Source organism: Microbacterium sp. NPDC055599 (assembly GCF_053618975.1).
In genome coordinates this window covers 1-54,195 of record NZ_JBSHIM010000020.1, presented here as the reverse complement: position 1 = coordinate 54,195, position 54,195 = coordinate 1, and the positions used below count along the sequence as shown (strand labels likewise).

Below are 54,195 nucleotides of genomic sequence, written 5' to 3'. Positions count from 1 at the left end.
CTGACGCACGCCCTCACCACACCGTCAGCCGCAGCCCCTCCGCGGTGAACTCGACGTCGCCCCGCAGACTCCAGTCGTCGGTGCGGTAGGTGGTGGCGCGGGGCGCTCCGTCCTGTCCCGTCCCGGTCACGGTGGCGACGAGCACGCCGCCCGCCGCGGTGAAGCCGTGAGTCGTGAGCGTGACGGTGGGCCGCTGCTCGATCCGATACCGGACCTCGCTCACGTCGTGGAACTCGAGCCCCCACGGGAGCCGGATGCCGCAGCCCGGGGGCGGAGAGGGCGCCGGAGTCGTGCACGCCGTCAGGTGGTCGTCGAGGTGCTGTTGCGCGGCCTCCGTGGCCCCGGGCCGAAGGGAGGCGTCCACCTCGACCGCGGTCGTCTCGCCGGGAAGCACCGTGACCTCGCTGGTCCCGTCGAGCAGAGCGGCCGGGGCCGCCGCGACCGCGTAGGTGCCCGGCAGCAGGACGGTGTCGTCGCCGGCGGGGAGCGTCGCTGCGCCGATCGCGACCGCGGTGCCGGCCGTCGTGCTCGGCGTGACCGCACCGAGCCACGAGCCGTCCACGACCCAGCGACCGTTCACCGCGCTCATCGACAGGGTCGCGTCGTGCTCCTCACCGCCGAGTCGGAAAGACACCTCGACGCGCCGGTTCTCGCCGGTCCCGTGGGTCCCGGTCACGGCGGGCCGGGCGATGCGTTCGGTCGCCCCATCGAGCGCCGCGAGCGCCGTCGCGCTGACCTCCGCGCCCGTCGCCTCGACCGCCTTCGGGTCGCCCGACTCCACCGCGTGCAGGTAGGCGAGGGCCGCCTCATCCGGTGACGGCGACCGCAGCGACGCGAACACGATCCAGCCTCCGACGGCGGCCACCACGACCGCCGCGGCGATCGCCGCCGCCCACCGGAGGCGCCTTCTCACGCCGCGCCCTCCCGCTCGTGCACGTGCCGCCGCACCGGTGCTCCGTCGCTCGTCGCCAGGGCGTCGTGCAGCGCGGAGGTGGCATCTCCCCAGCCCGACACCGACACGTGCTCGAGCCCCTGCCACGCGGCGGCGAGCCGCAGTTCCCGCGCGATCGCCTCCGCGTCGTCGGGCCGTGCCTGCGGCTCCCACCACGCCGACTGCACCTGCAGCGTGGAGCCGGCGCGCTCGGCCTTGAGGTCGACCCGCGCCACGATGCGGTCGCCCACCAGGACCGGGAGGGAGTAGTAGCCGTAACGGCGCTTGGCCGCCGGCACGTAGATCTCGATGCGGTAGTCGAGCTCGAAGGCGCGGAGCGCGCGCTCGCGGAACCACACCACGGGGTCGAACGGCGTGAGGATCGCGGCCGCCTCGACGCGGCGGGGGAGAACGGCGTCGCGGTGGCGCCACGCGGGGAGCGGGCGACCGGCGCGTTCCCATCCCCGCACGCGCACCGGCAGCAGCTCGCCCGTGTCCTCCAGCTCGGCGATCGCCCTGCCGATGGTGGCGCGGTCTCGGATGCGGTAGTAGTCCGCGAGGTCGGACGTGGTCGCCACGCCGCTCGAGCGGGCCGCGCGGCGGATGAGCTCGCGGATCGCGTCGTCGCGGGAGACGTCGCGCGCGCGGATGTGCTCCGGGATGACGTGCTCCGCCAGGGCGTAAGTGCGCTCGAAGCCGCGCCGCCCGCTGACGGCCACGTCTCCCGTGCGCCACAGGTGCTCGAGGGCGAGCTTGACCTCGTCCCAGTCCCACCATGTGCCGCGCTCGCGGGGAGCGTCGGCGCGCAGGTCGGCGGGGCGGAGCGGGCCACGGTCGCGCAGTTCCGCCTGCACCCACGCGACCGTGCGGGCGTTGGTGCTGAGCCACGAGTCCTCGCCGGCCCACCGACGGCGGAACGCGTCCATGCGGAACCGCCAGAGCGGCCAGTCCTCGACCGGGATGAACGTGGCCTCGTGAGCGAGGTACTCGACGTAGTGCGTGGTGCGCGACAGGAAGAGCCGGTCGAGCAGGCCCGGATCGTACGCGCCGAGCCGGGAGAACAGCGGCAGGTAGTGCGACCGGGCGAACACGTTGACCGAGTCGATCTGCAGCACTCCGAGCCGCTCCATCACGCGGTGCAGGTGGCGGTTGGAGACGGCAGCGGGTCGCGCGCGTGTGAACCCCTGCGCGGCGAGTGCCATGCGGCGTACCTGCGCGGAGCTGAGGGAGTCGGTCACGCGGCCAGCGTAACGCCGGTGTCGGACATCTCTCTCGCGGGGTAGATGCGCCGAGCGGCATACCGCATGACCGTAGACTGAGGCGATGAGCGAGGACCAGCGACCCCGGCTGCGCGATCTGTTCCGTCCGCGCCCCGTTTCCACCGACCGGACCGTGACCACCGAGGCCGACGAGGCCGTGCCTCTGCCGCTGCGCATCACCGCGAGCTACGCCTGGCGCCTGTTGCTGATCGCGGCAGCCATCGGCGTCTTCATCTGGCTCGTGATGCTGCTGAAGCTCCTCGTCATCCCGCTCATGGTCGCGATCCTCATCACGGCGCTGCTGTGGCCGGCCTTCTCGTGGATGCTGCGGCGCGGCGTGCCGCGCTGGCTCGCGATCGCGATCTCGCTGATCGGCACGGTCGCGATCGTCACGGGTCTCATGTGGCTCGTGGTGTGGCAGGTCAGGGAGCAGCTGCCCGACGTCCAGCAGCGCACCACCGAGGCGTTCGATCAGTTCCAGGTCTGGCTGCACGACGGGCCGCTGAACCTCTCCGACACCCAGATCGCCGACTATCTCCAGCAGGGTCTCGACCTCATCTCCGAACAGGCGCAACTGCTGTGGACCGGCGCCCTCGCGATCGGCACGACCGTCGGTCACGTGGCCACGGGCGCGTTGCTGGCGCTGTTCATCCTCATCTGCCTGCTCGCGGACGGCGCCGGCATCTGGCGCTGGACGCTCAAGGTCTTCCCGCGTCGCGCTCGTCCCGCGGTCGACGGGGCCGCGCGCAACGGCTGGGCGACGATCGTCAACTACGCCCGCACGCAGCTGTTCGTGGCGACGATCGACGCGATCGGCATCGGACTCGGCGCGTTCCTGCTCCAGGTGCCGCTCGCGCTTCCGGTCGCCGTGCTCGTCTTCCTCGGCTCGTTCATCCCGATCGTGGGTGCGGTCGTCACCGGCGCCGTCGCGGTGTTCCTCGCGCTCGTCTACAACGGCCCGTGGATCGCGCTGTGGATGCTGGTGGTCGTCCTGGCGGTACAGCAGATCGAGGGGCACATCCTGCAGCCGATCATGATGGGCTCGGCCGTCAAGGTGCACCCGCTCGCCGTCGTGCTCGTGGTCGCGGGTGGCGCGATGATCGCGGGCATCCCCGGCGCCCTGTTCGCCGTACCGCTGGCGGCGTTCGTGAACGTCGCCGCGGTCACCATCAGCTCGGGCTCGTGGCGCACCGGCGTCGGTCCGAGCGGAGACCTGATCTGGAGCACAGTCCCGCGACAGCGGACACGGAGGAATCGATGAGCCAAGTCCCCAGCCTGACCGAGTTCGAGCACGCCGCTCAGAGTCTGGCTGAGGTGATTTCGCACACGCCGACCCTGCCCTCCCGGGCCCTCTCCGACGCCCTCGGCGCTCCCGTGCTGCTGAAGATGGAGAATCTGCAGCGCACCGGGTCGTTCAAGATCCGCGGTGCGGCGTACCGGCTCTCCCGGCTCAGCGCGGAGGAGCGCTCGCGCGGCGTCGTCGCGGCATCGGCGGGCAACCACGCGCAGGGGGTCGCGCTGGCCGCCCAGGCGCTCGGCATCCCCGCCACGATCTTCATGCCGCTGGGCGTGCCGGTTCCCAAGCTCCTCGCCACGCGCGGCTACGGTGCCGAGGTCGTGCTGGAGGGCGAGACGGTGGCGACCTCGCTGCGCCTGGCCGCGGAGTTCTCCGAGCGCACCGGGGCCGTGCTCATCCACCCGTTCGACCACCGCGACGTCGTGATCGGTCAGGGCACGCTCGGCCTCGAACTGCTCGCCGACGCGCCCGAGGTCGACACGGTCGTGCTCGGCATCGGCGGCGGCGGCCTCATCGCGGGCGTCGCGGCGGCGGTCAAGGCGCGCGCGGCGGAGCTCGGCCGCACCGTCCGGGTGATCGGGGTGCAGGCTGAGAACGCCGCTGCCGTGCCGCCGTCGCTGGAGGCGGGGGAGCCGGTCGACATCGTCACGCGGCCGACCATCGCCGACGGGATCCTGGTCGCGCGTCCGGGCGACGTGCCCTTCGGGATCATCCGCGATCTCGTGGACGAGGTCGTGACGGTGTCCGACGACGACCTGGCGCGCGCGATCGTCCTGCTGCTGGAGCAGGCGAAGGTGGTCGTGGAGCCGGCGGGGGCCGCGGGGGTCGCGGCGATCCTCGCGGGCAAGGTGTCGCCGAACGGCACGACCATGGCCGTCCTGTCCGGCGGCAACATCGACCCGCTCCTGCTGCAGCGCGTCGTGGCTCACGGCCTCGCCGCCTCGGGGCGCTACCTCACGATCCGGATCCCTCTGCCGGACCGGCCGGGCCAGCTCGCCCGCGTGTCGGAGCTGATCGCCGAGGCGGGAGCGAACGTCATCGAGGCCATGCACACCCGGCACGGCCACGGTCTCCAGATCAGCGACGTCATCCTCGAGCTGAGCGTGGAGACGCGCGGACCGGAGCACTCCGAGCACACGCTCGACACGCTGCGGCGCGCGGGCTTCGCCCCCCTCGTCGTGCTCGACTGAGCCACCCGCGCACACGACAGCGCCCCTCGTCCGTGTGGACGAGGGGCGCTGTGTCGTTCGCGGGGGCTCAGCCCGTGTAGGTCTCGACGTTGACGATCTCGACGCTGATGGCGCGACCGTTCGGCGCCTCGTACGACGACTTCTCGCCGACCTTGAGGCCCAGGATGGCCTGTCCGAGCGGGCTCGCCTCGCTGTAGACGTCGAGGTCGCTGCCCGCCGCGATCTCGCGGCTGCCCAGCAGGAAGACCTCTTCGCCGCCGGCCACGACCGCGGTGACGACCGTACCGGGCTCGACGATGCCGCGGCTGGCGGGCGCCTCGCCGACCTTCGCGGTCTTCAGCAGGCTCTCCAGGGTGCGGATGCGCGCCTCCTGCTTGCCCTGCTCGTCCTTCGCGGCATGGTAGCCGCCGTTCTCCTTGAGGTCGCCCTCCTCGCGGGCGGCCTCGATGCGCTTGGCGATCTCGTCGCGGCCGACGGTGGAGAGGTGCTCCAGCTCGGCGACGAGCCGGTCGTACGCTTCCTGCGTGAGGAACGGAACCTGAGCGTCCGTGGACATGACGAAGCTCCTTCTATCGGGATCCCGCCGAGCAACCGCGGGGGATATGCCAAGACGCCCCGGCACGGGCCGGGGCGTCGTCTGTCTGCCCCCAGTCTAGGCGACCCAGCAGGTGTTCACCAAACCTGTCGTGGCTTCCGCGACCGTGGGGATGCGCTCCGAACGGGTCTGCGAGTGACGATCCGTGGCGGGGAGTTCGACGACCTTCCAGCCGACCACCCCGAACTCCTCGTCGAGCGCCTCGAGCACGCAGACGACGTCCTTGCCCTGCACGCCGGTCACCTGGAAGCGCACGTCGACCGCGTGCTCGTCGACGAGCTCGAAGCCCAGGTCGTCGGCGTCGACGGAGCTCATCGACTGCGCGACCGTCATCCAGGCGAAGGCGCCGACGACGACCAGGGCGATCGCTCCGGCGATGATCCAGGGGAGCCGGCGGCGTCGGGTTCGGCCGTAGCGTTCGTCGAGCTCGGTGGCGGTCGTCACAGGGAGGGTCTTCCGGTCGTTAGGCTGGTGATACCAGGTTATGCGACCTGCGTACGAAAGGCCGATTCATGCGTGCTCTGTCCGAGACTCCGATGCCCACGCCCTCCATGACCGTGGCGCCGGAGGCCGTGACCCCGGGGTTCGTCGGCTTCGCCGCGATCGTCGTGGTGGCCCTCGCGGTCATCCTGCTCATCTGGGACATGAACCGCCGCATCCGCCGCGTGCGGTATCGCGAAGAGGTGCGCGAGGAACTGGATGCCGAGCAGGCCGCGCAGGCGGCGCAGGCCGGACCCGACGCGGACGACGCGTCGACCGCGGCGCCGGAGGACGCGAGCGACGACGGGCGTCCGGACGGCCGCTGACGCCTCACCGTGGCGTCACGGGGCGCCGAGCGAGGGGGAGAGCGGCTCCAGCGCGATGAGCAGGCACGCGGTCCAGTGGCACAGGAACGCCAGCACCGTGCACACGTGGAAGATCTCGTGGAAGCCGAAATGGCCGGGCCAGGGGTTGGGCTTCTTCAGCGCGTAGACGATCGCCCCGCCCGTGTAGAGCAGGCCGCCGACGATCACCAGCACCATCATCGCCACGTTCGCGTTGAGCAGGTCGACGATGTACATCACCGCCGCCCAGCCCAGCAGCAGGTAGAGCGCGACATACAGCCACCGGGGCGCGTTGATCCAGAAGACGCGGAACAGGATCCCGAGGAGGGCCCCGCTCCACACCAGGATCAGCAGGAGCGCGCCCTTGTCCGGGGGAAGGGCGAGCGTCGCGATCGGCGTGTACGTGCCGGCGATGAGCAGCAGGATGTTCGCGTGATCGATGCGCTTGAGGATCACCTTGACCCGCGGCCGCCAGTTGAAGCGGTGGTACATCGCCGAGTTGCCGAACAGCAGCAGCGACGTGGCCATGAAGACCGCCGCGGCCCACTTGGCCGGCGCGCCGTGCGACAGGACGATCAGCACCACGCCGGCCGCGATCGCCACGGGGAACGTGCCCGCATGGATCCACCCGCGCCAGGTGGGCTTGATCTCGGTCGCCGCATCAACGGCAGCCGCCTCGAGGAGCGGCAGTTTGGGGACATCGGTGCCGGGCTCGTCGGAAGTGCTCACGCCCTCACTCTAAGCCGCGTCGCATGCCGTCGACGGCACATGCCCGCGGGATCCGCACGCCGCGCGCCGGCGCACGGCAGGGTAGCGTAGGTGGGTGATGTCACGCGAGAGCCCGGGCCGCGGGCCGCTGTACCGGCTGTACACCAGCCGGCTGCGTCGTCACCTCGATCCGGCCTCCGTTCCGCACCACGTGGCCATGATGATCGACGGCAACCGTCGCTGGGCGCGCCAGCTCGGCTTCGCCACCCCGGCGGAGGGACACCGCGCCGGTGCCGCCAAGATGCACGAGTTCCTCGGCTGGTGCGACGAGCTCGGCGTGCGGGTCGTCTCCCTCTACCTGCTCTCCAGCGACAACCTGCGCAAGCGCGACTCGGCGGAGCTCGCGGATCTCATCGAGATCATCGCCGAGCTCGCGGAGGCGCTGTCGCAGGAGGGCAACTGGCGGGTGCAGCACGTGGGCCGCTCCGACATCCTTCCCGCGGAGCTCGCGGCCGTCCTCGCCGCTGCGGAAGAGCGTACGAAGGACCACACCGGGCTCCATGTGAACCTCGCGGTCGGATACGGCGGTCGCAACGAGATCGTCGACGCGGTGCGCAGCATCATCACGAAGCACGAGGCCTCCGGCGGCACGATGGAAGACCTCGCCGCACACCTCACGCCCGAGATGATCGGCGAGCACCTCTACACGGGCGGGCAGCCCGATCCCGATCTCGTGATCCGCACCAGCGGAGAGCAGCGCCTGAGCGACTTCCTGCTGTGGCAGAGCGCGCACAGCGAGTTCTACTTCGTGGAGGCGCTCGGCCCCGATCTGCGCCAGGTCGACTTCCTCCGCGCGATCCGCGACTATGCCGACCGCGACCGCCGCTTCGGTCGCTGAGGCCGTGGCACCGCACCGTGCCACAATGACGACGTGAGCGCACTCGAGGACTACGTCGGCACGTTCGACACCGAACCCGGCTATCTGAACTGGGCGGCCTTCGGACCCCTCTCGCCCTCGGTGCGCGAGGAGGTGTTCGCGGATGCGGATCTCCTCGCGAGCGGGCGACCGTCGTCCCTCGCGCTCGTCGCGGAGCGCATCGGCCAGGCGCAGGAGACGGTCGCGGAGCTGCTGGGAGCAGACGCCGCGGACGTCACCCTGCAGCCGTCCTCCACGCACGGGCTGCAGCACGCGCTGTACGGCCTCACCGGCACCGTCGTCGCGTCCACCGCGGAGTTCCCGAGCGTCAGCCTCACGCTGGAGCGCGCATCGGCCGCGTCGGACCGGGCCCTGACGCCGCGGTGGATCACACCCGCCGACGGCCGGGTCTCACCGGAGGCCGTGGCCGCGGTGCTGGACGACGAGGTCACCGCGCTGGTCGTCAGCCACGTCGACTTCCGGACGGGGTACCGCGTCGACCTCGCGGCGCTGCGCGACGTGCTCGGGCCCGACCGGCTGCTGATCGTGGATGCGGTCCAGTCGTTCGGCGTCGTCGACGTGGACTACACCGCAGCCGACGTGGTGATCGGCCACGGCTACAAGTGGCTCAGAGCGGCCAGGGGGAGCGGCTTCGCCTGGTTCTCCCCGCGCGCCAGAGAGCGCATCACCCCGGTCCTCTCCGGCATCACCGGCACGACGGCGACCGGGCTGGTGGTCGACGCGCTCCCCGGTCCCTCCGAGTCCGCGCGCGCCTACACCGTCAGCGTGCCCGACACCCTGGCTGCAGGGCGCCTCGCGATCGGAGCACGCGACGTGCGCGACGCCGGGGTCGCGGCGATCGAGTCGCGGCTCGCGGAGCACGTCGACACCGTGATCGAGATCGCGGACCGACACGGCATCGAGGTCGTGTCGCCGCGCGAACGCGAGCACCGCGCCGGCATCGTGGCCCTCGCGCCCGAGGAGCCCGCGCGACTCGCCGCCGCCCTCGCGAACGCCGGCATCGTCGTGACCGCCCGCGGATCGTCGATCCGGATCGCGCCCCACGCCGGGACCGACGCCGAGACGCTCCGCCTGCTGGACGAGACCCTGCAGGCGTTCGGCCAGACGACGTTCATCGGCTCTTAATATTCGCTGGCGTGTCGAGCCCGTGTTAATCCGGGGAGCGGTCGTACGGTCAAGGCATCGGGCAAGGCGCCCGGTCGGGTCGGCCTCCAGGTTCGCGACTCGTGACCCCCTGGTCGACTCGTTCGCATAGCCGGGAATCCCCGGGTCGGGAGTGGGTCGTGACCACACGTTCAGCGCAGCACACCGCCAGCACCGCGCAGCAGTCCACCCGTCAGTCCTCGAGAAGCACCTCGGCCGCGCAGCCCGATCAGGACCTGCGCACCTACGTGCTCGACACGTCGGTCTTGCTGAGCGATCCGCAGGCATTCTTCCGATTCGCGGAGCACTCGATCGTGCTGCCCGTCGTGGTCATCAGCGAGCTCGAGGGCAAGCGGCACGACCCCGAGATCGGCTACTTCGCCCGCCAGGCGCTCCGTCACCTGGACGACCTCCGGGTCGAGCACGGGCGTCTGGACTTCCCGGTCGAGGTCGGCGAGGGCGGCACGCTCCGCGTCGACCTCGGCAACACCGACCTCTCCGTGCTGCCCGTCGGCATCCGCCTGAGCGACAACGACAGCCGCATCCTCTCCGTCGCCATGCACCTCGCACAGGACGGACAGGACGTCACGATCGTCTCGAAGGACCTCCCGATGCGGGTCAAGGCCGCGTCGCTCGGCCTGCGCGCCGAGGAGTACCTCGCCGAGCAGGCCGTGGACTCCGGGTGGACCGGCATCGCGAGCCTCGACCTGTCCGGCGACGACATCAGCGACCTCTATGAGAGCGAGGTCGGGATCAGCGAAGACGTCAACGGGCTCCCCGTCAACACGGGTCTCATCATCCACTCGGAGCGCGGATCGGCGCTCGGACGCGTCACCGGCGACGGCGAGTTCCGGCTGGTGCGCGGCGACCGCGACATCTTCGGGATGCACGGCCGCTCGGCCGAACAGCGCATCGCCATCGACCTGCTGCTCGACCCCGAGGTGGGCATCGTGTCGCTCGGCGGGCGTGCCGGAACGGGCAAGTCGGCCCTCGCCCTGTGCGCCGGACTGGAAGCGGTGCTGGAGCGGCAGCAGCAGAAGAAGATCATCGTCTTCCGGCCGCTGTTCGCCGTGGGCGGCCAGGAGCTCGGGTACCTCCCCGGCGATCAGGGCGAGAAGATGAACCCCTGGGGTCAGGCGGTGTACGACACCCTCGGGTCGGTCGTCTCGGGCAACGTGATCGACGAGGTCGTCGAACGGGGGATGCTCGAGGTGCTCCCGCTCACCCACATCCGCGGGCGCTCGCTGCACGACGCGTTCGTGATCGTCGACGAGGCGCAGTCCCTCGAGCGCAACGTGCTGCTCACGGTGCTCAGCCGCATGGGGCAGAACTCTCGCGTGATCCTCACGCACGACGTCGGTCAGCGCGACAACCTCCGCGTCGGACGCCACGACGGCATCGCCAGCGTGATCGAGACGCTCAAGGGGCACGACCTCTTCGGCCATGTGACCCTCACCCGCTCCGAGCGCTCCGCGATCGCGGCCCTCGTCACCGAACTCCTGGAGGGCGGAGAGCTCAGCTGACGAGGCCGGGAAAAGGCGGATGCCGCGGGGACCAGGTCCTCGCGGCATCCGTCGTCTCAGCGACCGGTGATCATCCGGGGTGGGTCATCGACAGCAGGTCGAGCTTCTCGTCCAGCTGCTCCATCGTCAGCTCGCCGCGCTCGACGTAGCCCAGGTCGATCACCGCGTCGCGCACCGTGATGCCCTTCGCGACAGAGTGCTTCGCGATCTTCGCGGCGGCCTCGTAGCCGATCAGCTTGTTCAGCGGCGTCACGATCGACGGGCTCATGCCCGCGAACGCGGCGGCACGGTCGAGGTTCGCCTGCAGGCCGACAATCGTCTTGTCGGCCAGCACGCGCGAGGCGTTCGCAAGGAGGCGGATCGACTCGAGCAGCGCGGTGCCCATGACCGGGATCGCCACGTTCAGCTCGAACGCGCCGGACGCACCGGCCCACGCCACGGTCGCGTCGTTGCCGATGACACGGGCGCACACCATCAGCACGGCCTCGGGAACGACCGGGTTGACCTTGCCCGGCATGATCGAGGAGCCCGGCTGCAGATCGGGGATGTGCAGCTCGCCCAGACCCGTGTTGGGGCCGGAGCCCATCCACCGGAGGTCGTTGTTGATCTTGGTGAGCGACACCGCGATCGTGCGCAGCGCGCCGGAGGCTTCGACCAGGCCGTCGCGGTTGGCCTGCGCCTCGAAGTGGTCCTTGGCCTCGGTGATGGGCAGCTCGGTCTCGGCGGCGAGCAGCTCGATGACCTTCTGCGGGAACCCGAGCGGCGTGTTGATGCCGGTGCCGACCGCCGTGCCGCCCAGCGGGACCTCGGCCACGCGGGGGAGGGCGGACTGCACGCGCTCGATGCCCAGGCGGATCTGACGGGCGTAGCCGCCGAACTCCTGTCCGAGGGTGACCGGCGTCGCATCCATGAGGTGCGTGCGGCCGGACTTGACCGCGTCCTTCCACAGCTCGGCCTTGGCCTCCAGCGCGACGGCGAGGTGGTCGAGCGCGGGGATCAGTGTGTCGATCAGGGCCTGCGTGACCGCGATGTGCACGGAGGTGGGGAACACGTCGTTCGACGACTGCGAGGCGTTGACGTGGTCGTTCGGGTGCACCGTCGCGCCGAGGATGCGCGTGGCGAGAGTGGCCAGCACCTCGTTCATGTTCATGTTCGAGGACGTGCCGGAGCCGGTCTGGTACGTGTCGACCGGGAACTCGCCGTCGTGGGCGCCGGACGCCACCTGGTCGGCGGCCTGGGCGATCGCGTCGGCGATGGCACCGTCGAGTGTGCCGAGCTCCTTGTTCGCCAGCGCCGCCGCCTTCTTGATGCGCGCGAGCGCGGCGATCTGCGCCGACTCCAGGCCCTTGCCGGAGATCGGGAAGTTCTCCACGGCGCGCTGCGTCTGCGCACCGTAGAGCGCGTTCACGGGCACACGCACCTCACCCATCGTGTCGTGTTCGATGCGGTAGCCCTGCTCGTTCGCGCCGCTGAGCTGGTTGGCGTCGGTCATTCCGAACCCTCCTTGGTTGCGGGGACGGTCCCCTCGGTGTCGATCCCGACCGTGATGACGGGCACAGCCTCGCCCTCGGCCAGACGGTAGTTGGCGCCGACGATCCCGAGGCGGCCCTCGGCGACGGCGTTGCTGATGATCTCCGACGACTGCAGCAGGTCGTGCACCGTGTTGCGCAGGTGCTCGCGGCCGACCAGCTCGGCGTCGATGTCGGCGACCGTGGCACCCCCGCTCTCCGCCAGCACCTTGCGGGCGGCGGGCACGATCGGCGCGATCAGCTTCCAGATGTGCGGGGGGAGCGGTGCCGCGTCGATCGCGGTGCCGTCGATCGCGGCTCGCACCGCGCCGCACGAGTCGTGCGCGAGCACCACGATGAGCGGCACCTCCAGCACCGCGACCGCGTACTCCAGGCTCGCGACGATCGACTCGCCCATCACCTGACCGGCGTTGCGCACCACGAACAGGTCGCCGAGGCCCAGGTCGAAGATGATCTCCGCCGCGAGGCGGGAGTCGGCGCATCCGAAGAGCGTGGCGACCGGGTGCTGGGCGGCGGTCAGGTCTTTGCGGCGCGCGACGTTCTGGTTCGGGTGCTGCGGCTCGTCGCGGACGAAGCGGCGGTTGCCTTCCTGCATCTGCGTCCAGGCGGCGGAAGGAGTGAGCGGGTGGGTCATCGGGCCTCCGTGACGGTGCGGATCTGAGGGACGAGCGACTCGGCGAACTCGGCGGTCGAGTCCGGCGAGCGGGAGCCGTAGAGGAGCACGTAGTCGTCGCCGGCCTGCGTGCCGATGGCGTACGAGATGTTGGCGTCGGCGCCGGCGTTTCCTGGCTTGTACACGTCCCACTCCAGCCCGCCGATGCGGATCGTGTCGGTGGGGGCGATGCCGTTCAGGCGCTGCGGGGCCCAGGAGGCATCGGCGTCGAAGGCCTGCGCGAGCTTGATGAACCCGCGCTCGTCCTGGGCCGCGGGGGCGAGCGTGACCTCCCAGACGACCGTGGCTCCGCTCTGCAGCTCCGCGGCGTTGACGCGCCAGAACTTCCCGGTCTCCGGCACGATCACGGGCCCGCCCATGGACGACTCGACATCGGCGGCGATGCCCGCGACGTCGATGGGCTTCTGCGCCACCGGCTCGCCGCGCGGGACCACGAGCACGATGACGAGCACGACCGCGAGGGTCACGAGGAGCGCGGCGACCAGGTTGCGGACGGTCTGGCTGGATCGATACGCCTTGCTGGATGCGGCCTTGCGGGCCGCGGTCTCCTCCGCCGTCTCCGGACGGCCGAGGTCGGCGTTGATGGCGGGCCCCTTGCTCATGACGCCCCGTCCGTCTCGGCGTCACCGGCGGCGGCGCGTGCCGCTTCCAGGCGGCGCTTGGCGCCCAGAAGCCATTCCTCGCAGCGGGCGGCGAGCGCTTCTCCGCGCTCCCACAGCGCCAGCGACTGCTCGAGGGTCGGAGCGCCCTGCTCCAGCTCGGCGACGACGCGGACGAGCTCGTCCCGGGCGGCCTCGAACGACAGCGTGTCCACAGGGGTGTCGTTCAGCGCGCTCACTCCTCCATCCTACGTCGTGGCACGGACGCGCCCGGTTCAGGCGCCTTCCGCGATCTCGCCCTCCGAGCGCGCGGCGACCGACCCGCGGTCGACCGTGATCGTCAGGGCGCTGCCGGCCGGGGCGTCCGCCGCATCCCGCAGGATCACGCCCCCGTCGAGGTGCGCGATCGCATAGCCGCGGGCGAGGGTCGCGGCGGGGGAGAGGGCACGCAGCGACGCCCGCAGCTCGCTGGTGCGACGGCTGGCATCGTCGAGCTGGCGCTGCACGGCATCACGTCCGCGCGACACCAGCAGCCAGGACTCCTGCGCGCGGGTGTCGATGATCGGATCGGGCGAGCGCAGGACCGGTCGCGACCGCAGCTGCTCGAGCTGAGCCATGTCGTGGGTGAGGCGCTGCGTGACCCGCGTGGTCGCGCGCGACCGGAGCTGGGCGATCAGCGCGCGCTGCTCGCCCACGTCGGGCACCACGCGCTTGGCGGCGTCCGTCGGGGTGGAGGCACGGAGGTCGGCAACGTCGTCGAGGAGCGGATGGTCGTTCTCGTGCCCGATGGCGCTGACGACCGGGGTGCGCGCGGCCGCGACCGCGCGCACCAGCCGCTCGTCGCTGAAGCCCAGGAGCGTCTGGGGGTCGCCGCCGCCGCGGGCGATGATGATCACGTCCACGTCGGGGTCGGCGTCGAGCCGGGCGAGTGCGGCCAGGGTGTCGGGCACGCAGCGGTCGCCCTGGACGGCCGCGTACTCGGTGCGGAAGCGCACCTGCGGCCACCGCAGCTCGGCGTTGCGGTGCACGTCCTTCTCGGCGTCGGAGCGCTCGCCCGTGATGAGTCCGATCACGTGCGGGAGGAAGGGGAGGCGCAGCTTTCGGCCGGCGTCGAAGAGCCCCTCCTGCCGCAGCTGCACGCGCAGCTTCTCCAGGCGCTCGAGCTGATCGCCGAGGCCGACGTGCTTCATGGCCGAGACCGCGAAGCTGAAGTCGCCCGACTTCACGAAGTAGTCCGCCTTGACCGCCGCGACCACGTGGTCGCCGACGCCGAGATCGGCAGGGATGCGCCCGCGCACGCTCGACCAGATCCGGATCGAGATCTGCGCGTCGGAGCGCGTGTCCTTCAGCCGGGCGAACACGTTCCCGGCGCGCTGGTTCCACGACGTGATCTCGCCCTCGACCCACACCGTGTTCCAGCGGGCGACGAAGTCGCGGATGGTGGCGTTGAGCCGGGCGACGGAGGTGGGTGCCTGTGCGGTGGAGTCACGCGGGGCGACGGCGTCGGCGGGCGGGGTCTCACCCGGTCCGGTCGTCGCTTCGAAGACTGTCATCTGCTCCCGTTCCCGCCCGGGCTCTCCCCGGCCTCGCACAGCTGTACGGCGATAGAATTCCGGTGTGACCTCGACAGCCGTGCATCTTCCCGTCCCCCGCCTTCCTCGCGTGCGTGCGGCGGCAGGGCGGCTTCAGGATAACCCGGTGCCAGGACGCAAGCGCGTGCTGCTCGCCGCGCCGCGCGGATACTGTGCCGGCGTGGATCGCGCTGTGGTGGCGGTGGAGAAGGCCCTCGAGCGCTACGGCGCCCCGGTTTATGTGCGCAAGCAGATCGTGCACAACATCCACGTCGTCACCGAGCTCGAGGCGAAGGGGGCGATCTTCGTCGAGGAGGTCGACGAGGTGCCCGAGGGAGCCCACGTCGTCTTCAGCGCGCACGGGGTCTCTCCCGCCGTGGTGAACGCCGCGTCCGACCGGGGACTGCACGCGATCGACGCGACCTGCCCGCTCGTGACGAAGGTGCACCGTGAGGCGGTGCGGTTCGCGCGCGACGACTTCGAGATCCTCCTGATCGGGCACGACGGACACGAGGAGGTCGAGGGCACCGCGGGCGAGGCCCCCGATCACGTCACGGTCGTCAACTCTCCCGAGGAGGCCGACACCGTCCAGGTGAAGGACCCGTCGAAGGTGGTGTGGCTGTCGCAGACGACGCTCTCGGTCGACGAGACGATGGAGACCGTCAATCGTCTGCGCACCCGCTTCCCCGAGCTGCACAACCCGCCGTCCGACGACATCTGCTACGCCACCCAGAACCGCCAGGTCGCGATCAAGAAGGTCGCGGCGGGCGCGGATCTGGTGATCGTGGTCGGATCGGCCAACTCCTCCAACAGTGTGCGCCTGGTCGAGGTCGCGCTCGAGTACGGGGCGAAGGCGGCGTACCGGGTCGACTACGCCGAGGAGATCCAGCAGGAGTGGCTCGACGGCGTCGAGACCGTCGGTGTCACCAGCGGCGCCTCGGTGCCGGAGGTGCTGGTGCGCGAGGTGCTCGACGCGATCGGCCACGCGGGGTACCGCGACGTCGAGGAGGTGCGCACCGCGGAGGAGGACCTGATGTTCTCCCTGCCGAAGGAGCTGCGTCAGGACCCGTCCGGCCAGCGCGACGCCCGCGCCCTCGGAGGCCGTGCCTCCGCCGGAGGAGGCGCGTAGCGTTGAGCGCGGCGGAGGCGGAGCCGACCCTCATCGGGTCGGTGCAGCGCGCGCTCCGCCTCGTCGACATCGTCGCGAACTCCCCGCGACCGCTGCCGCCCAAGATGCTCGCCGCGATCACGGGTCTCACTCCCGGCACCACGTACAACCTGGTGCGTACGCTCGTGCACGAGGGCTACCTGAGCGCGGAGCCCGACGGCCTCGTGCTCGGCACCCGGTTTCCGGCGTTCCAGCAGCAGGGCGACTCGCGCGGCGTGTTCCTGGCCCGCGTGCGCGCGGCGCTCCGGGCAGTCACCGAGGACCTCGGCGCGACGGCCTATCTCTCGCGCTTCGCGGACGGTGAGCTGCATCTCGTGGACATCGTCGACGCGGAACGCAACCCCCGGGTCGAGCTGTGGGTCGGGCTGCACTCCAGCGCGCATGCCACGGCCCTCGGCAAGCAGATCCTGGCCGAGCTGCCCGACGAGGAGCGTCGGGACTACCTGTCGCGTCACCGCCTGGAGGAGCTTACCCCGCGGACCATCAGCGACCGGCGGACACTGCTCACCCAGCTGGAGCAGTCGCCGGGCTGGGCTGTCGACCAGGAGGAGTACGCGATCGGCGCGACGTGCGTGGCGGTGCCGGTGATCGCCCCCGGGGTGACGGCCTCGCTCGCGATCTCGCTGCCGGCGGACCAGGCGGTGGTGGATCGCCGGCTCGTCTCCCGCCTGCAGCGCTCCGCCCGCAATCTGTCGCTGCAGCTCGGGGCCGACGCGCTCGGCAGCGGGCAGGGCGACGAGTTCACTATCTGAATTCCGACCCCTGGTTCTTCCGGCCGCGGGTTCCTACCATGGAAGGAGCAGCGCGATACAGAGCGCTGCCGATCGCCAGAGGCGTCCCCAGCGCCGGCGACCGACCTGGATGAGGAGCGTCCCCAGTGCTCCTCTCCCGCGGCCCCCGAGGAGTCCCCACTTCTCCGGGGCCGCCACCGTCTCCGGAGGTCTTCGGCTGGGAGCCGGTCGGAGACACGCGCGTTAGCATGGCGGCATGACAGATCAGCGCCCGCGCTACGGTGAGATCGCGACGCCGGAGGAGCAGCGCCTGGCGCGCGGTCTGCCGCTCATCGACGAGGCCGTGCCGGCGCCCACGGCTCCGGCGTTCCCCGCCCCGGCGCCCGCGCCGGCCCCGGCGGTGGACGCCCCGCGCCGCCGGCCCGTCGACCGGATCGTGACCATCGCGCTGCTCGCCTACGGCCTCGTGAACGTCGTGGTGACCGGACTGTCCTACCTCAATATCGGCCGCGTCATGAACGAGACCATGTCGATCCTCGGGATCGAGGGGGAGTTCACCAACTACGCCATGGGTCGTCCCTGGGGGACGATCGCGGCGATCGTGCTGGTCCTGGGCTGGTGCATCACGGCGGCGCTGTCGATCCGGCGCCTCCGCCGTGGTCGCCTGACGTGGTGGCTGCCGGTCGTCGGCGCGATCGTGACGGTGATCGTGGTGTCGCTGTGCCTCGCCGTGCCGATGATGAACGACCCGGCCTTCCTCGCCTACCTGGAGCAGACGGCCGGCACCGTCCGCTGATCTCCCGTGAACGAGAAGGGGCCCGGCACAGTGCCGGGCCCCTTCGTTCGTGATCCTGCGATCAGCTCTTCGACTGACCGTGCGAACCGAGCTGACGCGTCGACTCGACCACGCGAGCAGCCATCGCCGACTCGGCGATCTTGCCCCAGGCGCGGGGGTCGTACTGCTTCTTGTTGCCGACCTCGCCGTCGACCTTCAGCACGCCGTCGTAGTTCTTGAACATGTAGTCCGCGATCGCGCGGGTGTAGGCGTACTGGGTGTCGGTGTCGATGTTCATCTTGACGACGCCGTTGGCGACCGCGAGCGCGATCTCCTCGTCGGTCGAGCCGGATCCGCCGTGGAAGACGAGGTCGAGCGGCTTGGGTCCGGTGTTGTACTTCGCGGCGACCTCGGCCTGGATCTCGCCCAGCAGCTCGGGGCGCAGCTTCACGCCGCCGGGCTTGTACACCCCGTGCACGTTGCCGAACGTGAGCGCGGCGATGTAGCGGCCCTGCTCGCCGAGGCCCAGCGCCTGCACGGCCTGGTCGACATCGCCGAACGTCGTGTAGAGCGCCTCGTTCGAGCCCTCGTGCGCGACGCCGTCCTCCTCGCCGCCGACGACGCCGATCTCGACCTCGAGGATCGCGTTGATCGCCTTCATCCGGGGAAGGAGCTCCTTGGCGATCTCGATGTTCTCCGCCAGCGGCACGGCCGAGCCGTCCCACATGTGCGACTGGAAGATCGGGTTGCGGCCGGCCTTGACCTCTTCCTCGGAGGCGGCGATCAGCGGCTCGACGAAGCCGGCGAGGGCGTCCTTCGGGCAGTGGTCGGTGTGCAGCGCGACGGTGACCGGGTAGTTCTTGGCGACCTCGGTGGCGTAGCGCGCGAAGGCGAGGGCGCCGGTCGCGCGGGCCTTCACCGTGTGACCGGCGAAGTAGTCGGCGCCGCCCGTGGTGACCTGGATGATGCCGTCGGAGCCGGCCTCGGTGAGTCCCTGCAGGACGGCGTTGATGGTCTGCGAGCTGGACACGTTGAACGCGGGGTATGCGAAGCCGCCGGCCTTCGCGCGGTCGAGCATTTCGGCGTACTGATCCGGGGTGGCGACGGGCATGAGAACTCCTGCGGTAGGTGAAGCCGGGACAGGTGCCACTCTATCGGGGCGCCTGTCCGGCTCGTGCAGGCGAGCGGAGCGTTCGGCGGCGCACGATCTGCCGTGCTGTTAAGAAGTGCGATTCCTTCGCGAGATACCGGCGGAAAGGAGGGCTGTTCGCGCGCCCACGTAGCTAGGCTGGCCGCATGGTGAGTCTGACTGCCGACCTGAGCCCGCTCCGTCCCGACCGCAACCTGGCGATGGAGCTCGTCCGCGCGACGGAGGCGGCAGCGATCCGCGCCGTGCCCTTCATCGGTCGCGGCGCGAAGGAGGCGGCCGACGGTGCCGCGGTCGACGCGATGCGCGCGTTCCTCGGCACGGTCGACTTCCAGGGCCGCGTGGTGATCGGCGAGGGGGAGAAGGACAACGCCCCGATGCTGTTCAACGGCGAGGTCGTCGGTACCGGGCAGGGCCCGCTGTGCGACATCGCGGTCGACCCCATCGACGGCACGTCCCTCACCGCCGCCGGGCGACAGAACGCCCTCTCCGTGATCGCGGTGTCCGACCGCGACACGATGCTCGACGCGTCCAGCGTCTTCTACATGGACAAGCTCGTGACGGGACCGGCGGGCGTGGGCGTGGTCGACATCCGGCTCCCGATCGGCGAGAACATCCGCCGGCTCGCGGGCGCGCTCGACAAGCCGGTCGACGAGATCGTGGTGTCGGTGCTGAACCGTCCACGGCACGAGCAGCTGATCCAGGACATCCGCGACGCGGGCGCCGGCACCCGGCTGATGAGCGACGGCGATGTGGCCGGCGGGATCAACGCGGCCCGCCACGATGCGCGCACCGACATGTGCGTGGGCGTGGGCGGGAGCCCCGAGGGCATCGTCACCGCGTGCGCCATCAAGGCCCTCGGCGGTCACATCCAGGGGCGGCTGTGGCCGCGGGACGACGACGAGCGCCAGCGCGGGATCGACGCGGGACTCGACATGGACAGGGTGTACGAGGCGGACGACCTCGTGCGCGGCAACAACACGATCTTCGTGGCGACGGGCGTCACCGACGGGCAGCTCGTGGCGGGGGTGCGCCGGGAGCGCGGCTACGTCTACACGGAGAGCGTCGTGCTGCGCGGGGCCTCGGGAACACTGCGCCGCATCGCCTCGGAGCACCTCGTGTCGAAGTGGCTGTGACCACTTCCTTCCGCGGCTGATCGACTGCTCTGAGCTCGAAGGCTGCCCGTCTCGGGCGACGCCATCGTTATCGAGCCGGTACCGGCGCGCGCGACCCGTGGCACCGGTCGCGCGAGGCGTCGTGTCACAATTGTCACTGGGTTTGTCGCCGTCGACGGAGCCGCCAGGCACCGCAGGCACAGGAGGGCGAACGCATGACAACGCAGCACACGAGTGGCTCGACCAGCGCCGCACCGACCAAGATCATCACCACCAACACGGGACGCATCCTCCGGGTGAGCGCCGATGCCGAGGCCGCCGTGACCACACCGGCCGCCCCCGCGAAACCGCAGGTCGACCCGGCTCGTCGGGCCGACGTGCTGTTCCGCGTTCGACGTGACGAGGGCCACGAGATCAGCGCCTGGTGGATGATCGGCGCCTTCCTCGCCACAAGCGGCCTCGTCATCCTGCTGCTCAGCGGCGTGCCCGGCGTCGCCTGACGCGTCCTCGTCCTGGCCGTTCCGGCTCATTCGTGGCGGGACGTCTGCGCCTCATCCAGGCGTCGTCGCACCTCGCCGACGTCGGCCCTGAGGCCGTCCAGGAGGTCCGGGGTCTCGCCCGGCGCTGCCGCGGGCTCCGCTGCTCCGGAGGCCGTGCGTGACACGCCGCTGTCCACCGGCACGGCCGTGGATGCGGGTTCGACCGCCGCCGCGGCTTCGGAGGTCGGCGCGGCATCGACGGTCGGCCCGGCCCCACCGGTGCCGATCAGCTCCGCCGCGGTGAAGCGACGACCGTCCGCTGTGACGACGGGCGGAGCGCTGAGCGCGGACGCGTCCACTCCGGGGAACTGCCGCGCCGTCACGAGCACACGCGACTCGAGGGACCCCGCGAACCGGTTGTAGCTGTCGACCGTGCGCTCGAGCGCCCGGCGCAGATCGTCGGCATGACCGGCGAGCGTCCCGAGGCGCTCGTACAGCTGCGTGCCCAGGGTCAGCAGACGACGTGCTTCGGTCGACACCTCCTGCTGCGTCCACGTGTAGGCGACGGTCTTCAGCACGGCCCACAGGTTGACGGGGGAGGCGAGGGCCACACGGCGGCTGAAGGCGTAGTCGAGCAGCGTCGGGTCTTCGTCGATGGCCGTCGCGAGCAGCGACTCGCTCGGCAGGAAGCAGATCACGAACTCGGGACTCGCGTCGAGGCCCGACCAGTACGCCTTCTTCGCCAGGGCGTCGACGTGTGCGCGCACGGCCTTCACGTGCTTCTGGAGGTGTGCGCGACGCTGCGCCTCGTGCGCGTCGCCAACGGGCAGCGCCGAGGCCTCGAGGTAGGCGTCGAGCGGAACCTTCGCGTCGACCGCGATCGACGTGCCGCCGGCGAGCCGCACGACCATGTCGGGGCGCCCCTGCCCGCGGTCCGAGGAGATCGTGGTCTGCAGATCGAAGTCGACGTGGCGCGTGAGCCCGGCGGCCTCCACCACCCGGCGCAGCTGTGCTTCGCCCCACACCCCGCGCGTCGCGGTCGACTTCAGCGCTCCGGCGAGCGATTCCGTGGTCGCGCGCAGGGCCTCGTCGGACTCCTGCGCACGCCGCAGCTGCTCCGCGAGAGTGCCGAACTGCTCGTGCCGCTCGTGCTCGATGGCCGCGACCTTGGACTGCATCTGCTGCAGACTCTCGCGCACCGGGGCGAGCGCCTGCAGCACGGCGTTCTGCTGCTGCACACGCAGGGCCTCGGCGCGCTGCTCCGCGCGGCCGTGCTCGACCGCGTCGCGATACAGGTCGTACTGCCGGTCGCGATCGTCACGGGCGGCCGCGAGTTCGGCCTCGGCACGGGCGAGCTCGGCGGCGCCCCGACTCGCGCGCAGGAACCAGCCCAGGGCGACGCCCGCGGCCACGGCCACGAGGAGCAGAACGATCGTCAGCGCATCCATGGGCCCATCGTGTCCCCGGGGTCGGACATTCGCCGGGAGGCACCGCTGAGCGGTCTCAGGCGACCGCGCGCTCCAGGGCGGGGAGGGCGGGCTCGGTCACCCGCAGGCTCAGGGCGTCGGCGAGGGCGAAGACGTCGGCGGCCGCGGCGCGCCGAGCGGCATCGACAACGATGTGCGCGCATGCGCGGGCGTCGGCGAGGGCATCGTGATGGGAGAACTCCTCGTACCCGGCGGCGGCCGCGGCGAGCGGGAGCCGGTAGGAGTCGAGCTGGTAGGTCTTGCGGGCCACCTGCAGGCTGCAGAGTGAGCGGTAGGGCGGGCAGATCTGACCCGTGGCCTCCGCCGCACGGCGCAGCACGTTGAGGTCGAATCCGGCGTTGTGCGCCACGAGCACGTCGGCACCGGCGAAGGCGCACAGACGGTCGAACTGATCCGCCCAGGAGGAGGCCGTCGCGACGTGCTCCGGCCGGATGCCGTGGATGCGGACGTTCCACTCCATGAACTCGTCGTGACCGGGCGGCGGCTGGATGAGCCAGCCCGCGGTGGCGACGACCTCGCCGCCGCGCACGCGGACGAGTCCGACGGCGCAGGCGGAGGCCGGGCTGGAGTTCGCGGTCTCGAAGTCGATCGCAGTGAAGTCCAGTGGCACGTCTTCACTCTCTCCCGGGCCTCCGACGTCGGGTCGCAGACTCGCCGTAGGCTGGCCACATGAGCGACGAGCAGGCGACCTCCTTCGGCGGCCAGGCGGGCAGCTACGAGGTCGGTCGCCCCGAGTACCCGTTCGAGGCGGTCACGTGGATGCTCGACCGCGCGCCGGCAGGAGCCCGCCGTATCGCCGACGTCGGCGCGGGCACCGGCAAGCTCACCCGTGCCCTCGTCGCGGGGGAGGGCGCGGAGGTCGTCGCGGTGGATCCGGATCCCGCGATGCTCGCCGCCCTGCGCGACGCGGTGCCCGGAGTGCCCACATTCGTCGGCACGGCCGAGCGCCTCCCGCTGCCCGACGCGAGCGTCGACGCGGTGGTGCTGGGCCAGGCATGGCACTGGGTCGATCCGGTCGCGGCCTCCGCGGAGATCGGCCGCGTCGTGAGCCCCGGCGGGGTGCTCGGGCTGGTCTGGAACCTGCGCGACGAGCGTGTGGACTGGGTGCGTCGCCTGACCGACATGATGCACGGCAGCAACGCCGAGATCATGCTCGCCGCGGGCGACCCCGTGGTGGCCGCGCCGTTCGGCGGGCTGGAGCAGGAGCGCTGGGAGTGGGTGCGTCCGGTGACGCGCGAGGTGATGCACCGCATGGCGTCGTCGCGCAGCTACGTCATCACGGCCGACGACGCGGAGAAGGCGCGTATCCGGCGCGACATGGACGCCCTGTTCGACGAGCTGGGGCTGCACGACGACGCCACGATCGAGCTGCCGTACGTGACGAGGGCGTTCCGCGCCGTGCGCGACTGAGCCCCGCGCGGCAGCATCATGGCCCCCAGGTAGACTCGTACCCCGTGGCTCTCACTATCGGTATCGTCGGCCTGCCCAACGTCGGCAAGTCCACCCTCTTCAACGCTCTCACCAAGAACGACGTGCTCGCGGCGAACTACCCGTTCGCGACGATCGAGCCGAACGTCGGCGTGGTGAACCTGCCCGACCCGCGGCTCGAGAAGCTCGCCGAGATCTTCGGCAGCGAGCGCATCCTCCCCGCCGCCGTGTCGTTCGTCGACATCGCGGGCATCGTGCGCGGAGCCAGCGAGGGAGAGGGGCTCGGCAACCAGTTCCTCGCGAACATCCGCGAGGCGGACGCGATCGCCCAGGTCGTGCGCGGCTTCTCCGACGACGACGTGGTGCACGTCGACGGCGCGGTGAACCCGGCGTCCGACATGGAGACCATCAACGCCGAGCTCATGCTCGCCGATCTGCAGACCGTCGAGAAGGCGATCACCCGGTACGAGAAGGAGGTGCGCGGGAAGAAGATCGACCCGTCGGTCCTCGAAGCGGCGCAGGCGGCGAAGGACGCGCTGGAGCGCGGCGTGCTGCTGTCCACGAGCGGCCTCGACCTCGCGCCGATCCGCGAGCTCGGCCTGCTGACCGTCAAGCCGGTCATCTTCGTGTTCAACGTCGACGAAGCCGTGCTCACCGACGACGCGCGCAAGGCGGAGCTCGCGGCCCTGGTCGCGCCCGCGCAGGCGATCTTCCTCGACGCCAAGATCGAGTCGGAACTTAAGGGCCTGGACCCGGAGGACGCGGCCGAGCTGCTCGCCTCGACGGGCCAGGAGGAGTCCGGCCTCGACCAGCTCGCACGCATCGGCTTCGACACCCTCGGGCTGCAGACGTACCTCACCGCCGGACCGAAGGAAGCGCGGGCGTGGACGATCGGCAAGGGATGGAAGGCCCCGCAGGCCGCCGGCGTGATCCACACCGACTTCGAGAAGGGCTTCATCAAGGCCGAGATCGTGTCGTTCGATGACCTCGTCGCCACCGGCTCCGTGCAGGAGGCCCGCGCGAAGGGCAAGGCCCGGCTGGAGGGCAAGGACTACGTCATGCAGGACGGCGACGTCGTCGAATTCCGCTTCAACAACTGATGCGGGAAGTGGTCGCCGGTGTTCCTGGGAACGCTTAGAGTTCGATCATGGGAAAGCTGGAGTACAACAGCTCGCGGCCGCCGATCGAGGTCGACGACGACGTCCTGGTGCATCTGAAGATCGTGATCTCGACGAAGCTCCGCCGTCAGGAGAGCTTCATGATGACGTGGCCCTCGGGGAAGAAGCATCCCGGGCGCCTCTCGGCGTGGATGCACCCGAGCATCCCGCTGGTCCTGGAGTTCGACGAGGAGCCGCCGCCGAAGATCGACCCGGCGCGGCTCGAGCGCATGATGGAGCGCCTGAACGCCCGGGGCGAGCTCGTGCTCGACGAGCTCAGCGACGACGATCGCTCGGCCTGACACGAGGTCGTGCGTGCGGGCTCACCCGTCCTCGCGCGCTTCTCCGGGCTCCCGCCAGCGCGGCTGCGACGGCTCGGGGGTGAGCGGGGACTCCGGTGGCGGCGTGGGCAGGGTCACGGGCTCGCCCGCGGTGAGCTGCACCGCTCGGCCCGCGTGCCGCACCGTGACGGGGTCGCCCGCGCTCAGGCGGTAGGTCGTGTCGTCGGGCGTGATGTCGACGTGCAGGATGCACCCGTGCAGGCGCACGCCGAACCCGAGCCGCGTGATGTTGCGGGGGAGCCGGGGGTGGAACGAGAGGCCGGCGTCGCTGTCGCGCATGCCCCCGTAGCCCGCGGTGATACCGGTCCAGATGCCCGCGAGCGCCGCGATGTGCAACCCCTCGGCGGTGTTGCCGTGGAGGTCATCGAGGTCGAGCGCGGCGAGCTCCGCGAGGTACGCCGCGGCGAGGTCGAGGTGCCAGAGCTCCGCCGCGATCACCGCCTGCGCCATGGCCGAGAGTGAGGAGTCGCGCACCGTGAGGGCCTCGTAGTACGCGAATGCCCTGGCCTTCTCCTCCCTCGTGAACTCCTCGTGCTCCGTGTACAGCGCGAGCACCAGATCGGCCTGCTTCGCGACCTGCTTCCGGTACAGGTCGAAGTACGGGAAGTGACTGTGCAGCGGGTACTGCTCGGGTCGCGTGGCGTCGAAGTCCCACACGGCATGCCGCGTCGACCCCGCGAACTGCTCGTGCACGCGGCGCCGCTCGTCGAACGGCACCGTCATCGCGTCAGCGGCGTCGTTCCAGCGCGAGACCTCGGCGTCGTCGACCCCGAGCCGCTCCGCGACCTCGATGTGGCGTCGGGCCGCGGCCACCGCGCCGCGCAGGTTCCGCCGCGCGGCCAGGTTCGTGTAGGTGTTGTCGTCCACGATCGCGGAGTACTCGTCGGGGCCGGTGACCCCGTCGAGATGGAAGCCGCCGTCGTCGTCCCAGCGGCCGAGCGACAGCCACAGTCTCGCGGTCTCGATCAGGATCTCCGCGCCGGCGTCGCGCTCGAAGTCGCGGTCTCCCGTGGCCCTGACGTACTGCATCACGGCGCCGGCCACCGCCGCGTTGATGTGGAACGCCGCCGTGCTGGCCGGCCAGTAGCCGGAGCTCTCGCGGCCGTCGATCGTGCGCCAGGCGAAGGTCGCCCCGTCCAGGTGCAGAGTGCGCGCGCGTTCGCGGGCGTGATCGAGCGTCGCGTACCGCCAGCGCAGCGCCTGCAGGGCCGCGTCGGGCGCGGTCGAGGTGAGCACGGGGAGCACGAACGCCTCGAAGTCCCAGAACGTGTGCCCCTCGTACCCGGAGCCCGTGAGCCCCTTGCCCGGCACCGAGCGCATCTCGGCACGCGCCGCCGCCTGGAACACCTGGAAGAGCGCGTACCGCACGGCCTGCTGCAGACGGGGGTCGCCCTCGACCCGCACGTCGCCGCACTCCCAGTACGCATCGAGCGCCTCGCGCTGTCCCGTCGCGACCGCCTCCCACCCGAGGCGCACGGCCTCCTCGACGGCCTCGTCCGCGCGGTCGCGAAGCGTCTGGGGCGTCAGCGAGTCCGACCACTCGTGGCCCACGAACTTCACGACCTCGAGCTCCTCGCCCGCCGCCAGAGCCACATGGATGCGGGTGCGCGCCAGGTCGCGGTCGGCCTCCACCGTGACCGTGGGCACGGTAGCGGCGGTCGAGGAAACCGTGTGATCGGCGCTCACCGCCACGTGGATGCCGCTGCGCCTGGTGCGGTGCAGCAGCGTGGTGCGCGACCCCAGCACCGCGGAGTCCACGGTCTGAAGCGGACGGGAGAGCAGCTCCTGCACACGGGGATCGGCGTGCGGCGAGGGCAGCGGCTCGTTCGCCAGCACCTCCGACAGGACCGTGACCGCCACGGGCTCCAGCGCCGTCACGCGATACCGTACAGCGGCGAGCGAGCGGTGCCGCAGCGACACGAGCCGGGTGGACGCGACCTGCACGCGCCGACCCGCCGCCGACTCCCACTCCAGCTCGCGGTGCAGCGTCCCGTCCCGCAGATCGAGGCGCCGCTCATGCCGGTGCACCGTGCCGTGCTCCACATCGAACGGCTCATCGTCCACGAGCAGACGGATGAGCTGCCCGTTGGGCACGTTGATCACGCTCTGCCCGGTCTCCGGATAACCGTAGCCGTCCTCGGCGTACGGCATCGGATGGTCCTCGAAGACCCCGTTGAGGTAGCTGCCGGCGACCCCGCGCGGGTCGCCCTCGTCGAGGTTGCCGCGCCAGCCGACGTGCCCGTTGGAGAGTCCGAACACCGACTCCTCCTGTGCCAGATGCTCGATATCCACCCCGGCGATGCTCACCGCCCACGGTTCGACGCGGAACGCCGCCGTCATGCCCGTGCGGTCCGGACGTCGCGCGGACGGCGGGGCCGTTCGGGGAAGTGCGGGGCGGGGGCGACGTGGAGCATGGCGTTCCCTTCTGCCGAGGACCGGGAACTGCGACGCTAGCGCGGGGTCCTCACGGGGACGAGGGAGTTGCGCCGAGCCCGGCGCGTCGGGTAGACGACGGCCCCCCGCGCGCTCACTCCTCGGGTGACCGTGCGCGGGTAGCCGGTGCTCGCGCTCGCCGTCAAGCCCTTGTCCCCGCGGCGCGGTGCAGACCAGGGTGGTCGCATGGCGGGGGCGCCCACGGTGACTCCGCCGGGGGTCGCGAGGAGGAGGCGCGGCCCCCGGCGGGCTACGCTGGACGCAGGCGGTCTCGGCCGCGGCGCGGGTCGCAGGAGCCCGGCGTGGACGACCGCCTGCGTCCCTGACACCGACGGCACGAGGAGACCGACGCCGATGACCGACACCCAGATCTTCGAGCCAGACGGCCGCGCTATCCCCTTCGTGGACGAGGGCGACGGACCCGTCAAGCTGGTGCTCATCCAGGAGCGCGACCTGGCTGCCGACGTGCTCGGCGTCGTGGGGCACTACCTCGCCGAGGAGGCCGGATTCCACGTGCTGCGCATCGGCCACCGCGCGGACGGCACCGACGCCTCGCTCGACGACCGCGTGGCGGACGCGCTCGCCGTGATCGACCACGTGGGCCTCGAAGACACCTGGATCGGCGGACACGGCTTCGGAGGCACGGTCGCCCGCTCCTTCGCCGTCGCGCACCCCGACCGGGTGAACGGGCTGGCGCTGCTGGGGGTGGAGGACGTGGAGGTTCCGCTGGCTCCGGTGATCCCGGTGCTGCTGATCCAGGGGACCGACGACACGGACACCCCGGAGACGAACGCCGAGCGCCTGCAGGCCGCCGCTCCCGAGCGTGCGAGCATCAAGCGGATCGACGGCGGAGGCCACCTCTTCCCCATGACGCACCCGATCGAGACCGCCGTGGTGCTGGAGGAGTACCTCGACTGGGACTGAACGCACGGATGCCGCGACCGAGTCGGCCGCGGCATCCGGAGTCCGTGGGTCAGGCGACCTGCGGGAGCACCGCGAAGGAGACGGAGCCCTCGTCGTCGACTCCCGCGTCCAGGATCTTGTCGTCGAGAGCGGCCGCGGCCGCATCGTCGAGGAACAGGCGCGTTCCCTGGATCTCCACCACCTGATCCGCCGGTTCCGGGTCGGCCGTCACGGCGACGGCGAGGTGCGCCGCCCCTGCGTCATCCTGAGCCGGGGCGGAGTGGATCCGCAGACCCGCGTCCGGCGCGTCGTTCTGTCGACTCACGAGGGTCGAGACGATGGCGGTGGCGTTGTCGGTGAGGGTGAGCACGAAGCTCTCCTTTCCGGTCGGGTCGTGTCGCGGTCGCGACACGTGCTTCCACGATCCCCGTCACCGCCGCGAGCCTCCACCCCCTTGCGTCATCCGAGCCTCGCGTTTACTCTCGCAGCCGCTTGCGCAGGAACACCTGCGCGGTGCCGTCCCCGTCGGGCACGCGCTCGTGCTCGACGTAGCCGCACGACTCGTACAGCCGGAGGTTCGCCTCGCTGAGGCTTCCCGTGAACAGCTCGGCGACCGGTGCCCGCGACGCTCGTTCCGCGGCCTCCAACAGTCGGCGGCCGATGCCCTCGCCCTGCATGTCGGGCGCGATGGCGATGCGCCCGATGAGCAGCAGGTCGTCCTTCTCGACGTAGCGGATCGCGCCGACCAGCCGTCCGTCGACGCGGGCGGTGAAACCGGACTCGGACCGCAGCTCGGCCTCCAGCTCCGCGAGCGTCTGGGTCAGCGGCGGCATGTCCACGCTGCCGTAGATCGCCGCTTCCGACACGAAGGCCGCGCGCTGGACGGTCAGCACCTCGCCCGCGTCGGCGTCGCTGATCGGCGAGATCACGATCTCGGGGCCCTCGTTCTGTTCGGTGCTGGTCACGCTTCCGCCTCTCTCTGCGTCCGGGGGACTCCGCCACGTTCGACCGTGAGCCCGGCGAGTGTCAACCCCCTCGATCCGGCGAGGCGCGGGCGGCTACGGTCGCGGCAGGAGGTCACACCATGGCAGACACCAAGACGAAGAAGACCGGCGGCGCGAAGAGCGGCGCGAGCACGCGGGCCAAGACCACCCGGCAGCAGAACGCGGAGAAGGGGTTCACCGCTTCGCCCACGCTCGCCGCGAACCTGCAGGCGGTGCTCGTCGACCTGATCGAGCTCTCGCTGCAGGGCAAGCAGGCACACTGGAACGTCGTGGGGAGGAACTTCCGCGACACGCACCGCCAGCTCGACGAGATCATCGAGGATGCGCGCACGTTCAGCGACACCATCGCAGAGCGGATGCGCGCGCTGCACGCGGTGCCGGACGGTCGCAGCGCCACCATCGCGAAGACCACCACGCTGCCCGAGTTCCCCACCGGCGAGGTCTCGACCACCGAGACGACCGACCTCGTGACCGAGCGGCTCGAGGCGACGGTGGCCACGCTGCGCGGGGTGCACGATGACGTGGACGAGGAGGACCCTACCTCGGCCGATCTGCTGCACGCCGTGATCGAGCGCCTGGAGCAGTTCGCCTGGATGGTGAGCGCCGAGAACCGCAGCCCCGCCGGCCGCTGAGGACCGGAGTGGAGAGCCATCGCCGTCGCCGTCGCGCACCCGCGCGCGGCGGCGGCGATCAGGTGTCGGCGCGAGCCCTCGCACGCGCGCGACGCAGGAATCCCGGCAGCGCCATCCACAGTCCCGTGACCAGCACGAGCGCCGCGATCAGCGCGACGAGTCCGGCGGTGCGGTTCACGGTGAAGTCGACGATGAGCGTCGTGACACCGATCGTGAGCGCACCGATCACCACCAGGTCAACCTTCACGATGCGCGCCGCGATACGGACGAGCTCCGGCTTCTGCCGGGTGCCGAACAGCGCCCGGTGCATGCCGACCGGAGCGAGGGCGAGGATGGTCGCGATCGCGGCCAGGGCCACCAGCACCACGTACAGATCGCGCTGCAGCTCGTCCATGTCGGTGAAGCGCGGCTGGAACGCCACCGCGAGCAGGAACCCGGTGAGGATCTGCGTGCCGGTCTGCATCACCCGCAGCTCCTGCAGCAGCTCATCCCAGTTGCGGTCGGCGCGCTCGTTCGGGGTCTCGTCACGGCCGTCGTCGCGGTCATCCCGATCGTCCGGGCCACGGCGTGCATCTGCTGTCATAGCCTCAGTCTCGTGGCGCGGCTCCGGTCGTGTCCAGAAGGTTGCGCCCCGGCTCGTCGCCCCCTCTCGAAAGGACTCGAAATGACGCTTCCCCCGATCGACGAGTGGTGGCCGGAGCTGTCCGACGACGCGCGCCGTGCGGTCATCGGCAGCGGCTCCCGGCACCTGGACGAGGATGTGCGCGAGGAGATCCGGGAGATCACGGGCGCCGTGGTCGGCATGATCGAGACGCTGTCCGAGGACGACCTCGCGTACGCGCGGACGCACGCGCCGGACGACGAGTGAGCGCGCGGGAGACCCGGGGCGGTCAGGCGCTCCCGGTCTCCTCGCGCAGCCGCGGCTCGGTCCGCCGCTCGGGACGGACGCCGTGCTTGTCGGCGTAGAACGCGCGGATGCGGTCCATGTCGGCGGAGACGTCGCCGGTCAGCTCCATCGTGGGGCCGAGCCCGGTCGTCATGGTCGCGCGGTCCACGAAACCCAGGGTCACGGGCATGCCGGTCTCCCGTGCGATGCGGTAGAAGCCCGACTTCCAGTAGGTGTTCCCGCCGCGGGTGCCGTCGGGCGTCACCACCAGGCCGAACACGGCCCCGGCGTGCACCTGCGCGACCACCTCGCCCACGACCCTCGCTGGGTCGGCGCGATCCACGGGGATGCCGCCGAGGCGTCGCATGATCGGGCCGCGCCAGCCGTGGAACAGGCTCTTCTTGCCCAGCCAGTGCACGTCGATGCCGAGGCGCCAGGCGATGGCGAGCATCAGGACGAAGTCCCAGTTGGAGGTGTGCGGGGCGCCGATCAGCACGGTGGGGCGGTCCGGCGCGCGGCCGCCGGCGAGCGTCCAGCGGCTGAACGCCCAGAACACGCGGGCGAGGAGTCGTCTGAGCATCCGTCCACGCTAGGGGAGCGGCCTATCGATCGGCTGGCGGTGCAGAGCCATCGGTCCGCCTCGCCGCGGTGCCACCGGTCAGGGCTTCGGTGACCGCGACGCTCAACCCCGGCATCGGATCCACCGGCACAGCGAGGGCCTGCAGCGCCCGGCTGAAGTAGTTGCGCGCCGCCGCGGCGAGGGTGATGTCGACGATCTGCCGGTCGGAGAACCCCGCGTCGCGCAGGCGCTGCGAGTCGGCGTCGGTCATGGCCTCCGGCTCGCGGGAGAGCCGCTCGGCGTACCGGATCACCGCCTGCTCCGCCGGGTCGAAGGCGCTGTCGTCGCCCTCGCCGAACGCGGCGAGCCCGTCCTCGTCGACCTGGCCGATGCGCACCGCGCGGCGTCCGTGCGCCAGGAGGCAGTGCGGCGACCCGATCGCGCGGGCGGCGCCGAGCGTGGCCGCCTCGTACACGCGGACGCCGATCGACGGCACCACCGCGTGGACGAGGGCCTCGAAGGCCGCGTAGGCCTCCGGGTTCACGGCCATCGCCTGGGTGTGGGCGAAGACGAAGCCGTCCTCGGCGATGTCGCTGTCGTACATGGCGGCGACGAGTCCTTCGGCGGTGGCCGCCATCGGGGTGCGGATGATCATGTCGACTCCCTCGTCCGGGCCCGCCGGAGGGGCGTCGACCCGCATCACCCGGAAGGATACGCCCGACTGCGCACCGCGGGTAGGGCCGCGGAGCCGTCCCTCTCCGGCGGGCGTACCATCGAAGGATGACCGAGAAGACGCCGCGCAACGCCGAGCAGGAGACCGCGCCCGTGCTGCTGCCACTCCCCGCCGCGCTCGAGGTGCTCGACGGGGATGCCGTCGGCTTCTGCAGCAACGGCGTCTGCCACCTCCCCGCGCCGTCGACGCGGTAGGCGACAGACGCCGTCACACCCGAGCGGTGTCAGTGGCCCCCGTGGCCGGCGCCACCGGCATCGTCGGCGGGCTTGCGAACGAACGGGCTGAGCGCCACCGCCGCGAGCGAGATGATCGCCGCGATGAGGAACGCCATGCGTGCACCGGGTGCCCCCGCGACCGCCCGCGACAGACCCTCGTCTTCTCCCGCGTGCAGGATCGCCGAGTACGTGACCGTGAGCAGCGCGACTCCGGCCGCACCGCCCACCTGCTGCAGCGTGTTGAGGACGGCCGAGCCGTGCGAGTACAGCGACCGGTGCAGCGAGCCCAGCGACGAGGAGAACAGCGGGGTGAACGACATCGCGAGTCCGACCGACATGGCCGCCTGCACGATGATGAGCAGCCACCACACGGTGTGCTCGCCCACGGTGGAGTAGAAGAACAGCGCCGCCGAGACCAGGATCGTGCCGGGGATGAGCAGCGGGCGCGTGCCCTTCGCGTCGTACACGCGGCCCATGACCGGACCGAGCAGGCCCATCAGGACGGAACCCGGGAGCAGGATCAGCCCCGACTCCAGCGCCGTGAGACCCGCCACGTTCTGCAGGTACTGCGGGAGCAGCGTGAGCGTGCCGAACATCGACAGCGCCAGGATGGTCATGATGATCACCGCGAGCGAGAAGTTGCCGACGCGGAACACCCGGAGGTCGAGCAGGGCGTCGTCCACGCGCTGCAGCACCAGCTGACGCCACACGAACAGCGCGAGCGACACGGCGCCGACCGACAGCGCGATCACGCCCGCCGTGCCGCCCGAGCCGCCCTCGCCGCCGAACTGGCTGAGTCCGAACACGATGCCGCCGAAGCCGAGCGCCGCGAGCGGGATCGACAGCACGTCGAGCGGAGCCTTGCGGGTCTCGCCCAGGTTCGTCATCCACTTCACGCCCATGCCGAGCGACACGAGGGCGATGGGCAGCACGATCGCGAACAGCGCCCGCCAGTTGAACGCATCGAGCACGGCGCCGGCGAGCGTCGGGCCGATGGCGGGGGCGAGCGAGATCACGAGGCCGACCCGGCCCATCATGCGGCCGCGCGACTGCGGCGGCACGACGTTCATGATCGTCGTCATCAGCAGCGGCATCATGATGCCGGTGCCCGCGGCCTGGATCACCCGGCCGACCAGCAGCACCGAGAAGCCGGGCGCGACCAGCGCGACCAGGGTGCCCAGCGAGAAGGCCGTCATCGCGGCGATGAAGACCTGACGGGTCGTGAAGCGCTGCAGGATGAAGCCGGTCGTCGGGATGACGACCGCCATGGTGAGCATGAAGGCGCTCGTGAGCCACTGCCCGAGCTCGGGCGGGATGCCCAGGTCGGTGTTGAGGTGCGGGATCGCGATCCCCATCGTGGTCTCGTTGAGGATGGCGACGAAGGCCGCGACGAGCAGGAGCCAGATCACGCGCATGTCGCGGCGGGGGATCTCACCGCTCTGTGCGGGAGGCGTCGAGATGGAGCCGGTATCGACGGCAGACATGGGCGGCCTCCAGGGCATCGAGGGGGAAGGAAGGCGCGAGAGTTCGCAGGAGTCACTCAGCGTAACGGGTGCCGCGGACATTTCATTCCGATCCCTGCGATATCCGCTCAGGGCGGAGATCCGCGGGCGGCGACGTCGGCGCCCGTGGGTACGCTTGCGCCATGAGCATGGGCGGTATGGGCGGCGGGCCACGGGCCGGGTTCCGCGGGGTCGACGAGGAGGCCCAGCGCCGCCAGAACGCCGAGGCTCCGCGCATCGAGGGCCTGGGCAGCCGCGTGGTCGCGCTGTTCAGCGCCTACCGGTGGCGCATCCTCGTGACGGGCGTGCTGGTGGTCGTGGGAGCGGGCATCGCGGTCATCCCGCCGTTGCTGGTGCAGCGCATCTTCGACGACGCACTCTTCCCGGTCGACGGCGGCGGCCCTCACCTGCAGCTGCTGGCCTGGCTCGTGGGCGCGATGGTCGCCCTGTTCCTGCTCTCGGCCGGACTCGGCGTCGTGCAGACGTGGCTCACCGCGACCGTCGGCAACAGCGTCACGGGCGACCTGCGGGTGCGCCTTTTCGAGCACCTGCAGGCGATGGAGCTCGGGTTCTTCACCCGTACCAAGACCGGGGTCATCCAGTCGCGCCTGCAGAACGACGTCGGCGGGGTGTCCGGCGTGCTCACCAACACCGTCACGAGCATCCTCGGCAATGCCGTCACCGTGATCGCCTCGCTCGTCGCGATGATCCTGATCGACTGGCGTCTCACCCTGATCGCGGTCGTGCTGATGCCGTTCCTCGTGCTCGTCCAGCGCCGCGTCGGCCAGGTGCGGGCGCGCATCGCGGGGGAGACGCAGGAGTCGCTGTCGGAGCTCACGTCGATCACGCAGGAGACGCTGAGCGTGTCGGGCATGCTGCTCTCCAAGGCGTTCAACCGGCAGCGCACCGAGTCGGAGCGCTACCAGGCGGAGAACCGCAACCAGGTGGTCCTCCAGGTGCGCCGCGCGATGAGCGGTCAGGGCTTCTTCGCGGTCGTGCAGGTGATCATGGCCAGCGTCCCCGCCGTCATCTATCTCGTGTCCGGGTTCTTCATCGCGGGCGGCACCGGTGCCATCACCGCCGGCACCATCGTGGCGTTCACGACCGTGCAGGCCCGGCTGCTCATGCCGCTGATGGGGCTCATGCGCGTCTCGCTCGACCTGCAGACGTCGTCCGCGCTGTTCGCGCGCATCTTCGAGTACCTCGACCTGGTGCCCGAGATCACCGACGCGCCCGACGCGATCACGGTCGACCGGGCGCCGGGGCCGCGCGGTCGCGTGGAGTTCGCCGACGTGGTGTTCCGCTACCCGGATGCCGCGCCCGACGCCCGACCCACGCTGCACGGCGTGTCGTTCGTGGCGGAGCCGGGGCAGCACGTGGCGTTCGTCGGGCCGTCCGGGGCGGGCAAGACCACGATCATCTACCTCGCACCGCGCCTGTACGAAGCCACGGAGGGCACCGTCCTGTTCGCCGGCGCCGACGTGCGCACGCTGCGGCAGGAGTCGATCATCGACGACGTGGGCATCGTGTCGCAGGAGACCTACCTCTTCCATGCGACCATCCGCGAGAACCTCCTGTACGCCAAGCCGGACGCGACCGAGCAGGAGCTGATCGCCGCCTGCACCGCGGCCAACATCCACCACATCATCAGCGGGTTCGAGAAGGGCTACGACACCGTGGTCGGCGAACGCGGCTACCGGTTGTCCGGCGGGGAGAAGCAGCGGATCGCGATCGCGCGCGTCCTGCTCAAGGACCCGCCGGTGCTGCTGCTCGACGAGGCGACCTCGGCGCTCGACACCGTGTCGGAACGCGTCGTGCAGGAGGCGCTGGACGAGGCGGCGAAGGGACGCACGACTCTCTCGATCGCGCACCGGCTGTCCACAGTCATGGGCGCCGACGTGATCCACGTGATCGATGCGGGCCGCATCGTCGAGTCCGGCACGCACGCCGAGCTGCTGGCGCAGGGCGGGCTCTACGCCGAGCTCGCGGCGCAGCAGGTGGCGGCCTCGCGCGTGCTCACCGTCGAGGCGGAGATCGAGGAAGACGACGCGGGGGAGCCCGCGACCGGAGGCGTGCGGGCGGCGCTCGACGCCCGCCGTGCCGACCGCGCACCGGACGACGCGGCTGCAGCGGACGCCGTCACCGCACTCGCGACCGCGGCTCCGCTGATCACGCCGTCCGCACCGGCGGCGGCCACCGGGGTCACGACGCCCGACCCCGACGAGTCCGCCCTCCCCGAGGCCTGAGCGCCAGGGCGGCGGCGTCAGTGCACGGACAGGCCGCCGTCGACGAACAGCGAGTGCCCGGTGACGTAGGCCGAGCCCGCACCGGCGAGGAACACCGCGGCGCCCGCGAAGTCGCTCGGCAGTCCGTTGCGTCCGATCATGGTGCGCGCGGCGAGGGCCGCGATGGTGTCGGGGTCCTGCTGCAGCCGGGCGTTCAGCGGGGTGAGCACGAACCCGGGCACCAGGGTGTTGCTCGTGACCCCGGTGCCCCCCCAGGCCTCGGCTTCGGAGCGCATGAGCGACTCGACCGCGCCCTTCGACGCGCCGTACACGCCGCTGCCCACGAAAGCCCGGTGCGCCTGCTGCGAGCTGATGTGGATGAGCCGTCCGTAGCCGCGGGACGCCATGCCCCTCGCGTACCGCTGGCCGAGCAGGAACGGCGCCAGCGCGTTGACCGTCATGGTCGCGTCCCAGTCGTCCTGCGTGATCTCGGCGTAGGGCGGCCGGAGGTTGATGCCCGCCGAGTTCACCAGGATGTCCGGCTCGCCGAACGGCTCCGCGGCCGCGGCGGCTGCGGCGTGGATGCCGTCGCGCGTGCCCAGGTCGCCGACGACCCCGGCCGCGCGGGCGCCGTGACCGCGCAGCTCCTCGACGGTCTCGCGGATGCGCTCCTCGCCACGGGCGACGATCACGGTCGCGGCGCCCGCGCGGGCGAGTGCGGTGGCGATGCCGCGGCCGATGCCGGAGCTGCCGCCGGTCACCACGGCCGTGCGACCGTCGAGCGAGAACAGCGAGTCGAGGTAGGCGTTCATACGGTCGGCCTTTCAGGGGTCGGGCTCACCAGTCCAGGGCGTCGGCGAGCGCGGGATCGGGAGCGGCGTCGGCGAACTCCGGCAGCGCCCGCAGCTCGGCCAGGAAGGCCTGCACCTCGGCGTCGTACGCCGGGTCGGGGTGCGTACGGGCGATGTCGAGCAGGGGAGGGACGTCCATCGCCAGGATGAGGTCGAGGCGGGCGGTGACGGCGGCGTGCTCCCCGGCGGCGTGCAGCACCGCGATGCCGCCGCGGAGGGCCGTGAGGTAGTCGCGGAGCACGGGGAGCTGGGCCTTGCTCTGCGTGATCGACGTGCCGTCGGCCCTGACCCGCCACTCGACGACGACGTCGGGGATGACGTCGAACGCCCCGGCGCGGGTGTACAGGGTCTGCGCGACGACCTGGTCCTCGTAGGCGACGCCCTCGGGGAAGCGGAGGTCGGTCCACAGCGGCGTCCTGCTCACCTTCGACCACGCGACGATGTTCGACGCGGCCGCGGGGTGCTCGCCGAGCGTGGTGGCGCGTCGCTCGGGGGCGGTGGCGGCGGCGACCCACGGCTGCACGCGTCCCGCGACGTAGCGGTCGCCCTGCCACCGCGACCGCACGTACGCGCCGGCGGCGAGGTCGCTTCCGGTCTCCTCGAGCGTGCCGAGCAGTCGGGCGAGCGCCGTGGGGCGCAGTTCGTCGTCCGCGTCGAGGAACCCGGTGTACGGGGTGTCCACGAGCGAGAGTCCCACGTTGCGCGCGGCACCGAGGCCGCGGGAGGCGGCGTGACGCATCGACGTGAACCGCGGATCCGCGGCCGCGGCGGCGTCGAAGATCGCGCCCGTGTCGTCGGTCGAGCCGTCGTCGATGAGGATGGCACGCCAGCGTCGCTCGGTCTGCGCGCGCAGCGAGTCGAGCGCGGCGGGGGCGAAGGCGGCGATGTCGCGTCCTGGCACGACCAGGGTCACGAGCGGGGCGTCGGTCACCAGCCGAGTCTAGAGCCGCAGCTCATCCGCGGACGGCGTCCACCGAGGCGGCGACGAGGGCGGCGAGGCGCTCCGGCGCGTCGTCCGGGAGGGGGGTGCGCCCGAACGTGAAGCGCACCGAGGTCTGGGCGACCGCGGGGTCGACGCCGCACGCGAGCAGCACGTGCGACGGCTCGTCGCTGCCCGCCGCGCACGCGGAGCCGCTGGACGAGATGACGCCGCGCCGCTCCAGCTCCAGCAGCACCGCCTCGCCGCTCACCCCCGCGATCGTGAAGCTGGCCGTGGCGGGCAGACGGCGCACGGGGTCGCCCGTGAGCGCCGCCTCCGGCACCCGCCGCAGCACCTCGGCGATGAAGCGTCCGGTCGCGGCGCCGATCCGCGCCCCCGCGACCTCGCGTTCCCGTTCGGCGAGGTCGAGCGCGGTCGCCAGGCCCACGGCGCCCGCGACGTCGGCGGTGCCCGAGCGGCGCCCGCGCTCCTGTCCGCCGCCGTGCAGCAGCGGCTCCAGGGGCAGGCGGCCACGCACCGCGAGCGCGCCCGTGCCCTTGGGGGCGCCCAGCTTGTGCCCGGCGATCGACACCGCGTCGGCGCCGAGGTCGCGCAGCGGCAGCCAGCCCGCCGACTGCACGGCGTCGAGGTGCAGCGGCACTCCCCGCGCACGGGCGACCGCGGCAAGGGCCTCGACGTCCTGCACCGTGCCGATCTCGTTGTTCGCGTGCCCCAGCGCGACCAGTGCCGTGTCATCGCGGAGCGCGGCGGCGAGGGCCTCGGTGGTGACGCGGCCGTCCGGCCCCACGTCGAGCGCCGTCACCTCCACGTCGTGGAACCGCGCGAGGAACGCGGCCGACTCCAGGATCGACTCGTGCTCGATCGGCGACACCACGACGTGCCGGCGCCCCGAGCTCAGCGCGCCGAGCACCAGTCCCTTCACCGCGAGGTTGTTCGCCTCGGTGCCGCCGCTGGTGAACACGACGTCGCCGCGGCGCATCCCGAGCACGTGCGCGACCCTGGCCCTGGCGTCCTCGAGGGCCTCCGCCGCCGCCTCTCCCGCGGTGTGGTGGCTGGCGGGGTTGCCGTACACCGTCGTGAGGTACGGCTGCATCGCGGCCAGCACCTCCGGGCGGACGGGTGAGGTGGCGGCGTGGTCGAGGTACAGCACGGCGTCAGTCGATCCGCAGATCCAGGCCGAGATCGAGCGCGCGGGCCGAGTGGGTGAGCGCCCCGACGGAGATGACGTCCACTCCCGTGCGGGCGATCGCGGCCACGGTGTCGAGGTCGACGCCGCCCGAAGCCTCCGCGGTCGCGCGACCGTCGATCAGCGCGACACCGGCGCGCAGCTCGTCCGGGGTGAAGTTGTCCAGCAGCACCGTGTGCGCGCCGCCGTCGAGCACCGCGGGGATCTGGTCGAGCCGGTCGACCTCGACCACGACGTGCGCGGTGTGCGGCAGTCGCGCCACGGCCTCGCGCAGCGCCGACGCCAGGTCGAGACCGCTGCGCTGCAGCACCGCGAGGTGGTTGTCCTTCGCCATGACCGCGTCGGACAGGGAGAAGCGGTGGTTGCGGCCACCCCCGCAGGCGACGGCGTGGCGCTCGAACGCCCGGAGCCCCGGGGTGGTCTTCCTGGTGTCGGCGATGCGGGCGCGCGTGCCCTCGACCGCCGCGACGTACGCGGCGGTGAGGGTCGCGATGCCCGACATGCGCTGCGTGAAGTTCAGCGCCACCCGCTCGGCGGTCAGCAGGCTGCGGGCGGCTCCGGTCACGGTCGCGAGCACGTCACCCGCAGCGAACGCGTCGCCCTCGCCCACGTGCAGGTCCACGGTGACCTCCGGGTCGGTGAGGGTGAAGGCGGCGGCGAACACCTCTCCGCCGCTGAACACCCCGGGCTCGCGGGCGACGAGGTCGGCGGTCGCGGTGGCGTCGGCGGGCAGCAGCGTCGCACTGGTCAGGTCGCCCCACGGGGCGTCCTCCTCGAGGGCGGCGCCGACCACGCGGGTGAGGGTGGCACGGGTGAGCATCAGACGGTCTCCAGGATCGGGGGACGGGCGGTGGCGGGGGCGGCGGGCTCCGCGTCCGCGCGGTGGTGGGCGCCGACCGAGATGCGGCGCGCCAGGGCAGCGGCGGCCGTGGCCTCCGCGACGTGCAGCAGGTGGGCGTCCTCGTGGTCGCGCGCGCTCTGCGGCGGCTGCTGCGCGATGATCCAGCCGCGGATGGTGCCGAGGGCGCGCTCGAGTCCCCGCGCTGTGCGGTGGAGTCCGACCTCGTCCCACATCAGCTGCTGCAGGGCGCGGCGCGCGAACGGCGGGGTGCCGGTGGTCGCCGCCGGCTCCGGGGCGGGCGTCGCGGTCGCCCGCGGCGTCGTGGGGCCGGGGTGGACGCCGGTGGGCCAGGGAGCGGCGAGGGCCGCAGCCGCCCGTGCGCCGAACACCGCACCCTCCAGGAGGGAGTTCGACGCGAGGCGGTTGGCGCCGTGCACCCCGGTGCGGGCCACCTCGCCCACCGCGTAGAGCCCGCGGATCGTGGTGCGTCCGTCGAGGTCGGTCACGACGCCGCCCATCAGGTAGTGCGCGGCCGGGGTCACCGGGAGCGGCTCGCGAGACCAGTCGAAGCCCCGCTCGCGGGTGACACGGTCGATCGTGGGGAAGCGGCGCGCGAGGGTCGCAGCTCCGAGCATCGTGGCGTCGAGGCGCACCGGCACGTCCTGTCGCGCGGCCTGTGCGGCGATCGCCCGCGCGACCACGTCCCGCGGCGCCAGCTCGCCGTCGGGGTGGCTGTCGAAGACGAACCGCCGTCCGTCGGCGTCGAGCAGCACCGCCCCTTCGCCGCGCACGGCCTCCGAGATGAGGAACGCCGGGCCGCTCGCGAGCACGGTGGGGTGGAACTGCACGAACTCCAGGTCGGCGACCGCGGCCCCCGCGGCCAGGGCCACGGCGATCCCGTCGCCCGTGACCCCGGCGGGGTTGGTGGTGTGGGCGTACAGCTGTCCGTCGCCCCCGGTCGCGAGGATCACGGCGTCGGCGGTCCGCACGGTGGGGTGGCCGTCGTGGAGCAGCTCCACGCCGCGCACGGTACCGTCCGCCACGGTGAGCCCGGTGAGCATCGCCCGTTCGACCGGGGCGATCCCCGCCCGGCGCACGGCCGCGGTGAGGGCGGTCGCGATGGCGGCACCCGTGGCGTCTCCGCCCGCGTGGAGGATGCGCGCGTGGCTGTGCGCCGCCTCCCTCCCGCGCTGGAGGCTGCCGTCGGCGGCGCGGTCGAACGCGACGCCCCGGGCGATGAGCTCCGCGATGCGGGCGGAGCTCGCGGCCACGAGCGTCTCGACGGCGGGGCGGTCGCCGAGTCCGGCTCCGGCGGTGAGGGTGTCGTCCGCGTGCGCGGCCGGGGAGTCGTCCGGCCCGTAGCCGCCCGCGATCCCGCCCTGCGCGAGCGGTGTGCAGCCCTCGCCGACCTCGCCCTTCGTCACGAGCGTCACGGTGTGGCCCGCCTCGTGCGCGTGCAGGGCCGCGGTCATGCCCGCGATGCCCGCTCCGACGACGACGACGTTCATCGCGTGCCGGCTGCCGGGGGCTTGGCGGCGAGCATGCGCTCGAGGGCGGCCCTGGCCGGTTCCGCGACGTCCTGGGCCACCGTGATCCGGTTGGGCGTGCGTCCCGCGACCAGCTCCTCCAGCGTCCAGGCGAGGTAGCCGGGGTGGATGCGGTACATGGTCGAGCAGGGGCACACCACGGGGTCGAGGCAGAAGATCCGGTGCTGCGGGTACTGCGCGGCGAGGCGGCGCACGAGGTTGATCTCGGTGCCGATCGCGAACGTCGTCGGCGTGGTGGCCTCGTCGATCGCGCGGCGGATGTACTCGGTCGATCCGGCCTCGTCGGCGGCGTCCACCACCTCCATCGGACACTCTGGGTGGACGATCACGCGCACGCCGGGGTGCTCGGCGCGGGCCTGGTCGATCTGCGCGACCGTGAAGCGGCGGTGCACGGAGCAGAAGCCGTGCCACAGGATGACGCGCGCGTCGCTGAGCTCGTCGGGCGTGGAGCCGCCCAGCGCTCGCCGCGGGTTCCACAGCGGCATGCGCTCCAGCGGCACGCCCATGGCCTTGGCGGTGTTGCGGCCGAGGTGCTGGTCGGGGAAGAACAGCACGCGCTGTCCGCGCGCGAACGCCCATTCGAGCACGGTGTGCGCGTTGGAGGAGGTGCAGACGATGCCGCCGTGTCGCCCGACGAAGCCCTTGATCGCGGCGGACGAGTTCATGTAGGTGACGGGGATCACGGGCACGCGGCCCTCCGCGTCCGGCGTGTCGAGGTCGCCCAGCACGTCGGCGAGCTGCTCCCAGCACTCCTCGACCTGGTCGATGTCGGCCATGTCCGCCATCGAGCATCCGGCGGCGAGGTTCGGCAGGATGACGGACTGCTCGGGGCGCGACAGGAGGTCGGCGGTCTCGGCCATGAAGTGCACACCGCAGAACACGATCGCCTCCGCGTCGGTCCGGCCCTTGGCGGCCGTGGCGAGCTGGAAGGAGTCGCCCACGTAGTCGGCGTGCGTGACGACCTCTTCGCGCTGGTAGAAGTGCCCGAGGATCACCACGCGGTCGCCCAGGGTCGCCTTGGCGGCACGGATGCGGTCGTGGAGCTCGGCCTCCGGTGCCTCGCGGTATTCGGCGGGCAGTTCGCCCTGGCGGGGAGCGCCGGTGGGGATCACATCGCCCATGGACGACCCCGGGCCGTAGCCCGGGCGGATGTCGAAGTCCCAGGGGCCGGCCGCGAGGTCGGTGGTGCAGGTGGTCTCGGTCGACGCGCCGGTGACGATCGCCTGGATCGCGTGGTCGACCGAGGCGTCCTCGGGCAGGACGGCGGGAGTCGGGACGGCGGTGATGCTCATCGGGTGCTCGTTTCTTCGGGGCCGAGGGGGCCGCGGTCGGCCAGCTCGACATCGGTGTTGTCGCGGTACAGGCGGGCGGGACGGTGGCTTCCGGTGCGGAACCGGTCGGTGGGCAGGAGGTTGCCGGCGGCCTCCACCTGACGGCGGAAGTTCGCGGGGTCGAGCTGGCGGCCGAGGATCGACTCGTACGCCTCGCGGAGCTCGGCGAGCGTGAACTCCTCGGGCAGGAAGCCCTGTGCGACGCGGCTGTAGCCGACCTTGTTGCGCAGGCGCCACAGGGCGTACTCGATGATCTTGGCGTGGTCGAACGCCAGTGCGGGGAGCTCGTCGACCTCGAACCACTGCACGTTCTCCGGCGCGCGTCCGCTGGCGCGGTGGGCGGCGATCTGGGCTTCGACGTCGTCCTGTCGCAGCAGCGCCCAGTACACGATCGAGACGACGCGCGTGGGGGAGCGGTCGACGGCGCCGAACGCGTAGAGCTGCTCGAGGTAGCTGGGCGCGAGGCCCGTGGTCTCCGCGAGCGTGCGGGCGGCGGCGTCGACCGGGGATTCCTCGGCGGTGAGCCAGCCGCCGGGGAGCGCCCACTGCTGCGCGAACGGCTCGCGCGTGCGGAGCACGAGGGGGAGGGCGAGCACGGCGCGGCCGTCGTCGGTGCGCCGCAGCGTCAGGATCACGGTCGAGACGGCGACGCGGATGGGCTGGCTTCGAGTCATAGGCACCTTAACCTCCGTGAACGATCTTAGTGTCATAGCGACCCTTAGGGCGACTCCATGACGCCGTGGGTCCAGCGAGTCCGAAACGTTATCTGCGGGAGGGAATAGGGCTTGTCCGGCCTGAAGGGGTTTGTTAGGGTACTGTCCTAACAAACCCCTTCGAGGTGACGTCCGTCTCCTCCTCCCGGGTTTCCCGTGAACCCCGGCCGGGGTTCGGCTCCATCCGGAGAATCCCTCCTGCAGTGCAGCACCGAGAGGAAATGAAGAATGATCCGTAAGGGAAAGCGCGGTATCGCGCTCACGGCGGTCGCGGGGGCCTCGGTCCTCGCGCTGGGACTCACCGCCTGCGGTGGCGGGGGAGGCGAAGGCGGCAACGCCGACGGCGACCGCGCCCTCCGCGTCTGGGCCGGCAGCCAGACGCCGATCACCGCGAACTACAACCCGTTCGCCCCGACCGTGCTCCACGGCGCGCTCGGCCCGATCTACGAGCCGCTCTTCTTCTACAACAAGACGAAGGACTCCGAGCCCGTCGGCCTGATCGGTGACTCGTTCGAGTACAACGAGGACGGCACGCAGATCACGGTCAAGATCAAGCCCGACCTCAAGTGGAGCGACGGCGAGCCGCTCACCGCCGATGACGTGGTCTTCTCGTTCATGTACGAGGCGAACAACCCCGAGGGCAACGGCCTCACCTCGGCCGAGGCCACCGACGACACGACCGTGGTGCTCACCTACTCGATCCCGCAGTACACCACCGAGTTCCAGCGCATGGGCTCGACCTACGTGCTCCCCGCTCACATCTGGTCGGAGATCGACGACTTCGCGAACTTCACGAACGAGGACCCCGTGGGCTCCGGTGCCTACGTCGTCGACAAGACGACAAGCGAGTCGTACACGCTGGTCGCCAACGAGAACTTCCGCGACGCCGACGAGCTCGGGGTGAAGAAGGTCCAGTACATCGCTGTCGACAACAACCAGACCGCGCAGGACCTGCTGGCCGCCGGCGAGCTCGACTGGGCCGGCATGTTCATCCCCAACCCGGACGACGTGACCGGCAACGGCAAGATCGAGTGGATCAACACGCCGCAGGACCCGACGGTGCTGTACACGTGCTCGAACGCCGAGCTCGGCTGCACCGGTCCCCAGACCGACGTCGCCGTGCGCCAGGCGCTCAACGTCGCGATCGACCGCGCCACCATCAAGGACAAGGCGTTCGTCGGGCTCACCGGCGACATCTCGCCCGCGTACACGCTGCTGCCGCGCGACGAGAAGTGGCTCGCCGACCCGGCGAACGAGGTCAGCCCGCAGGAGGCCGACGCCGCCGAGGCCGGCTCGATCCTGGAGGCCGCCGGCTACACGAAGGGATCCTCGGGCATCTACGAGAAGGGCGGCGTGCCGATCGAGCTCAACCTGATCTCGGTCGACGGCTGGACCGATTATAACGATGCCGCGAAGCTCATCGCGGAGCAGGCGGAGAAGGCAGGCATCAAGATCACGCCCTCCACCGTGCAATGGCAGGAATTCTCCGACGCGCGTCAGGGCGGCGGATTCCAGCTCATCGTCGGCGGTGTCATCGGCACTTCGGTCGCTGATCCGTTCCAGATCTACCGTGACTGGTTCGGTGGTACCGCGGTCGGCTCCACGGGACCGGTCGGCGCGGAGATCCCGCCCACCCGCTGGAACTTCAGCCGCTACGACAACCCCGTCGTTGACCAGGCCGTGCAGACGGCGATCGCAACGAACGACGAGGCCGAGCGGAAGGCGCTCTACGCCACCATCCAGACGGAGATCGTCCGCGACCTTCCGTACATCCCGCTGGTCGTCAACGCCACCCAGACCTTCTACAACACGAAGGACTTCACGGGCTGGCCGACGGAGGAGGATCTCTACGCCTTCCCGCCGTCCTGGGGTGCGATTGCGGCCGGCTACGTGCTGACGCAGCTGAAGCCGGCGAAGTAGGCGAGAGGAGTCAGGGGAAGCGGGAAGTCAGGAGCACTGTGACATGAAGTTCTATGCACGAAGAATCGGGTTCTACGCATTCACGCTGTGGGCCGCGATCTCCCTCAACTTCCTGCTTCCCCGGCTCATGCCGGGGAATCCGGCCGACATCATGATCGCCAAGATGCAGCGGGCGGGCGGCGAGGTCTCCGAGACCACGATCCGCAACATCCGCCTGCTGCTCGGCGGCGACGACTCCTCACTCTGGGAGCAGTACCTCGACTATTGGGGTCGCATCTTCACTGGCGATCTCGGCACCTCGGTCACCGACTTCCCGAAGCCGGTCGTCGAGCTGATCGCCGAGGCGCTGCCGTGGACGCTCATCCTGGTGGGCCTGTCGACCCTGATCTCCTTCGTGCTCGGCATCATCCTCGGTGCGTGGGCGGGGTGGAAGCGCGGCACCTGGGTCGACCACGTCATCCCCGCCACCACGGTCCTCCAGTCGATCCCGTACTTCTGGCTGGCTCTGATCCTGGTCGCGGTGTTCGCCGTCGGGCTCGGCTGGTTCCCCATCTTCGGAGGCTACGACGTCTTCGACTTCCCTTACGGCCCCGAGCCGACGTGGGCCTTCTTCACGGACGCCCTGTCGCATGCGGTGCTCCCCGCCCTCACGATCGTGATCAGCTCGGTCGGCGGGTGGATGTTCGGGATGCGCAACATGATGGTGTCCACCCTCGCCGAGGACTACGTCCTGACCGCGGAGGCGAAGGGGCTGCGTCCACGGAGGATCCTCACCGCCTATGCCGCCCGGAACGCCGCGATCCCGTCGATCGCCGGGTTCTCGATCACGCTCGGCTTCGTCGTCGCCGGTGCCATCGTGATGGAGCAGGTCTTCACCTATCCGGGCATCGGCAAGCTCATGTTCCAGGCGGTCACCGCCAACGACTACGCGCTCATGCAGGGCCTGTTCCTGGTGATCACCGTGACCGTGCTCGCCGCCAACTTCCTCATGGACCTCGTCTATGGCTTCATCGACCCGAGGGCTCGCCAGAATGTCTGACACGAAGAACCCGCTCCTCGTCGAGGAGACGCCCGCCGTCGCCCCCGAGGGCACGCTCGCCGTGGCCACCCAGCGGCAGGATCGCCCACGGCGCCGCATCCTTCCCCGCACATCGCCCAAGTTCATCGTCGGCGCCGTCCTGGTGCTCGCGATCGTGCTGTTCGCGATCATCGCGCCGATCTTCTCGCAGAACCCCCGCAGCACCGACAACCCGGCGCTCCAGCCGCCCTCGCCGGAGCACTGGCTCGGCACGACCAAGCTGGGCAACGACATGTTCGCGCAGCTGGCGATCGGAGCGCAGGGGTCGCTGCTGGTGGGCGTCACTGCGGGCGGCATCGCGATCGTGCTCTCCCTCTTCTTCGGTGTGCTGGCCGGGTACCTCGGCGGCTGGCGCGAGGATGTGCTGGCGCTGCTCACCAATGTGATGATCGTGATCCCGGGCCTTCCCCTCGTGATGGTGATCGCCTCGTTCGTCCCGCAGCGCAGCTGGCAGATGGTCGCCTTCGTGCTCGGCATCACGGCCTGGGCAGGTGCCGCCTACGTCCTCCGGCTGCAGACGCGATCCCTGCGGACGAGAGACTACGTGTACGCCTCGAAGGTGGCGGGGGAGCGCTCGTTCCGCGTGATCCTCGTCGAGATCATGCCGAACCTGCTGCCGCTGCTGACAGCTCAGTTCCTGTTCGCGATCATCTTCGCGATCCTCGGCGAGGCGGGGCTCTCCTACCTCGGTCTCGGCCCGAACTCTTCGATCACCTGGGGGTCGATCCTGAACGATGCGCAGTCGGGGCAGGCTCTCGGGCGTGGCGCGTGGTGGTGGTTCGTGCCCCCGGGCCTCATGATCGCGGTGCTCGGCGCCGGACTCGCCCTCATCAACTTCGCCATCGACGAGGTCATCAATCCCAAGCTGCGCAACGCGCCCGATGCGGCTCGCCGTGTGCGCAAAGCCGCCAAAGTGAAAGGGGTCTCCGCATGAACGAGGCGGTGCTGTCGGCGAGGAATGTGTCGATCGAGTATGAGGTGGATCCGCCGGTCAAGGCTGTCCGTGATGTGTCGCTGACGCTGCATCGCGGGGAGATCCTGGGGTTGGCGGGGGAGTCGGGGTGTGGGAAGACGACGCTCGCGTATGGGATGAATCGGTTGTTGAAGGCTCCGGCGTTGATGACCCAGGGCGAGATCGTGTTCCATGACCGGGATGGTCATGACATCGATGTGGTGGGCCTGGATGGGGAGGGGTTGCGGGCGTTCCGGTGGGACAAGATCTCGATGGTGTTCCAGGGGGCGATGAACTCGCTCAACCCGGTGATCAGTGTGAGGGCGCAGATCTTCGACATCTTCGACACGCACCGTCCGGGGATGAGTAAGAGGGCGAAGCGGGAGCGGGCGGAGGAGCTGCTGACGCTGGTGGGGGTGGATCCGAACCGCCTGACGAGTTTCCCGCACGAGCTGTCGGGCGGCATGCGGCAGCGGATGATGATCGCGATGGCGTTGGCGCTCGATCCGCAGGTGATGATCATGGATGAGCCCACCACGGCGTTGGATGTGGTGGTGCAGCGGGGCATCATCCGGGAGATCATGCGGTTGCGGGAGAGGCTCGGGTTCGCGGTGATCTTCATCACGCATGACCTGCCGATGCTGATCGAGATCAGTGATCGGATCGCAGTGATGCTGCAGGGGCGGATCGTGGAGCAGGGCACGGCGGAGGAGATCTACCGGACCCCGCAGCACGAGTACACGAAACGGCTGCTGTCGAGTTTCCCGTCGTTGACCGGCGAACGGGGCGATTTCGTCCGCACGGGTATGAGCCAGGAGGGCATCCGATGAGCGCCATCGCCGACACCACCACCGCGACCGGCACCCTGGAGGCGCGGAATCTGGTGAAGGACTTCACCCTGCGCTCCGGGTTCCGCACGAGTGTGTTGCATGCGGTGAAGGATGTGTCGTTCACGATCGAGGCGGGGAAGACGGTCGCGCTGGTGGGGGAGTCGGGGTCGGGGAAGTCGACGATCGCGCGGATGCTGATGAAGCTGGAGACGCCCACCTCCGGGTCCATCCTGTTGGACAGCAGGGAGACCGGCACCCGGGGTCGGGGGTTGGAGCGGTACCGGTCGGATGTGCAGATGGTGTTCCAGGACCCGTTCGCGTCGTTGAACCCGTTCCACACGATCGTGCATCACCTGGAGCGTCCGATCCGCCTGCACCACCCGAAACTGTCCGGGACGGCGGTACGGGCGCGGGCGATCGAGCTGCTCGAACGGGTCCGGCTGACCCCGGGGGAGAGCTTCGCCGAGCGCCGCCCGCACGAGCTGTCCGGCGGGCAGCGGCAGCGGGTCGCGATCGCGAGGGCGCTGGCCCCGGGGGCGCGGTTCATCGTCGCCGACGAGCCGGTGAGCATGTTGGACGTGTCGATCCGGCTCGGGGTCCTGAACCTGCTGGCCGAGCTGCAGCGGGAAGAGAACCTGGGCGTGCTGTACATCACCCACGACCTCGCCACAGCCCGCCACTTCTCCGATGAGATCATGGTGCTCTACAAGGGCGACGTCGTCGAACGCGGACCCGCCGACCAGGTCATCCTCCACCCGCAGCACGACTACACCCGCACCCTCCTCGGTGCCGCCCCCGAGCCGGAGAACCTCGGCCGTCTTCGCGATGAGGTGCGTGCGGAGCTCGCGGGACGCTGACGCCGCCCAGGAGGGCGAGCACACTTTCTTCGCGTTTCGCGACGCATTTCTCTGGACATTTCGGAGTGGTGTCCGAAAATGTCGCCTTTCGCCATTGTAGACGGCGTGCGAATGCGCGAACGCGACGATGCTGTCGCGGTCCGCCCGTGCCGATACGTGCGCGCGGGCGTGACGCGAAAAGGTCGCTGATCTGCGAGATATTGATCGGCCTGCTTGCGCGTCGATCCGTTGACAAGTGGTGCCAGCCGATATATGGTCGCTCGTACCGATAAGCGTGACTGTATTATCGGCCCCCTGACGGATAAACATCGAAACGCACGGTAGATATGTCTCGAAGAAGAGAAGCGCCATTTGCAGAATTGCAAGCCGAGGAACAATTCTCGGATGCTCTGCGGGCGGCAGTGGGCCCCTATTCCGCGATCGGCAGCATGCAGGACAACAGCCACACGTGGCAGTTCGGATCCGGGCACTGCATCTTCTCCTCGATCGGCAGCGGCTTCGCCGGGCGGTCGACCGCTCGGAGCCGCTTCGTGTTCTGCGGGGGCATCGACGATCACCGCGAGACCGCCGAGATCAAGGCCTTCGCGGAGGCTGTGGAGCGCTACCTCGGGCGTGAGCTGCCCGGGGACACGGTGGTGGTCGCACCGGCCGCCGAGCTCGACCATCCGCACCTCGATCTCGCCTCCGTCGCCGAGTGCAGTCCGGCCGAGCTCGCGCACCCGGACTGCCCGCTGGAACCGGTGAACCCGCACGCACCTGTGACCTGGATCCTCGGCGAGGACCTCGTCCGCGGCGGGGCCGCGTACCTCCCGAGGATCATGGTCACCTACCGCGACCACGGTCGGAACCCTCACGACCGGTTCTGGTTCCCGATCTCCACCGGCCATGCCGTGCACGCCACTCGCGAGCAGGCCCTCTTCGGCGCCGCGTCGGAGGTGATCGAGCGTGACATGATCGCCCTGACCTGGCTCCAGCGACTGCCTCTGCCCCGGATCAGGACGGCCTCGCTCGGCGGCGATGTCCGGGCGCGGATCGAGAGCATGACGGAGCAGTTCTTCGACATCGAGGTGTACGACCTCCGCAACGAGTACGGCGTCCCCGCGGTGTACGTGCTGCTCGCGGCCCCCTTCGACCCCGCCGTCCGTACGATCGTCAGCGCGGGCACGGGGCTGACCTTCGATGTCGCGGTGACGAAGGCGCTGACCGAGGCGTTCACCTGTTACACGGCCGCCCAGCTCGGCACACCGGCGGAGGATTCGCTGGGATTCGGCGCCTCGGTGTGCGGAGCGCCCGCCAATGACCACGTCTTCGACTTCCTCCGCCGCGGCACGGTCGAGATCGAGGCGCCGACGGCACCCTTCGCCGCAGATGCGCAGGCCGCCCTGCGCCGGATCCTCGACACCGCCGCCTCGCGCGGCCACGCGGTGTACGCGCAGTGCCGCGACACGGACTGGACCCGCCAGCTCGGTCTGCACGCCTACGCCGTGGTGATCCCCGAGCTCATGCCCTTCACCCCGCATCGCCACGCGCAGTATCGGCGGCATCCGCGCCTCTACCAGGCCCCGGCCGACCTCGGTCACCCCGTGCACCCGGAAGAGGAGTTGAACACATGGCCGCAGCCGTTCGCCTAGAGCCGTCGACGCCCGATCCCGAACTCGACCTGATGCGCCGTGCCTTCCAGGGGCTCGCGCGCGACGCGGGGGTGGTGGGAGAGCTCGCCATCGCGCGCCGCTCGACCGAGGGCTTGTGCATCGAGGGCAGCACTCCGGTGGTGCCGGTCCTGCTGGACGGTCGAGGGGTCCTGGTGGGCCCGGTGCGGCGCGGTGCCCCCGGCTGCCCCTGCTGCGCGATCGCGCGCCGGACCCAGCACGGTCTGGGTAGCGGTCTCGTGGGGCCCGATCACGTGCTCGTGGCGCGCGGGCGCACGATGACCGCCGCCACGGCCTGGCTCGTGGCGCTGCAGGCGCTGGTCCTGCTGCAGACCCCGGAGGACGGGCGGCCGGCGCTCCGCGAGGTGGATCCGCGGACCGCGACCGTGCGTTCGTGGCGGCTGATCCCGGATGAGGAGTGCCACTGTGCCGTCGACCACTGACACCACGTCGATTCCCGTGCGCACCGGCGTGGAGGTGTGGAGTGCTCCCGACGGCGAGGTCTCCGTCGCGCTCGGCCAGATCGTCCGCGTCGTGACGCCGCTGCGCTCCGAGCAGAGCGCGGGGGATGCAGACCTGCGTCGCGGACTCGGACGGCTCGATCTTCTCGCCGCTCCCTGCCGGGAGTGCGGGCACGTGCATGAGACGTGGGCCGAGCTCGGGGGCGCCGCTCGTCGTGTGTCCGCGCACACCCGATCCCTGATCAGCGAAGCGTCCGCGGCGCGGACGAACTCCGCCGACCTCGCGACGCACCTGCAGGAGCAACTGGGCGATCTGGTCGCCTCGCGGGTCGACGTGACAGTCGGGATCGAGGGTGCCTCGGTCGGCGACGTGCTGTTCGTGGAGGTGGACGAGGACAGTCCGCTGCCACCGCTGCCCGAGGAGACGCTGGTCGTGATGTTCCGCGCGTCGGACGAGGCGATCGTGTGCGCAGCCCCGACGGCCCTCCGCGCCGCGCCCTGCACTGACTGCGTCGGCGCAGGACTGCGCGGCCTGACCGGCGCGTCGCGGATCAGCCGAGACGCGCGGGCGCCGCTGGTCGCCGCCGCCGTCGTCACGATGCTCCAGCGGCTCGAGCTCGGCGCGGTCGCCAACGGCTCGGCGCTCCGGCTCGACCTCGCCACCGGGCTCCTCGAGCACGAGGTGCTTCGTGCGCGTCTGGACTGTCGGCGCTGCCGCGGGGCGGACGAGGGGTCTCCGTTCCCGGCGCTCGCGTACGAGGAGCGGATCGCCTCGCCCTATCGCTTCGCCGTGGAGGGTCTCCTGTCCCCGCCCCTGCCGAGCACGGAGGATGCGCCCCCGTCGTCACCGCAGCGGCCGCGCATCCGGGTGAAGGGGGGAGCCGTCGAGGACTCTCCGGCGTACCCCTCCTCGGTGCGGCCGGCGGCTCTCGCGGGTCTCGTGGCGATCGCGGGCGACCTGTTCGGGGACACCGGGGGAGTGCATCGTGGCGTGCCCAGCGCCGGCGGATTGCGGGCGACCGGGTGCTACGTGGCATCCGTTGTGGACGGCCTCTGCCACACCTTCGCGTTTGAAGGACGGGAGGGTCGCACGGGTCTGGCCCAGGTGCGCACCCCCTTCGTCCTGGACGCGCCCGACGGCGTGGCCCTGATCGCCGTGACCGACATCGATGCTCTGCTGCCCAAGTACGCCGGCAACGCCCCGCGCCTCGCGGCGCTCGAACTGGGCATGTGCCTCGCACTGCTGCAGGAGGCGGTCGGAGCCTCACACACCGGCATCCGGTTCGAGGGCCTCGGCCGATGGGAGGACGCCGTCGCGGCTCTGCCCCGGCGCCGCCTGTCGGCGGCCGTGTTCGTGGCGTCGGATGCCGGGGGTGAGCACGCATGAGCGCCAAGGAGGACTTCTTCGCGTTCGTCGAGACGGCGGGCGAGCCATACACCCGAGTGGTGTCGGCTCCGGAGCCGCGCCCGGGGGCACGGGAACCGTGGCCACCGCGACGCAGCGTGCGCACCTGGAGGAGCCACGTCGACCTCGCGCCGATCGAGCGGGCCATCGCCGCGCTCCCGCCCTTCTCCGGTCCGCTCCGCCCGGACGTGCATGCGGTCCTGGTCTCGCCCGATGCCGACCCGGCGCTGCACCGACGGTTCGGCGACGTCTACGGTGCGGCCCCGGCCTACGTCTGCTTCGCGATGGACACGCCCGCCTTCGGTCGGCTCACGGAGGACGAGTACGTCGATCTGCACGTCGCGCTGGGGCACGCGGCGCAACTGCTGTGGCTCTCGCTCCTGCGCGTCGGGCTGGGCTGCGTGCCGTACGGGCGGGTAGAGGGCGGGCGCCGATACGATCTCGCGCCGTCCGGGCTTCGGCCCCTGTTCACTCTCGCGGTCGGCGTCCCCAGCGAAGGGGCGACGCAGGGATGATCATCACCGTCTTCTGCCGCGGCCACGGATTCGGGCACGCCTCGCGCAGTCTGCGGCTCGTGGCGGCACTGCAGCGTCGGGGCCACAAGGTCGACGTGGTCAGCTACGGATACGGTGCGGAGTACTTCCGGATGATGGGCGTCGAATGCGTGGACGCCGGCATCGTGGATCGGCGCGACTTCGCCCCGGAAGCGGTGGCAGCGCTCGCCGGCCTCCTGCCGGGGCTCGCAGGGTCCGAGCTGTTCGTGGTCGATGAGCTGCACTATCTTCCGCCGGTGATCCGCGAGCATACTGCGGCGCCCATCGTGATGCTGACCGATTGGCTCTTCGCCGAACGGGATCTCGGCGTCGACACCGTCTTGTATCCGGCCCGCCGCACCCTCGTAGTGGACTTCGCGGAGGCGCATCCGCTCGACCCGTACACCGCCTCGCGGGTGGAGTTCGTCGGCCCGGTGGCACCGCCGCTCCTCGAAAGGCGACGGGCCCCGGCCGCCGTCGCTGACGCGACCGGGCGACGGATCGTCATGACACTGGGAGGAAGCACGTCGAACCCGGCGTCGCTGCGGATGCTGAAGAGCCTGGTGCCGCAGGTGCTCGAGTGGGCGCGTGGTGACGATGAACTGCTGATACTCGGCGACGACCCGACCGCGGGGGCGCTGACCGATCGCCGGGTCCGGTGGCTCGGCCGTCGCCCCGATGCCGCAGAGATCCTGGCCGGCGCCGATCTGGCGGTGTGCAACGGCAACGGGATGACGACGTGCGAGCTGGCGTACCTGGGTGTACCGACCATCGCCTCCCTCGCGCCGGTGTACGGCGAGGTGCACGATCCCGTGTCGGTCCGGCGCACCGCGCTGCTCGCCCGGTACGCGCCCTTCGCCGTGACCGGACCCGAGGCGACGGAAGGGGACTTCGCGCGTCTAGCCGAGCGGGTGCTCGGCGCCGGCGACGACGCACGGCTCGCGGAGCTGCGATCCGCCTACATCTCTCCCGACGCGCTCGGCGACCTGGTCCTCGAGGACCGGAGTCGTGGGGCGTTCATGGATGAACGGAGGAAAGGGGGTGAGAAGGTATGAGCATTGTCGACATCGAGGCCCCGAGCAGGGCCGCGGGGCCCGCCGGTGACGCGGCCGATTTCGAGTCGCTGCTCGGCGCGCTGATCGAGGCGACCGAGGAGGAGAACATCGATATCTCCGGCTGCATCGCCTGTGGAGGATGCATGTCCTGTGTGGCGCCGGGCAACTGCTGCGCGCTGCCGTGTAACTGCAACGACCCCCGGCACTGAGCCGGGACGCATGAGGGGTGGGGGCCGGGGGAACCGGAGGGGACACTTCCCCACACCCAAAGGGAGGAGGCGGAGCCGTCTGCCCTCATCCTTCGTTCTCTTTTTCTTTCTGGGGGGTGCCACCACCCGCTCACGAGA

The 54,195-nt window shown here is 71.0% G+C and carries 58 protein-coding genes (1 of these 58 only partly in view); 31 read left to right on the top strand and 27 right to left on the bottom strand.

Annotation, left to right across the window (positions count from 1 at the left end; translation table 11 throughout):
- On the top strand, positions 1-4 hold the 3' end of the coding sequence (locus ACWGQ1_RS16835; RefSeq protein WP_136033446.1) for a LemA family protein. The gene continues 563 nt to the left of window position 1, outside the view; the window shows 4 of its 567 coding nt (coding positions 564-567); its start codon lies beyond the left edge, outside the window; its stop codon occupies positions 2-4.
- 9 nt (positions 5-13) lie between these two features.
- Here ACWGQ1_RS16835 and ACWGQ1_RS16830 read toward each other — a convergent pair whose 3' ends face one another.
- Positions 14-913 carry a hypothetical protein gene (locus ACWGQ1_RS16830; RefSeq protein ID WP_452313406.1) on the bottom strand — a complete coding sequence of 300 codons (900 nt, stop codon included), beginning with the start codon at positions 911-913 and terminating at the stop codon, positions 14-16.
- Positions 910-2,169 carry a DNA glycosylase AlkZ-like family protein gene (locus ACWGQ1_RS16825; protein WP_452313405.1) on the bottom strand — a complete coding sequence of 420 codons (1,260 nt, stop codon included), beginning with the start codon at positions 2,167-2,169 and terminating at the stop codon, positions 910-912. The genes ACWGQ1_RS16830 and ACWGQ1_RS16825 overlap by 4 nt, the downstream gene beginning before the upstream one ends.
- 85 nt (positions 2,170-2,254) lie before the next feature.
- On the opposite strand from ACWGQ1_RS16825, the gene ACWGQ1_RS16820 reads away from it, so the two are divergent.
- A complete protein-coding gene (locus ACWGQ1_RS16820; protein WP_136033452.1) occupies positions 2,255-3,451 on the top strand; it encodes an AI-2E family transporter in 1,197 nt (398 codons plus the stop codon).
- Positions 3,448-4,677: a threonine ammonia-lyase gene (ilvA, locus tag ACWGQ1_RS16815; protein ID WP_136036902.1), complete on the top strand. Its 1,230-nt coding sequence runs from the start codon at positions 3,448-3,450 to the stop codon at positions 4,675-4,677. Before ACWGQ1_RS16820 ends, ilvA begins: the two co-directional genes overlap by 4 nt.
- 67 nt (positions 4,678-4,744) lie before the next feature.
- On the opposite strand, the gene greA is transcribed toward ilvA, so the two are convergent.
- Both greA and ACWGQ1_RS16805 read right to left on the bottom strand, forming a co-directional pair.
- The gene (gene greA, locus ACWGQ1_RS16810) at positions 4,745-5,233 is read right to left on the bottom strand and encodes a transcription elongation factor GreA (RefSeq protein WP_136033456.1); all 489 of its coding nucleotides are present in this window, start codon (positions 5,231-5,233) and stop codon (positions 4,745-4,747) included.
- Between the two features lie 96 nt (positions 5,234-5,329).
- Positions 5,330-5,716, bottom strand: a complete 387-nt coding sequence (locus tag ACWGQ1_RS16805) for a DUF4307 domain-containing protein (RefSeq protein ID WP_136033458.1) — start codon at positions 5,714-5,716, stop codon at positions 5,330-5,332.
- 92 nt (positions 5,717-5,808) lie between these two features.
- On the opposite strand from ACWGQ1_RS16805, the gene ACWGQ1_RS16800 reads away from it, so the two are divergent.
- A complete protein-coding gene (locus ACWGQ1_RS16800) occupies positions 5,809-6,078 on the top strand; it encodes a hypothetical protein (RefSeq protein WP_452313404.1) in 270 nt (89 codons plus the stop codon).
- A gap of 15 nt (positions 6,079-6,093) precedes the next feature.
- On the opposite strand, the gene trhA is transcribed toward ACWGQ1_RS16800, so the two are convergent.
- Complete coding sequence (gene trhA, locus ACWGQ1_RS16795) at positions 6,094-6,825, bottom strand: PAQR family membrane homeostasis protein TrhA (RefSeq protein ID WP_136044597.1); 732 nt, start codon at positions 6,823-6,825, stop codon at positions 6,094-6,096.
- Positions 6,826-6,922: 97 nt separating this feature from the next.
- On the opposite strand from trhA, the gene ACWGQ1_RS16790 reads away from it, so the two are divergent.
- The 3 genes from ACWGQ1_RS16790 to ACWGQ1_RS16780 all read left to right on the top strand — a co-directional run bounded on the left by ACWGQ1_RS16790 (position 6,923) and on the right by ACWGQ1_RS16780 (position 10,407).
- Positions 6,923-7,702 (top strand): isoprenyl transferase, encoded by a 780-nt coding sequence (locus tag ACWGQ1_RS16790; RefSeq protein ID WP_136036906.1) that lies wholly within the window; start codon positions 6,923-6,925, stop codon positions 7,700-7,702.
- 33 nt (positions 7,703-7,735) lie between these two features.
- Complete coding sequence (locus tag ACWGQ1_RS16785; RefSeq protein WP_452313403.1) at positions 7,736-8,866, top strand: aminotransferase class V-fold PLP-dependent enzyme; 1,131 nt, start codon at positions 7,736-7,738, stop codon at positions 8,864-8,866.
- A 158-nt stretch (positions 8,867-9,024) separates the two neighbouring features.
- Positions 9,025-10,407, top strand: a complete 1,383-nt coding sequence (locus ACWGQ1_RS16780) for a PhoH family protein (protein ID WP_136033466.1) — start codon at positions 9,025-9,027, stop codon at positions 10,405-10,407.
- A 70-nt stretch (positions 10,408-10,477) separates the two neighbouring features.
- Here the strand turns inward: ACWGQ1_RS16780 and ACWGQ1_RS16775 are convergent, their stop codons facing one another.
- Genes ACWGQ1_RS16775 through xseA form a run of 5 tightly spaced genes read right to left on the bottom strand, consistent with a single transcriptional unit; the run spans position 10,478 to position 14,761 of the window.
- Positions 10,478-11,899 carry an aspartate ammonia-lyase gene (locus tag ACWGQ1_RS16775; RefSeq protein ID WP_452313402.1) on the bottom strand — a complete coding sequence of 474 codons (1,422 nt, stop codon included), beginning with the start codon at positions 11,897-11,899 and terminating at the stop codon, positions 10,478-10,480.
- On the bottom strand, positions 11,896-12,570 hold the full coding sequence (locus tag ACWGQ1_RS16770; RefSeq protein ID WP_136033470.1) for a carbonic anhydrase: 675 nt from the start codon (positions 12,568-12,570) through the stop codon (positions 11,896-11,898). The genes ACWGQ1_RS16775 and ACWGQ1_RS16770 overlap by 4 nt, the downstream gene beginning before the upstream one ends.
- Entirely contained in the window at positions 12,567-13,211 is a 645-nt protein-coding gene (locus ACWGQ1_RS16765) for a DUF4245 family protein (protein WP_452313401.1), read from the bottom strand. Before ACWGQ1_RS16765 ends, ACWGQ1_RS16770 begins: the two co-directional genes overlap by 4 nt.
- A complete protein-coding gene (locus ACWGQ1_RS16760) occupies positions 13,208-13,447 on the bottom strand; it encodes an exodeoxyribonuclease VII small subunit (protein WP_136033474.1) in 240 nt (79 codons plus the stop codon). The genes ACWGQ1_RS16765 and ACWGQ1_RS16760 overlap by 4 nt, the downstream gene beginning before the upstream one ends.
- Positions 13,448-13,483: 36 nt before the next feature.
- Complete coding sequence (gene xseA, locus ACWGQ1_RS16755) at positions 13,484-14,761, bottom strand: exodeoxyribonuclease VII large subunit (protein WP_452313400.1); 1,278 nt, start codon at positions 14,759-14,761, stop codon at positions 13,484-13,486.
- A 64-nt stretch (positions 14,762-14,825) separates the two neighbouring features.
- Between xseA and ACWGQ1_RS16750 the strand changes: the two genes are divergently transcribed.
- The 3 genes from ACWGQ1_RS16750 (at position 14,826) to ACWGQ1_RS16740 (ending at position 17,474) form a co-directional block, all read left to right on the top strand.
- Entirely contained in the window at positions 14,826-15,908 is a 1,083-nt protein-coding gene (locus ACWGQ1_RS16750; protein WP_205814401.1) for a 4-hydroxy-3-methylbut-2-enyl diphosphate reductase, read from the top strand.
- Between the two features lie 2 nt (positions 15,909-15,910).
- On the top strand, positions 15,911-16,699 hold the full coding sequence (locus ACWGQ1_RS16745) for an IclR family transcriptional regulator (RefSeq protein ID WP_136033480.1): 789 nt from the start codon (positions 15,911-15,913) through the stop codon (positions 16,697-16,699).
- 235 nt (positions 16,700-16,934) lie between these two features.
- A complete protein-coding gene (locus ACWGQ1_RS16740) occupies positions 16,935-17,474 on the top strand; it encodes a DUF6264 family protein (RefSeq protein ID WP_452313399.1) in 540 nt (179 codons plus the stop codon).
- Between the two features lie 61 nt (positions 17,475-17,535).
- On the opposite strand, the gene fbaA is transcribed toward ACWGQ1_RS16740, so the two are convergent.
- The gene (fbaA, locus tag ACWGQ1_RS16735) at positions 17,536-18,564 is read right to left on the bottom strand and encodes a class II fructose-bisphosphate aldolase (RefSeq protein ID WP_136033484.1); all 1,029 of its coding nucleotides are present in this window, start codon (positions 18,562-18,564) and stop codon (positions 17,536-17,538) included.
- Positions 18,565-18,749: 185 nt separating this feature from the next.
- On the opposite strand from fbaA, the gene glpX reads away from it, so the two are divergent.
- Together glpX and ACWGQ1_RS16725 are read left to right on the top strand one after the other, a co-directional pair.
- Positions 18,750-19,736 (top strand): class II fructose-bisphosphatase, encoded by a 987-nt coding sequence (glpX, locus tag ACWGQ1_RS16730; protein WP_136033486.1) that lies wholly within the window; start codon positions 18,750-18,752, stop codon positions 19,734-19,736.
- A 194-nt stretch (positions 19,737-19,930) separates the two neighbouring features.
- Positions 19,931-20,215, top strand: coding sequence for a hypothetical protein (locus tag ACWGQ1_RS16725; RefSeq protein ID WP_136033488.1), 285 nt, complete (start codon positions 19,931-19,933; stop codon positions 20,213-20,215).
- A 26-nt stretch (positions 20,216-20,241) separates the two neighbouring features.
- Here the strand turns inward: ACWGQ1_RS16725 and ACWGQ1_RS16720 are convergent, their stop codons facing one another.
- Positions 20,242-21,642 carry a DNA recombination protein RmuC gene (locus tag ACWGQ1_RS16720; RefSeq protein ID WP_136033490.1) on the bottom strand — a complete coding sequence of 467 codons (1,401 nt, stop codon included), beginning with the start codon at positions 21,640-21,642 and terminating at the stop codon, positions 20,242-20,244.
- A 55-nt stretch (positions 21,643-21,697) separates the two neighbouring features.
- Positions 21,698-22,291: a 3'-5' exonuclease gene (locus ACWGQ1_RS16715; RefSeq protein WP_206251539.1), complete on the bottom strand. Its 594-nt coding sequence runs from the start codon at positions 22,289-22,291 to the stop codon at positions 21,698-21,700.
- 59 nt (positions 22,292-22,350) lie between these two features.
- Here ACWGQ1_RS16715 and ACWGQ1_RS16710 point away from each other — a divergent pair, with 59 nt between their 5' ends.
- Genes ACWGQ1_RS16710 through ACWGQ1_RS16700 form a run of 3 tightly spaced genes read left to right on the top strand, consistent with a single transcriptional unit; the run spans position 22,351 to position 24,568 of the window.
- Positions 22,351-23,091 carry a methyltransferase domain-containing protein gene (locus ACWGQ1_RS16710; protein WP_452313398.1) on the top strand — a complete coding sequence of 247 codons (741 nt, stop codon included), beginning with the start codon at positions 22,351-22,353 and terminating at the stop codon, positions 23,089-23,091.
- A gap of 44 nt (positions 23,092-23,135) precedes the next feature.
- Entirely contained in the window at positions 23,136-24,209 is a 1,074-nt protein-coding gene (gene ychF / locus ACWGQ1_RS16705) for a redox-regulated ATPase YchF (protein WP_452313397.1), read from the top strand.
- Between the two features lie 47 nt (positions 24,210-24,256).
- A complete protein-coding gene (locus ACWGQ1_RS16700) occupies positions 24,257-24,568 on the top strand; it encodes a DUF7882 family protein (RefSeq protein WP_136044587.1) in 312 nt (103 codons plus the stop codon).
- 21 nt (positions 24,569-24,589) lie between these two features.
- Here the strand turns inward: ACWGQ1_RS16700 and ACWGQ1_RS16695 are convergent, their stop codons facing one another.
- On the bottom strand, positions 24,590-26,947 hold the full coding sequence (locus ACWGQ1_RS16695; protein ID WP_452313396.1) for a glycosyl hydrolase family 65 protein: 2,358 nt from the start codon (positions 26,945-26,947) through the stop codon (positions 24,590-24,592).
- 447 nt (positions 26,948-27,394) lie between these two features.
- Here ACWGQ1_RS16695 and ACWGQ1_RS16690 point away from each other — a divergent pair, with 447 nt between their 5' ends.
- Entirely contained in the window at positions 27,395-27,964 is a 570-nt protein-coding gene (locus ACWGQ1_RS16690) for an alpha/beta fold hydrolase (RefSeq protein ID WP_136044585.1), read from the top strand.
- A gap of 49 nt (positions 27,965-28,013) precedes the next feature.
- On the opposite strand, the gene ACWGQ1_RS16685 is transcribed toward ACWGQ1_RS16690, so the two are convergent.
- Positions 28,014-28,313, bottom strand: a complete 300-nt coding sequence (locus ACWGQ1_RS16685) for a Fe-S cluster assembly protein HesB (RefSeq protein ID WP_136033504.1) — start codon at positions 28,311-28,313, stop codon at positions 28,014-28,016.
- A 106-nt stretch (positions 28,314-28,419) separates the two neighbouring features.
- Positions 28,420-28,908 (bottom strand): GNAT family N-acetyltransferase, encoded by a 489-nt coding sequence (locus ACWGQ1_RS16680; protein WP_452313395.1) that lies wholly within the window; start codon positions 28,906-28,908, stop codon positions 28,420-28,422.
- 119 nt (positions 28,909-29,027) lie between these two features.
- On the opposite strand from ACWGQ1_RS16680, the gene ACWGQ1_RS16675 reads away from it, so the two are divergent.
- Positions 29,028-29,579, top strand: a complete 552-nt coding sequence (locus tag ACWGQ1_RS16675; protein ID WP_136044583.1) for a Dps family protein — start codon at positions 29,028-29,030, stop codon at positions 29,577-29,579.
- Positions 29,580-29,637: 58 nt separating this feature from the next.
- Here the strand turns inward: ACWGQ1_RS16675 and ACWGQ1_RS16670 are convergent, their stop codons facing one another.
- Entirely contained in the window at positions 29,638-30,162 is a 525-nt protein-coding gene (locus ACWGQ1_RS16670; RefSeq protein WP_136033509.1) for a DUF6328 family protein, read from the bottom strand.
- Between the two features lie 81 nt (positions 30,163-30,243).
- Between ACWGQ1_RS16670 and ACWGQ1_RS16665 the strand changes: the two genes are divergently transcribed.
- Complete coding sequence (locus ACWGQ1_RS16665) at positions 30,244-30,447, top strand: hypothetical protein (protein ID WP_136044582.1); 204 nt, start codon at positions 30,244-30,246, stop codon at positions 30,445-30,447.
- Between the two features lie 22 nt (positions 30,448-30,469).
- Here the strand turns inward: ACWGQ1_RS16665 and ACWGQ1_RS16660 are convergent, their stop codons facing one another.
- Together ACWGQ1_RS16660 and ACWGQ1_RS16655 are read right to left on the bottom strand one after the other, a co-directional pair.
- Positions 30,470-31,045 carry a 1-acyl-sn-glycerol-3-phosphate acyltransferase gene (locus ACWGQ1_RS16660; protein WP_452313394.1) on the bottom strand — a complete coding sequence of 192 codons (576 nt, stop codon included), beginning with the start codon at positions 31,043-31,045 and terminating at the stop codon, positions 30,470-30,472.
- A gap of 22 nt (positions 31,046-31,067) precedes the next feature.
- A complete protein-coding gene (locus ACWGQ1_RS16655) occupies positions 31,068-31,679 on the bottom strand; it encodes a carboxymuconolactone decarboxylase family protein (RefSeq protein WP_452313393.1) in 612 nt (203 codons plus the stop codon).
- 125 nt (positions 31,680-31,804) lie between these two features.
- On the opposite strand from ACWGQ1_RS16655, the gene ACWGQ1_RS16650 reads away from it, so the two are divergent.
- Positions 31,805-31,951 carry a hypothetical protein gene (locus ACWGQ1_RS16650; protein ID WP_452313392.1) on the top strand — a complete coding sequence of 49 codons (147 nt, stop codon included), beginning with the start codon at positions 31,805-31,807 and terminating at the stop codon, positions 31,949-31,951.
- Between the two features lie 29 nt (positions 31,952-31,980).
- On the opposite strand, the gene ACWGQ1_RS16645 is transcribed toward ACWGQ1_RS16650, so the two are convergent.
- Positions 31,981-33,456, bottom strand: coding sequence for a DHA2 family efflux MFS transporter permease subunit (locus tag ACWGQ1_RS16645; RefSeq protein ID WP_452313391.1), 1,476 nt, complete (start codon positions 33,454-33,456; stop codon positions 31,981-31,983).
- A 167-nt stretch (positions 33,457-33,623) separates the two neighbouring features.
- On the opposite strand from ACWGQ1_RS16645, the gene ACWGQ1_RS16640 reads away from it, so the two are divergent.
- Positions 33,624-35,720, top strand: a complete 2,097-nt coding sequence (locus ACWGQ1_RS16640; RefSeq protein ID WP_247982862.1) for an ABC transporter ATP-binding protein — start codon at positions 33,624-33,626, stop codon at positions 35,718-35,720.
- A gap of 17 nt (positions 35,721-35,737) precedes the next feature.
- Here the strand turns inward: ACWGQ1_RS16640 and ACWGQ1_RS16635 are convergent, their stop codons facing one another.
- From ACWGQ1_RS16635 to ACWGQ1_RS16605, 7 genes are read right to left on the bottom strand one after another with little or no spacing between them, the layout of a single operon-like run.
- A complete protein-coding gene (locus ACWGQ1_RS16635; protein ID WP_247638562.1) occupies positions 35,738-36,511 on the bottom strand; it encodes an SDR family NAD(P)-dependent oxidoreductase in 774 nt (257 codons plus the stop codon).
- Between the two features lie 25 nt (positions 36,512-36,536).
- Positions 36,537-37,481 (bottom strand): glycosyltransferase, encoded by a 945-nt coding sequence (locus tag ACWGQ1_RS16630; protein WP_452313390.1) that lies wholly within the window; start codon positions 37,479-37,481, stop codon positions 36,537-36,539.
- 22 nt (positions 37,482-37,503) lie between these two features.
- Positions 37,504-38,640 carry an aminotransferase class V-fold PLP-dependent enzyme gene (locus ACWGQ1_RS16625; protein WP_452313389.1) on the bottom strand — a complete coding sequence of 379 codons (1,137 nt, stop codon included), beginning with the start codon at positions 38,638-38,640 and terminating at the stop codon, positions 37,504-37,506.
- 4 nt (positions 38,641-38,644) lie between these two features.
- Positions 38,645-39,496, bottom strand: coding sequence for a carboxylating nicotinate-nucleotide diphosphorylase (gene nadC / locus ACWGQ1_RS16620; protein WP_136044274.1), 852 nt, complete (start codon positions 39,494-39,496; stop codon positions 38,645-38,647).
- Positions 39,496-41,025, bottom strand: a complete 1,530-nt coding sequence (nadB, locus tag ACWGQ1_RS16615; protein ID WP_452313388.1) for an L-aspartate oxidase — start codon at positions 41,023-41,025, stop codon at positions 39,496-39,498. The genes nadC and nadB overlap by 1 nt, the downstream gene beginning before the upstream one ends.
- Positions 41,022-42,356: a quinolinate synthase NadA gene (gene nadA / locus ACWGQ1_RS16610; protein WP_452313387.1), complete on the bottom strand. Its 1,335-nt coding sequence runs from the start codon at positions 42,354-42,356 to the stop codon at positions 41,022-41,024. Before nadA ends, nadB begins: the two co-directional genes overlap by 4 nt.
- Positions 42,353-43,069: an NUDIX hydrolase gene (locus ACWGQ1_RS16605; RefSeq protein WP_136028551.1), complete on the bottom strand. Its 717-nt coding sequence runs from the start codon at positions 43,067-43,069 to the stop codon at positions 42,353-42,355. The genes nadA and ACWGQ1_RS16605 overlap by 4 nt, the downstream gene beginning before the upstream one ends.
- A 267-nt stretch (positions 43,070-43,336) precedes the next feature.
- Here ACWGQ1_RS16605 and ACWGQ1_RS16600 point away from each other — a divergent pair, with 267 nt between their 5' ends.
- The 11 genes from ACWGQ1_RS16600 to ACWGQ1_RS16550 all read left to right on the top strand — a co-directional run bounded on the left by ACWGQ1_RS16600 (position 43,337) and on the right by ACWGQ1_RS16550 (position 54,057).
- Positions 43,337-45,028, top strand: coding sequence for an ABC transporter substrate-binding protein (locus tag ACWGQ1_RS16600; RefSeq protein ID WP_136028552.1), 1,692 nt, complete (start codon positions 43,337-43,339; stop codon positions 45,026-45,028).
- Between the two features lie 43 nt (positions 45,029-45,071).
- A complete protein-coding gene (locus ACWGQ1_RS16595; RefSeq protein WP_136028553.1) occupies positions 45,072-46,067 on the top strand; it encodes an ABC transporter permease in 996 nt (331 codons plus the stop codon).
- Positions 46,060-47,040, top strand: coding sequence for an ABC transporter permease subunit (locus ACWGQ1_RS16590; protein ID WP_452313386.1), 981 nt, complete (start codon positions 46,060-46,062; stop codon positions 47,038-47,040). The genes ACWGQ1_RS16595 and ACWGQ1_RS16590 overlap by 8 nt, the downstream gene beginning before the upstream one ends.
- Positions 47,037-47,888, top strand: a complete 852-nt coding sequence (locus ACWGQ1_RS16585) for an ABC transporter ATP-binding protein (RefSeq protein ID WP_247981451.1) — start codon at positions 47,037-47,039, stop codon at positions 47,886-47,888. Before ACWGQ1_RS16590 ends, ACWGQ1_RS16585 begins: the two co-directional genes overlap by 4 nt.
- Entirely contained in the window at positions 47,885-48,745 is an 861-nt protein-coding gene (locus ACWGQ1_RS16580; protein WP_452313385.1) for an ATP-binding cassette domain-containing protein, read from the top strand. Before ACWGQ1_RS16585 ends, ACWGQ1_RS16580 begins: the two co-directional genes overlap by 4 nt.
- Positions 48,746-49,146: 401 nt before the next feature.
- On the top strand, positions 49,147-50,376 hold the full coding sequence (locus tag ACWGQ1_RS16575) for a YcaO-like family protein (protein ID WP_452313384.1): 1,230 nt from the start codon (positions 49,147-49,149) through the stop codon (positions 50,374-50,376).
- Positions 50,355-50,837: a hypothetical protein gene (locus ACWGQ1_RS16570; RefSeq protein WP_136028625.1), complete on the top strand. Its 483-nt coding sequence runs from the start codon at positions 50,355-50,357 to the stop codon at positions 50,835-50,837. The genes ACWGQ1_RS16575 and ACWGQ1_RS16570 overlap by 22 nt, the downstream gene beginning before the upstream one ends.
- Positions 50,821-52,242, top strand: a complete 1,422-nt coding sequence (locus ACWGQ1_RS16565) for a hypothetical protein (protein ID WP_452313383.1) — start codon at positions 50,821-50,823, stop codon at positions 52,240-52,242. Before ACWGQ1_RS16570 ends, ACWGQ1_RS16565 begins: the two co-directional genes overlap by 17 nt.
- Positions 52,239-52,775: a nitroreductase family protein gene (locus ACWGQ1_RS16560; protein WP_452313382.1), complete on the top strand. Its 537-nt coding sequence runs from the start codon at positions 52,239-52,241 to the stop codon at positions 52,773-52,775. Before ACWGQ1_RS16565 ends, ACWGQ1_RS16560 begins: the two co-directional genes overlap by 4 nt.
- On the top strand, positions 52,772-53,848 hold the full coding sequence (locus tag ACWGQ1_RS16555) for a glycosyltransferase (RefSeq protein ID WP_452313381.1): 1,077 nt from the start codon (positions 52,772-52,774) through the stop codon (positions 53,846-53,848). The genes ACWGQ1_RS16560 and ACWGQ1_RS16555 overlap by 4 nt, the downstream gene beginning before the upstream one ends.
- Positions 53,845-54,057, top strand: a complete 213-nt coding sequence (locus ACWGQ1_RS16550) for a hypothetical protein (protein WP_452313380.1) — start codon at positions 53,845-53,847, stop codon at positions 54,055-54,057. Before ACWGQ1_RS16555 ends, ACWGQ1_RS16550 begins: the two co-directional genes overlap by 4 nt.
- Positions 54,058-54,195 lie beyond the last annotated feature (138 nt).

What these genes read in the sequence shown, in the direction of transcription:
- ACWGQ1_RS16820 (WP_136033452.1), top strand. Translation starts at nt 2,255, where the DNA reads ATGAGCGAGGACCAGCGACCCCGGCTGCGCGATCTGTTCCGTCCGCGC.
- ilvA (WP_136036902.1), top strand. Translation starts at nt 3,448, where the DNA reads ATGAGCCAAGTCCCCAGCCTGACCGAGTTCGAGCACGCCGCTCAGAGT.
- greA (WP_136033456.1), bottom strand. Translation starts at nt 5,233, where the DNA reads ATGTCCACGGACGCTCAGGTTCCGTTCCTCACGCAGGAAGCGTACGAC.
- ACWGQ1_RS16800 (WP_452313404.1), top strand. Translation starts at nt 5,809, where the DNA reads ATGCCCACGCCCTCCATGACCGTGGCGCCGGAGGCCGTGACCCCGGGG.
- ACWGQ1_RS16790 (WP_136036906.1), top strand. Translation starts at nt 6,923, where the DNA reads ATGTCACGCGAGAGCCCGGGCCGCGGGCCGCTGTACCGGCTGTACACC.
- ACWGQ1_RS16775 (WP_452313402.1), bottom strand. Translation starts at nt 11,899, where the DNA reads ATGACCGACGCCAACCAGCTCAGCGGCGCGAACGAGCAGGGCTACCGC.
- ACWGQ1_RS16770 (WP_136033470.1), bottom strand. Translation starts at nt 12,570, where the DNA reads ATGACCCACCCGCTCACTCCTTCCGCCGCCTGGACGCAGATGCAGGAA.
- ACWGQ1_RS16765 (WP_452313401.1), bottom strand. Translation starts at nt 13,211, where the DNA reads ATGAGCAAGGGGCCCGCCATCAACGCCGACCTCGGCCGTCCGGAGACG.
- xseA (WP_452313400.1), bottom strand. Translation starts at nt 14,761, where the DNA reads ATGACAGTCTTCGAAGCGACGACCGGACCGGGTGAGACCCCGCCCGCC.
- ACWGQ1_RS16740 (WP_452313399.1), top strand. Translation starts at nt 16,935, where the DNA reads ATGACAGATCAGCGCCCGCGCTACGGTGAGATCGCGACGCCGGAGGAG.
- fbaA (WP_136033484.1), bottom strand. Translation starts at nt 18,564, where the DNA reads ATGCCCGTCGCCACCCCGGATCAGTACGCCGAAATGCTCGACCGCGCG.
- glpX (WP_136033486.1), top strand. Translation starts at nt 18,750, where the DNA reads ATGGTGAGTCTGACTGCCGACCTGAGCCCGCTCCGTCCCGACCGCAAC.
- ACWGQ1_RS16725 (WP_136033488.1), top strand. Translation starts at nt 19,931, where the DNA reads ATGACAACGCAGCACACGAGTGGCTCGACCAGCGCCGCACCGACCAAG.
- ACWGQ1_RS16720 (WP_136033490.1), bottom strand. Translation starts at nt 21,642, where the DNA reads ATGGATGCGCTGACGATCGTTCTGCTCCTCGTGGCCGTGGCCGCGGGC.
- ACWGQ1_RS16710 (WP_452313398.1), top strand. Translation starts at nt 22,351, where the DNA reads ATGAGCGACGAGCAGGCGACCTCCTTCGGCGGCCAGGCGGGCAGCTAC.
- ACWGQ1_RS16700 (WP_136044587.1), top strand. Translation starts at nt 24,257, where the DNA reads ATGGGAAAGCTGGAGTACAACAGCTCGCGGCCGCCGATCGAGGTCGAC.
- ACWGQ1_RS16695 (WP_452313396.1), bottom strand. Translation starts at nt 26,947, where the DNA reads ATGACGGCGGCGTTCCGCGTCGAACCGTGGGCGGTGAGCATCGCCGGG.
- ACWGQ1_RS16690 (WP_136044585.1), top strand. Translation starts at nt 27,395, where the DNA reads ATGACCGACACCCAGATCTTCGAGCCAGACGGCCGCGCTATCCCCTTC.
- ACWGQ1_RS16675 (WP_136044583.1), top strand. Translation starts at nt 29,028, where the DNA reads ATGGCAGACACCAAGACGAAGAAGACCGGCGGCGCGAAGAGCGGCGCG.
- ACWGQ1_RS16670 (WP_136033509.1), bottom strand. Translation starts at nt 30,162, where the DNA reads ATGACAGCAGATGCACGCCGTGGCCCGGACGATCGGGATGACCGCGAC.
- ACWGQ1_RS16665 (WP_136044582.1), top strand. Translation starts at nt 30,244, where the DNA reads ATGACGCTTCCCCCGATCGACGAGTGGTGGCCGGAGCTGTCCGACGAC.
- ACWGQ1_RS16660 (WP_452313394.1), bottom strand. Translation starts at nt 31,045, where the DNA reads ATGCTCAGACGACTCCTCGCCCGCGTGTTCTGGGCGTTCAGCCGCTGG.
- ACWGQ1_RS16655 (WP_452313393.1), bottom strand. Translation starts at nt 31,679, where the DNA reads ATGATCATCCGCACCCCGATGGCGGCCACCGCCGAAGGACTCGTCGCC.
- ACWGQ1_RS16650 (WP_452313392.1), top strand. Translation starts at nt 31,805, where the DNA reads ATGACCGAGAAGACGCCGCGCAACGCCGAGCAGGAGACCGCGCCCGTG.
- ACWGQ1_RS16645 (WP_452313391.1), bottom strand. Translation starts at nt 33,456, where the DNA reads ATGTCTGCCGTCGATACCGGCTCCATCTCGACGCCTCCCGCACAGAGC.
- ACWGQ1_RS16640 (WP_247982862.1), top strand. Translation starts at nt 33,624, where the DNA reads ATGGGCGGTATGGGCGGCGGGCCACGGGCCGGGTTCCGCGGGGTCGAC.
- ACWGQ1_RS16635 (WP_247638562.1), bottom strand. Translation starts at nt 36,511, where the DNA reads ATGAACGCCTACCTCGACTCGCTGTTCTCGCTCGACGGTCGCACGGCC.
- nadC (WP_136044274.1), bottom strand. Translation starts at nt 39,496, where the DNA reads ATGCTCACCCGTGCCACCCTCACCCGCGTGGTCGGCGCCGCCCTCGAG.
- nadB (WP_452313388.1), bottom strand. Translation starts at nt 41,025, where the DNA reads ATGAACGTCGTCGTCGTCGGAGCGGGCATCGCGGGCATGACCGCGGCC.
- nadA (WP_452313387.1), bottom strand. Translation starts at nt 42,356, where the DNA reads ATGAGCATCACCGCCGTCCCGACTCCCGCCGTCCTGCCCGAGGACGCC.
- ACWGQ1_RS16605 (WP_136028551.1), bottom strand. Translation starts at nt 43,069, where the DNA reads ATGACTCGAAGCCAGCCCATCCGCGTCGCCGTCTCGACCGTGATCCTG.
- ACWGQ1_RS16600 (WP_136028552.1), top strand. Translation starts at nt 43,337, where the DNA reads ATGATCCGTAAGGGAAAGCGCGGTATCGCGCTCACGGCGGTCGCGGGG.
- ACWGQ1_RS16595 (WP_136028553.1), top strand. Translation starts at nt 45,072, where the DNA reads ATGAAGTTCTATGCACGAAGAATCGGGTTCTACGCATTCACGCTGTGG.
- ACWGQ1_RS16590 (WP_452313386.1), top strand. Translation starts at nt 46,060, where the DNA reads ATGTCTGACACGAAGAACCCGCTCCTCGTCGAGGAGACGCCCGCCGTC.
- ACWGQ1_RS16585 (WP_247981451.1), top strand. Translation starts at nt 47,037, where the DNA reads ATGAACGAGGCGGTGCTGTCGGCGAGGAATGTGTCGATCGAGTATGAG.
- ACWGQ1_RS16580 (WP_452313385.1), top strand. Translation starts at nt 47,885, where the DNA reads ATGAGCGCCATCGCCGACACCACCACCGCGACCGGCACCCTGGAGGCG.
- ACWGQ1_RS16570 (WP_136028625.1), top strand. Translation starts at nt 50,355, where the DNA reads ATGGCCGCAGCCGTTCGCCTAGAGCCGTCGACGCCCGATCCCGAACTC.
- ACWGQ1_RS16560 (WP_452313382.1), top strand. Translation starts at nt 52,239, where the DNA reads ATGAGCGCCAAGGAGGACTTCTTCGCGTTCGTCGAGACGGCGGGCGAG.
- ACWGQ1_RS16555 (WP_452313381.1), top strand. Translation starts at nt 52,772, where the DNA reads ATGATCATCACCGTCTTCTGCCGCGGCCACGGATTCGGGCACGCCTCG.
- ACWGQ1_RS16550 (WP_452313380.1), top strand. Translation starts at nt 53,845, where the DNA reads ATGAGCATTGTCGACATCGAGGCCCCGAGCAGGGCCGCGGGGCCCGCC.